This is a genomic window from Candidatus Krumholzibacteriia bacterium (genome assembly GCA_029865265.1).
Classification (GTDB): domain Bacteria; phylum Krumholzibacteriota; class Krumholzibacteriia; order WVZY01; family JAKEHA01; genus JAKEHA01.
Genome location: JAOUHG010000014.1, coordinates 1 through 57671, shown reverse-complemented (window position 1 = coordinate 57671; position 57671 = coordinate 1). Strand labels below are relative to the sequence as shown.

The following is a 57671-nucleotide window of genomic DNA, read 5'->3' as shown; positions in this document are numbered from 1 at the left end:
GTGCGGGTGCCGGACGAGAAGCGCGTGTACGGCTCGCGCGTCAGCGTGGACGTCTCGACCACCTTCAAGGACTGGATCGAGTCCGACCTGATGTTCATCGACAAGGACGAGATCGACCGTCTCGTGCTCAAGGACTACTCCATCGACGAGTCCACCGGCCGCCTGGACATGCGCGACGAGGTTACACTCTCGCGCGAGGAGGACGAGTGGAAGATGGCGAAGGTGCCGGCGGGCAAGGAGGCGGACAGCTACAAGATCAACACGCTCGTGCGCACCATCGACGAACTCGCCATCGAGGATGTTCGCCCCAAGCCGGAGGGACTCACGGCGTCGTTGTCGCGCGCGAGCGGCGGGGTATCGATTACCCAGTCCGACATGATCTCCCTGCAGGAGCACGGGTTCTATTTTGCGCGCGACGGTCGCCTGGTCTCCAACGAGGGCGAGGTGCTGGCGCGCACGGCGGATGGCGTCCTGTACACGCTGCGCTTTGGCGAGGTGGCGGTGGGGACGGCAGTGGCGGCCGCACAGGCGGGGACGCAGCTCGCGGGCGAGAACCGCTATCTCATGATCTCGGCGTCGTTCGACCCGTCGCTGTTCCCGGAGCCGGCAAGGCCGTCCAGCCGCTCCTTCGAGAACAAGGCGGACAGCGTGCTCACGCTCGAGGAGCGCCGCCAGAAGGACATCCAGGCGGAGCACGACCGCTGGCAGGCGCGCATCGACGCGGGGCAGAGTCGCGCCGACGAGCTCAACGATCGCTTCGCGAAGTGGTACTACGTGATCTCGGGCGCGAGCTTCGATGCGCTGCACCTGAAGCGCAGCGACCTCCTGCGCGACAAGCCGAAGCAGAGCTGAACCGGCCGCGGCGCGTGCTATCGCTTCTCCGCTCATGGTCCTCGCGCGAAACATTTGAAACCGCGCTGCGGAAATCGCGTCGAAGCGACAGCGCGCGCCCGAGATCAACAAGGACAAAAAAGAGGCCCCGGTCGTTCGACCGGGGCCCCTCTTCATTCCGGTTGGAACCCTGGGTTCCTAGAACCCGAGTTCCTTCTTGCGTGTTTCGGCGGTGGGCAGCGCGTCCTGCTTGTCGGTGATGATGGGTAGCCCGGCGGCGCGTTCCGCGTTCACCTGGATCCACTGCTTCTGGTCGTCCGGCACATCCTCTTCCGGGTAGATCGCCTCGACGGGGCACTCCGGTGCACACGCGTCGCAGTCGATACACGAATCGGGGTCGATGTAGAGCATTTCATCGTCGCCGTGGAAACAGTCGACCGGGCAGACGACGACGCAATCGGTGAAGCGGCACTTCTGGCAGTTGCCCGTGACGACGTACGTCATTCGTTACTCCTTCTAGAAGATGCGGCCGGGAACTTGAAAACCGGACCTAGCATAGTGGGAACCGGGAAACGGCGTCAAGACGCAAGGCGCCGCGGGCGCACGCTCGCCAACAGGCCGCCGCCGGTGAGCAAGAGGGCCCCCGCGACCACTGCGAGTGGCAGCGCTGTGCTCCGTCGCCGGGCCTGGGCCGCGGCGATTTCACGCCCGGTCTTTTCGATGGAACGCGCCAGCCGGCGCTCCTCGCCCTCGAGTGTGGTGATCGCCTTGCGGTACAGGTTGGTCTGCTGCATGGTCGCGCCGGCCTGGGCCATGCGGATGGAATCGGGAATCGACTCCATGCCGCTCAAAAAGCCCCGGTAGCGCAACCCGGTCTGGCGCAGCTCGCTGCGCGTGGTGTCGAGTTGCGCCTGCAGGGCGTTGCGCTCGCGGTCGAGTGCGCCGATCTGTGCGCTTGCGCTCCGCCAGCGAATCGCACCGGCGATGGCCGCCACGGCGGCGAGGAGCAGCACCAAGGATGCAATCTTTCTGACCATGGGGGTATTGTTGCCTCGAATTCAAGATCCGTCAAGAATCGACGTCGGTCGCGAGCATGTCGAAGAGCTGTCGCGCCGGGCGCATGGACCAGTCCCAGCGCGCGCGTTCATCGATGATACGCAGATTGATACCGCGGGCGCGCCCCCGGAGTTCCGCATCACGCCATGAATCCACCACCGCGACCGCCAGCCGCAGCGCCTCTCCCGGTGGCACCAGGCGCCCGTTTTCGCCGTCGGTGATCCACTCGCGGTTGGCGGGGATGTCGGTGACGACGGGGAAGAGGCCGCACGCCATGGCCTCGAGCAGCGACACCGAGGTGGTGTCCGATCGCGCCGTGGAAACATATATGTGGTGGTCCGCCAGCAGCGCCGGCATTTCGGCGTGCGCCACCGGCCCTGCAAACGAGATCGCCTCCGCGGCGTGCGACGAGGCCGCGCGCCGTTCGAGTGCCCGCCGTTCGCGGCCGTCGCCTGCGATGGTCAGGGTGGCGTCCGGGAGGGCCTCGCGCACCGCGGCCATGGCGTCGACCGCGGTGTCGACCGCGTAGAGGGTCTCGAGTTTGCGGTTGCTGATGATGCGGGGGCCGCGCGCCTGCGGCTGCGGATTCGGTCGAAAAAGGGCCGTGTCGACCCCGTAGGGAAACTCGCGCACTCGTTCCTCGGCCACTCCGAAGGAGAGGATGCGCTCGGTGAGCACGCGCGCGTCCGAGGTCACGAACGCCGCTCGCTTCAGAACGAATTGCGTCCGCCGACGGTGGAAGGGGCTCTTGTCGGGATCGGTCATCACGTCGCTGCCCCATGCACTGAGCACCCACGGGCGCCTGCACACCAGCGCCGCGATCAATCCGTAGTTGGGGGCGAAGTGTGCGCTCACCACGTCGGGGATGAAGTCGCCGATGATTCGGCGCACGCGCAGCGCCGCCAGCGGATAGCGGGCGGCGTCGGGCAGTCCCCCCCACACGCGAATGCGCCGGAAGGGACCCGGAAAACCGTCTCCCGGTTCCAGCGAAAGCGTGAGCACGTCGTAGCCAGCGTCCATGAAGTACATGGCCCAGCGGCGCAGGTGGACCTGGCGGGCGTCGCCCATGAGGAGCATGCGCGGGGACTTGGACCGCGTGGCGGGATTCACCGGGTCAGTGTACGCGCGCGGGCGCCCGGATGTCAAAAGCTGCGTGCTCGGTTGACACCGGTGGAGTCGAACGGCTACGCTCACGTGGTTCTGAGCAACGGCGGTGTTTCCGCTGGTTGGCCGCCCGAGGAGTCGTAATGAAACGCGCAATGATCTGCAGTCTGCTGGCGCTCGCTGCCCTGGTGTCGTGCCGGGGTCAGCAACACCCCATCGAGGTCTACGTCGACCCGCGCTTCACGGACGCGGACAACGCGGAGAACGTGGAGAAGATTGCGGTGCTCAACTGTGCCACGTCGCTGCACAGCACCGAGGATCCGGACAATGTCGCGCCGGCCACGGTTGAGAAGTTCCTGGTGCCGGCGCTGGACCTGCGTACGGACTACAAGTTCATCGCGCCGAACACGGTGGAGTATGCGGTGGGGCAGAACGGGTGGGACGAGCGCTACCAGAAATTTCTGCGCTCCTTTGCGGTGTCCGGAAAGCCGGACCTTGCGTTCATCACCGACCTGGCGCACCAGTTGCAGTGCGACGGGTTCCTGATCCCAGTGGTCGACCTGTGGCAGAAGGACGAGGCCGACATCACCGAGAACACGACGCCGGCGACCTACGTGGGGGCCACCATCACCATCTTGTCCGCGCGGGACGGGGTGGCGTTGTTCCGGGCCATCGACGAGGACTACGAAGAGGGCGCGCGCACGGAAACGGGGGACCGCTCGCTGGTGACGAGCGGCTCGGGCGCGGTGTACGCGGACCTGGGCAGGAAGGTGCATCGCGCGCCACCGTTCGAGGATGTGGCCTCGAAGGTCGCCAGGGCGCTCGCGAACAGCCTGCCCGCGCGCTGACGCCGGTGTCGCGGCGGCCGGATCTTTCTCGATGACACAGGACGTCCGCTGGATGGAGGAGGCGCTCGCGGAAGCGGAGCGCGCGTACGCCGCCGGCGAGGTTCCCGTGGGCGCGGTGGTCGTCCTGGAGCGCCGCGTGGTGGGGCGCGGGCACAACCGGACCGTGCGCACGGGACAGCCCTTTGAGCACGCTGAGGTGGTGGCGCTGTGGGACGCGGTGGGTGCGGTGGGCGCCCGGGAGGTCGAGAACGCGGTTCTGTACAGCACCATCGAGCCGTGCGTGATGTGCATCGGTGCGGCGCTGCTGGCGCGGATCCCGCGGGTGGTCTTCGGAGCGCGCGAACCGCGCACCGGTGCGTGCGAGAGTATCTTTGCCATCCAGAACGAGCCACGGCTGCTCCATCGGCCGGTGGTGATCGGCGGCGTCGAGGAAGGCCGCTGTCGTGAGTTGATGCAACGGTTCTTCGAACAGCGGCGCGACGGATGATGCGCGCCGCCAGGGACTTCGGGCGGAGAGATGCGAGAGTGGCTGAATCGGCACGACTGGAAATCGTGTGAGCGCGAAAGCGTTCCGAGGGTTCGAATCCCTCTCTCTCCGCCATTCGACTTCTGACCCATGAAATTGCAGACCTCCCAGACCGCAGCGAACGACACCGGGGCCTGGTTTCGTGCCGCGTGCGCGGTCACCGGCGTGGGCAGTGTCCCCCACACGGATACCGCGCGGGCCATCGAGTTCGTTGCCCGCGTTGCCCCGGAGGTTCCGTTCTGGCCCCAGCTGCGCCGCCTGTCCGCGCGCGAGGCGATGCTCCCGCAGTCGTTCGGGCCGGCGCTGCGGCACCTCGCGCAGGTACGCGGCGAATACGTGTACACACTGCCGTGCGACCGCGTGGACAGGTTCGTGACCTCCCTGCAGCGCGAGGCGGGGCAGCTGGACCCGGCCAACGCCGCCGGTTTCTACGCCTTTCTCGATGCCTTCCGGGGTGGTGCGTTCCCGCAGGCGCGCGCCGTCAAGGGCCAGACCATGGGTCCGCTGACGCTCGCCTGCGCCGTCACCCTGGACGGGGTGTCGCTCGCGGAGCGGGATGACATGCTGTCCGTGCTTGCGGACCACGTCGTGCGTGTCGCCACCTGGCAGGCCGAGACGTTGCTCGCGCTGGCGCCTTCGGCGATCCTCGTGCTCGACGAGGCCTACCTGGGCATGGCGTTGCGGCGCGCTCCGGAGCGCACCGGCGCCATCGTGGATCTCCTGCGCACCGTGGTTCTTCGCATCCGCAAGCCCGGGGTCCTGGTGGGACTGCACTGCTGCGACGAGATACCGTTCGATGTTCTCGACGCGGTGTCCCCCGACCTCTATTCCTTTGACGCCTTCCACGGCGCCGAGAGCATGGGGGAGGCACCCGGCGCACGCCGCTACCTGGCGGCCGGCGGGCGCGTGGCCTGGGGATGGATACCGACGCGCGACGACCTGGCCGGGGTGGATGCGGGGAAGCTGGTGGCGCGCTGGTGGGGCGTTGCGGAGCGCCTGGCGGCGGGGGAGGACGGCGCCGACGCGGCGCGCATCGCCGGGGCGTCGCTGGTGACGGCGTCGTGCGGCCTCGCTGGTTCCAGCGAAGCGACCTGCGAGCGTTCCTTTGCACTGGCCGCGGAAGTGGCGCGGGGGTTTGCGCAACGCTGCCGAAGTTCCTAATATTGTCCCGTCATGGCCGCCATTCCGCACCCGCCATCCCCGTGCACCAACCTGTGCATGATCGATCCCGAGACCGGTCTGTGTGACGGCTGTGGCCGGACCCTGGACGAAGTATCCGAATGGGGCTGGATGAGCGCCGAGCAGAAGCTCGTCATCCTGAGGCGAATTGGAAAGGAGCCGGCACATGGCGGAGAAGCAAGCGGAGAGTGACGGGCGTTACGCGCGCGTGCAGAAGCGCATCGACGCGTCGCAGACGCGGATCACCAAGGTGGTCGCCCCCGGGATCACGAACCATCACAACACGCTCTTCGGGGGAACGCTGCTCGCGTGGATGGACGAGGTGGCGTTCATCGCGGCGACGCGCTTCGGCCGCGTCCCGTTCGTCACGGTGTCGCTCGACCGCACCGACTTCAAGCGTCCCATTCCGGCCGGCGCCATCGTCGAGCTGGTGGGCACGGTGGAACACCTGGGACGCACCAGCGTGCGCGTGCGGGTGGACGTGTGGATGGAGCAGCGGTATCGCGATGAAAGGGAGAAGGCCGTCACCGGGGAGTTCACCATGGTGGCGGTGGGTGAGGATCACCGGCCGGTGCCGGTGGAGATCTAGGCGTCCCGCCGGGGCGCAGCGCCGCTTGCCTTTTTCCGGGCCGATGGGGTAGTATTCGCCCGGAGAGATGCCAGAGCGGTTGAATGGGGCGGTCTCGAAAACCGTTGAGCGCGCAAGCGTTCCGAGGGTTCGAATCCCTCTCTCTCCGCCATTTTGATGATCACGATATAGTACGCCCGTCCGCGGCGACGGAAACGGGTGGGGATGTAGCTCAGCTGGGAGAGCGCCTCGTTCGCAACGAGGAGGTCGGCGGTTCGAGCCCGCTCATCTCCACCATTTCTCTCTTATCCGTGCCGCGAGGGATCGGCGTGCCGGACACGCAGCCGCCGGTGTTCCCGCGGGCGGGAGCGGCGGCCGGGTCCCACGCAATGGTTCTCCATGAACTCCGTCAGGACCGGAAGGTAGCAGCGGTAAGTGGGCGGGATCATGTGACGTGGTCAAGCCTGGCCGCCACTCCCGCCGCGGTGTTTACCGGGTCCGGTGGAGACAACACGAGCCGGTGACGAACATGAGCTACGAAGTCCTTGCCCGCAAATGGCGCCCGCTCTCCTTCGACGATGTCGTGGGGCAGGAGCACATCACCCGCACCCTCAAGAAGGCGGTGGAGACGGGGCGCATCTCCCACGCCTATCTCTTCTCCGGGCCGCGCGGTTGCGGCAAGACCAGCACCGCGCGCATCCTCGCGCGCGTCATCAACTGCGACAACCTCAAGGACGGAAACCCGTGCAACACGTGTGCGTCGTGCATGGCGGTGGTGGCGGGCAACAACCTGGACGTGATGGAGATCGACGGCGCCTCGCACACCGGCGTGGGTGAGGTGCGCGAACTGCAGGAGAGCATCGGCTACACGCCCAGCCAGAGCCGCAACAAGGTCTACATCATCGACGAAGTGCACATGCTCTCCACGCACGCGTTCAACGCGCTGCTCAAGACGCTGGAAGAGCCGCCGCCGCACGTGTTCTTCATCTTTGCCACCACCGCGCCGCAGAAGATTCCCGACACCATCAAGTCGCGCTGCCAGCGCCACCACTTCAAGCGCCTCGAGAACGCGGAGATCGCCGCCCGCCTGGCGCACATCTGCAAGGCGGAGAAGGTCAAGTACGACGAGGACGGCCTGCGCCTGCTGGCGCGCAAGGCCGACGGCAGCATGCGCGACGGCACCAGCCTGCTCGACCAGTGCGTCACCGCTTCGGGCGGCAATGTCACCGCGGAGGCGGTGCGCGGCATCCTGGGCCTGATCGACCAGGAGAAGGTGCTCGCGTTCGTGGACGGCATGGCCGGCGGGGATCCCGGCGCCGCGCTGCAACTGCTGGACGCGGCGGTCAACGAGGGTGTGGATCTGCAGGATCTGGTGGCCGCGCTGCTGGAGGGCTACCGCGACCTGATGCTGCTCGCGGTTCCCGGCGACCTCTCGCCGCTGCTGTTCCGCTCCCGGAGCGAAATCGATCACCTGCGCAAGAGCCTCGATCGCTATGAGCTGGCGGACCTCGTCACCGTGGTCGAGCGCCTGAGCAACGCCTCGGGCCGGCTGCGCACCATGTCCGACCCGCGCATCTTCCTGGAGAGCGTGCTGGTGGATCTGTCGCTGCTCGAACGGCAGACCGACATCCGCACGCTGATCGCCCGGCTTGACGGCGGGGGTGGTGATGGGGGCGGGGACGGACCGCGGCGTGGCAAGGAATCGCCCGCAGCGCGCCCCGCCGGTGGCTCCGCGAGCGCACTGGCTCCCGGCGCGGCGCCGGCCGCCCTGCAGACGAACCCGCGCCGCGCGCCACGCGCGAGCGCGGAAGACACCACGGAAGACGATGCCCGCCCGGCGGAGACCGGTTCACCGGTTCCCCTCGAGGGCGACCTGGACCTGGCCAAGATCCAGCAGTTGTGGGAAGGGTTTGTCACCTTCGTGCGCCAGAAGCGCGTGTCGCTCGGCGTGTGCCTGATTTCTGGAAGGCCCTATTCGTTCGAGGGCGGCCGCCTGCACATCCGCTTCCTGAAGGGTTTCAGCCTGCAGCGCGAACAGGTCATGCGGCCCGAGGGCATTGAGTTCGTGGGTGGCATGTTCAAGCGCTACTTCGGCGTCGACGCGGAGATCGTGTGCTTCCTCGAAGGAGAAGAGAAGGCCGTCAAGCTCGAGGAGGCGCTGGCCGGCAAGAAGGTTCCCGAGGAACGTATTCGCGACGTCACCGAGGACAAGCGCCCGGTGGTGCAGGGACTCATCAAGGACTTCGACGGCGAGATCGTTCGTTACAACACGTAGCGGACCCGCGAGCCACGTTGGACAGTGTGGAAAGGAACCCATGGCCGACTTCATGAAGATGGTCAAGCAGGCCCAGCAGATGCAGGCCAAAATGGCCAAGCTGGAAGCAGAACTCGAGAACGAAGAGGTGGAGGCGGCCAGCGGCGGCGGTGCCGTGACCGCGCGCGTCAACGGCAAGCAGGTTCTCCTGAAGCTCTCCATCCGCGACGACGTGTTCAAGGACGGCGACCGTGAAATGCTCGAGGACCTCATCCTCGCCGCCGTCAACGAAGCCCACCAGAAGGCCGCCGACCTCGCCAGGGAACGCATGTCCGCGATCACCGGCGGCATGAAGATCCCGGGCTTGATGTAAGCCCGCCCGATGGACCTCGGTTCCGAGACACTCAACGCGCTCGTCAAGTCGCTGGCGCGGCTGCCCGGCATCGGGACCAAGTCCGCGCTGCGCATGGCGCTGTACCTGTTGCGACCGGAGAGCACGGACGCCGAACGCATCTCGGAACTGCTGTCCGAGCTCAAGACCCGGGTGCGGTTCTGCGCCACCTGCGGGGCCATCACCGAGTCCGACCAGTGTGCAATTTGCAAAGACCCGGCCCGGTCCCAGGACCTCATCTGTGTGGTGGAACAGCCCCAGGACATGATCGTCATGGAGCGGACCCGTCACTACCGGGGTCTGTACCATGTCCTGCACGGAGTCTTGTCACCGGTCGACGGGGTGGGCCCGGACGATCTTTCCCTGCGCGCCCTGGAGGCCCGGGTGCGGGACGGCCAGGTGCGGGAACTCATTGTCGCTACTAATCCTACGGTGGAAGGCGATGCCACCGCCCTCTACATCGCCCGGATCGTATCCCCCTTCGGTTGTACTGTCACGAGACTTGCTAGAGGTCTCCCAATGGGCGGGACCCTTGAATTCGTTGACGATACGACGCTTGCCCGCGCCATCGACCGCCGCGAGACCCTCTAGCCCCTGACGACCGGACGGTCCGGACGAACGGGAGCCGGCGGCGCTTATACCACCGGAGCGACCATGGTACGTGCCGACTGGACCATCTACGAAGAGGACTACTGGGCGATAAATTCGGTCATCAAGGAGCTCATCGAGAATTCGAACTCGACGAGTGTTCTGTTGATCGACAAGACCGGCCAGCTCATCGCGAGCGTCGGTATGGAGCCCGAGTTCGACCTTATGAGCTTCGCCTCGCTGTGCGCGGCGGACTTCGAAGCCAACGCGCAGCTGGCCAAGCTGATCGGCGAGAAGGACTTCTCCACGCTCTATCACCAGGGCGTGGACGAGAGCATGTATCTCGCCCGCGTGGCGCAGCACATCATCCTGGTGGTGCTCTTCAACAAGCGCACCACGCTGGGCCTGGTGCGGCTGCGGGTCAAGAAGGCCGTCGACAGCCTCGACACCGTGTTGAGCCGCCTGTTCAACAAACTCGAATACGAGAACGAGGACCTCAAGCAGTTTGATGCCGGCTTCGCCGACGAACTGAATAAAGAGATCGACTCACTGTTCAAGGACTAACGGGAACCAAGGCGAGGAAGAGGCGGCATGTCGCTCATCAACTATTCGTCCCGCGAGATCAACTGCAAGATCGTCTACTACGGTCCGGGTCTCTGCGGGAAGACGACCAACATCCAGTACGTCTATAACAAGGTCGATCCCTCCACCAAGGGCAAGCTCATCACCCTGGCCACGGAGATGGACCGCACGTTGTTCTTCGACTTCCTGCCGCTCGAGCTGGGTACGGTGAAGGGGTTCAAGACCCGTTTCCACCTGTACACGGTTCCGGGCCAGGTGTACTACGACGCGTCGCGCAAGCTCATCCTGCGCGGCGTGGACGGCATCGTGTTCGTGGCCGACTCCCAGCAGGCGCGCTACGACGCCAACATCGAAAGCCTCTACAATCTCCACGAGAATCTCGAGGAGTACAAACTCAACCTCGCCGACGTGCCCTTCGTGCTCCAGTACAACAAGCGCGACATGGACAACGTCATCGAACTCGACGAACTCGAGCAGGAGTTGAACCCCGAAAAGTTCCCCAGCTTTCCCGCCGTGGCCGTCAAGGGCGACGGGGTGTTCGACACGCTGAAGTGCGTGGCCAAGGGCGTCCTGAAGAAACTCTCCAACAACTAGCCGCGCGTCCCGCTACCGGTACATTGCCTTGACGCCGCCCCAGGTGGTCGCTTCGGTGGCGACGGGGCCGTACACGTCCACCACACCGTCCACCCGGAAGGTGAACAACTGCTCGAGCCCCGGGGGCACGCCGTTATCCATCTCGCCCCGGCTCGTTCCCGCGAGCCCGGTTCCGTCGTCGCTGACGCGCGGGAACCACGTACCACCCGCAAAGCTGAAGTACGTAAACACGTCCGGCTCGTTGTCGGACGCGTGCACGGTCGAGGTCTGCGCCTGCGGCAGGGCGCGCCCCAGGATATACTTCTAGCTGGCGGGGAGGAAAAGCGAGAACGTCGTACCCGCGCCCAGCACGCTGCGACAGCACAGGAAGCCGCCATTGGCGACGGCGCTGCGCTGGGCCAGCGCGAGACCGAGGCCCTTGCCCTTGATGCCGCGATCCGGGCAGTTCGTTGCCTGGCGGAACGGTTCGGCCATGAGCGCAATCTCGTCCTGGGGAATGCCGATTCCTTCGTCCCGGACGCGGATCACGACGTAGCGGCGCGACGGGTCATCGCGGCCGGGTGGCGGCACACGCGCCGCGTCCCCGGACGGCTCCACCGCGAGCGCGTCCGAGATGTCTGTAAACCGGGCGATCATTCCCCGCGCGGACTCCGTCCATTCGGGGAGCTGGACGCCATCCGTATTCGGATCAAAGCGGGTATCGGTGACATCCACCTCAACGGTGACAGCCGATCCCTCGGGCGAGTAGGTGATTGCATTGTCGAGCAGCACGTCGAGGATGATCATCAGGGTTTCGCGCGACACCTGCACTCTGCCGGTCCTGGCGCTTTCCGAGGAGGATACGGTCAGGGTGATGTTCTTCCCGGCGGCCGCGGTGCTCATGGTTCCCACCGACTGGTGGACGGCAACCAGCGGATCGGTGTGTACGCCGCCGGTATCGATTTCCTCCCGCTCGCTCAGAGCGAGGAGCGACTCGATGAGCCGCTCGAGACGTTCGACCGACGCAGCCATCCACTGTCGTGGCCCGTTTTCCACGTCGGGGAGCGCATCCAGGCCCGCGCGCAGCACGGTAAGCGGCGTGCGAAACTCGTGCGAGATGCGGCTGATGATGTCGGTACGCACTTCCAGCAGCTTTTTCAGCTCTTCGGCTGAAAGGCGCGCGTTTCGGTAGAGAAGGGCGTTGTTGAATGTGGTTGCGGAGACCGCGGCCAGGCTGTCCAGAAGCTTCAGATCCAGGTGCAGGTAGGGTTGGCGGTTGAGCCGGGGGCCCAGGAAGACGATGCCCACCAGCTTGTTCTCCAACTGGAGTGGCGCCACCACATGGAAAGTACCCGCAAGCGCGAGCACGGGATTTGCCGCGTGCGCCTCCTCGGCGCGCGCGTCCACCAGCCCCGACGTGCGCCGCTCCGCAAAGCCGGCGATGACGGGCTGGTCGAGCGGGAGGCGTGGCAACGCGGATGCGCGGGTTCGCCCGTACGCCGCCGCCGCCTCCAGCGTGCGTCCGTCCGGCGACGGTACGTAGAGTGCGGCATCGCCGACCGCAAAGTGGCCCATCAGCGTGAGCAGAAACGCCCGGTGCAACTCGTCGGTGTCGACCGTGCTCCCGTACTTGGAGAGCAGCGACGTCACCGCGCCGAGAAGCTGTCGTTCGCGCTTGAAGCGGATCTTCCAGAAATCCGCCAGCGCCACCGCGGCGTGGCTGCTATCAAAAGACTCAGCCATAGAGCATCCCTACCCCCGGGGAGCGGGCTCCAGGGCCTCCAGCGACGGCACGATCCTGAAGTAGGCGGAGAGATTGATGATCTCGAACACTTCCAGTATCGCGGGGAGCATCCCGGTGAAGATCAGGTCCCCGCCGGTGGTGCGAAGTTGCGATACCGTGCCGAGGAACAAGCCCACGCCGGCACTGCTGATGAAATCCACCTCGGACATGTCGAGCACGATTTGCGCGCCCGCCTGCGAAGCGAGCGCGTTCAGCCGTGCGTCGAGGACGTGTACGGTGGTGGAGTCGATGCTGCCCACGGGCTTGAGTACCACCGTGTTCGGCAGCTTGCACGGTGTCTGCTTCAGCTCCAGTCCTTCCATACTTGATCTCCTTGCGTTTTGGGTTTCGTTTCCGGTTCTGACGAACAGAACCGTGGTTTCATTCCAGTCACCGTCGCGCCGGTAGCGAACCTGTTGGGCCATCCGATTCAACATGAAGAGCCCGAGCCCCCTTCGCTCCCCGCGCGCGATCTTGACGTCGATGTCGACGAGGGGTGGCGTGGTGGTGGTGAAGGGTCCCGCATTGTCACGATACGAGAGCAGCGTGGTCGATGGGGTTGCCAGGATGGCAAGTTCGATGCGGGGCGCGCTGCCGGAGAAGTCTGCGTGATCGACGGCGTTGGCCACCAGCTCGTGCACGGCGAAGCGCAACTGTCCTCCCAGCATGTCGTTCATGTTCGTCGCCAGACGCACAAGGGCCACGAGCAGCGCGGACCGCACCACGGCGCGGTCCAGGGAGTCGAGGCAGGCCTCGATGGTCCAGCCGGCTCGCGCTTCGTCCGGATCCACCGCGCACTGGAATGCGCGGTTGCCGACCCGGCCGACCGAGCCGGCGTAATCACCCTGGTGGACGAGAACGCCCGCGTCTCCCAACGCAGCCCGCAGCCCATCTGCCTGGCTGGCTTCTGGTCCGGCGTCGACGTGGACATCCACCTGCTGCATGCCGGCAGTCTTCAGGGCGGCGACGATCTCGCGCACGCGTCCGGAATCCAGACCGGCGGACGACGGTTTCACCACCAGGCTTGCGGTGCGTGCGTCAAAGTCGACCCGTGCGATCCGTGTGGCCATCAGCCCGTGCTCCCCACCGCGCTGCGCTCGCGGATCGCTATGCCGAAGGCGAGCAGCGTGATGTCATCGGCCTGCGCTGCCTCGCCGCGTGAGCGCTTCTCCGCGGCCACCAGGCGGCGCACCAGATGCCGTGCCCCCAGGTGACCCTGGTCGGTTGCGATGTCGATTACGCGTTGCAGCGAAAATTGTTTCCTGGCTGTGTCCAGCGACTCTGTGAGCCCGTCGGTGTAGAGGAGGACCACGTCGCCGGGGGCGAGCGAGGTAGAGTAGTCCGCCACCGTTTCGGCAAAGCGATCCGTCGTGAAGATGCCCAGCGGGACGCCATCCAGTCTCTTGTCAGTGGCGACCCGGCGACCCTCGTGGTAGACGACAAGGGGGTTGTGTCCGGCGTTGGAGTACGCAAACTCGCCCCGATCGATGTCGAGCACACCGACGAAAGCGGTAACGAACATGTTGCGACGGATGTTCCCGGCCAGCGCCTGGTTGAGCCGTATGAGGACTTCGCGTGGCGGCGACCCCGATCCAGCGAACTGACGCACCAGCACCCGGGTCATTGCCATGACCACCATGCCCGCAACGCCCTTGCCGGAAACGTCGGCCATGACAAAGAACACCCGCGAACCATCGACCGGGATGATGTCCAGGTAGTCGCCGCCCACTTCGTACGCGGACTCATAGTGAAAACCGATCTCGAAGCGTCCCGCGTCTGCCACCGAGCGTGGCACCAGCGACTCCTGGATCTGGCGCGCCAGCTCCACCTCGTGGGCGAGACGCTCCTTGGCCAGCAACTCGCGCTGGGCCCCCTGGATCTCGCGGGCCATGCGGTTGAACGCGTCGGCGACCACACGGAATTCGTTGCGCGTCGGCATCACGATGCTGAAGGACAGGTCGCGTGCGAGTGCATCGAGGCCCTGCATGAGCGTGCCCATCGGGCGCGAGATGCGCGTGAAGAACAGAACGGCCAGCAGCAGCCCCGCCAGCAGCGCCGCAGCACTCAAGCGAATGGTGAGCAGGAGCGACCTGCGCTGCTGCTCGAGCAGCGCGCGCTTGGAGACCGTGAGGTACACGGTGCCGACCTTGCTGGTGCCGCCGAAAACGGGTGTGGCGAGCAGATAGGCGCTGGTGCTTTCGCGAAGCGTTTCGTCCCCGCGCACGGACGGCGACGCAACGGCGATGGCACCGCCGTCTTCGTAGACAAACGGCTTGCCGACGCGGGACGGGTCCCGGTGACCCTGCACCACGCCGTTCCGGTCCGCCACCACCAGCAACTGTATGTCGGGAACTTCACTCATGACGCGTGTCACCAGCGGGCACAATTCAAACTCGGGATCGGGGCGCAGGAGGGACTTCTCGCCGGACAGCGCAACGTTGCGGCCCTGCAACACCACGGTCTGGATCATCGTCTCGGTGAGGGATCGCCGCTGGTTCAGGGTGAGCGCATAGCCCACCGCACCCACGGTGATCGCCAGCAGCAGAGCGGCGCCCGCGAGTAGTTGCACGCGAAGCGACTGGAACAGCGGAGTCTTCATGGTGCGCCCCTTCACGGCCGGCCCGCGCCCAGGCGGCTCGCCTCCTCCCGTGAACTCTTGAGATACCGCCGCGCCTTGGCGTTGCCGGGGTCGATGGTGAGTACGTGCTCCCAGCTGGCGATCGCCTCGTCGTAGCTCCCCTTCGAGTACGCCTGCATGCCAAGAAAGAGGTATGCACGCGCCAGGGTATCCGCGACGTCGTGGAATCCCGGTGCGGCCGTCCACACCACGAGCAGCTCCCGGGTCGCCGCCTCAAAATTACCCTGTTCGAAGAGCCGGATCCCCTCGCGGTAGCGGGACAGGAGCACGGCCTCGTCGACGGTCGCGTCGTACGCGGGCTCCGGCGGGGTGGCGGTGACCGCGTGTGCGTCCTTCGTCGATTGAGACTGCTGGCGCTTCTGTATCGCCGCCAGTTCCGCTGCCACACGTTCGTCCTGCGGGGCGAGCGCGCGTGCCTGCTCGATGGATTCCATTGCGCCGGGGAAGTCCCCGCGCTCCGCGCGTGTGCGCGCGCGGGTGATATTCTGTTCCACGACCGACTGGATGCTGACCGTTGTCTTGCGCTCGTACTCGCGCGCGAGCGCGTTGCCGGGGTCGGTGCGCAGGACTTCCCGGAATCCTGGCAGGGCCTCGGTGAGCTGCCCCGATGCGTAGAGATCGATTGACCGGCTGAGCAGGGTCTGAACCATGGCGGCGCGGTCATGACCCTCCTGGATGCGTTGTTCGCAGAGAAGGATGCCATCGGTAACGCCCGCGTCGCCGTCGCGGAACTGCTCCGCGCGCCGGAAGTGGTAGAGTGCGGTGGGGTAATCGCCCGCGGCTTCGCCTTGCCGTGCCTGCGCGACCTCCAAATGGAAACGACATTCGCTCTGCAATCCCACCGCGCGCGTGTCAGACGGATCCCAGGCCAGCACCGCGCCGTACTGTTCGTCCGCCGCGGCGTAGTTCCCGGCCGCAAACAGGCTGTCCGCGCGAGCCACCAGGTGTTGCCGTTGCCCGTTCTCGAACTCGCGGATGCGCTCGCGCAGGCGGGCGTGCATTTCCGCGTCCTGGCGCTCCTGGCGGGTCTGCCTGCGTTCGGAGGTGGAGGCACCGAAGGCCACCGCCACTGAGAAGCGGTGGTTGGCGCCGAGTTCCTCGTCGCGGAAGGCATAGTCGAGGCGCACGCTGCGGTAGCCGGCGCCAAGGCCGAAGGTGGGGGTGTCGTCGTCGAGCCCCGCGCGCAGCGCCACCAGCCCGTCGTAGTCCACCTCCAGGCCCGCCCGGAACTGGAAGGGTGAGTAGCGCGGGCTCACCACGTCCACGGCCGCCGTGATTCCGAATCGATCGGCGAGTGCGTCCAGCGACGCACCTGCCGAGATGCGCATGGGGTCGCTCACGTCCTCGGCGTCCAGTTTCACCGAGGGCTCCACCACGTTCTCGAGCATGACGCCCGCGCGCGCGGAGCGCAGCAAACCGTCACCCGCAAAGGTATGGCTGGCAACCGCACCCAGGTCCGCGCCGATGCCCGTCCCGCTGGCGCCTGCGAGTTGCTGGTGGTCGATCTTCAGGTTCACGCCCAGCGCCAGTGCGCGCGTCACGGCGGCCCCGTATCCGAGCAGGATGCGCGTGTCGGTGCTCGTCAGATCGGATGAGAGCAGCGTGTTGAAGTCGTCGCGTTCCTCGATGCCGCCCACGCCCACGCGGAGCAGGCTGAGTCCGAAGGCGCCGAAGTCCAGGCTGGGGTGGGCGTACGCGGCCGCCAGGTACGACGATTTGGAATCGAACAGGGTCGTCCGGTAGAGTTCGAGCTGGCGGTACTCCTGCAAGGCCAGCGTGGCCGGGTTGGCATACTGCGACGCCGGCGTCCCCGTGAGCGACGTGCCCGCGAGACCCATTCCGGACGCGCGCGCGCCCGCCCCCGCAACGAACGGGAGCTCGGTGCCGTAAGAGCCGCCGTGCGCCGCCGCCGGTGCGACGAGCCCGGCCAGACAAATTGCCAGAACGACACGCCTCATCGCAGCACCGCCACCTTGCGCCGCAGCGTCTGTGGCGTGCCCGCGTCCGGCGCGATGTCGAGCAGCAGGTAGTAGACGCCGTTGTTCACCGTGTCGCCGCTGCCGTTACGGCCGTCCCAGGTTACATCCTGGTGCAGGCCGGCGGACATGCGCACGCCACTGGCGAGCGTTGTCACCGGATCGCCCCACAGCGTGAACAGGCGCAGTGTTACCGCGGAGGGTTGATCAAGGAAGAATGTGACGCGCGTCGACTCGCGCCCCGCGGCGAACGGATTGGGGTAGTTGGTAAACGCGCCGTTCGCGTCGGTCGAGAGCACCGCGGCGTACTGCGTGGCCAGCGGGAAACCGCTGTCCGATGTGGCCGTCACCGGCCCGCCGGTTGCGTCGTCGGAGAGCACCACCGAGGTTGCGTCCGCCACGGCAAAGCGGAACTTGCTTTCCTTGATACTCCCGGCCAGGTCCAGCACGAGCGACAGATCGCGCGTCGTCCCCGGCTGCAGCGTGAAGCCGCCGGGCATGGTGAATACGATACCCGTCGCCGTCACGGTGCCGGCGCACACGAGAGAGTCGGCCTCGGTGAGCCTCGCCGCGGCGACGATGGCACCGGGAACTATGGTTCCTCCACTGTGGCCCTGGACTGCCACCGTCAGCGACTCCAGCCGTGCGGCGGTGAAGCCGGGTGTGTTGCGGTTCTGCAGGGCCAGGTCCATCACGCGGAGTGCGCGCTCGTTGCCGGCCACGTTGGGCGGGAGTGATGAGAGCAGGGCGACGGCTATGTCGTCGCCGGGCAGGCGCATGCTGGCCGGGTCCGATTGCAGCGGGAACGCACCGGAAATGTTGATGGATTGTGCGGGGTCGTTGGCATCCACCGCGTGGATGAACTCGCGATCGACGCGCACGACGAACGTTGCCGGGACGAACGATCCTTTTGCATCAACCAGAATGGTGAGCGATTCGGCTGCTGCCGGGGCAAGCACGATGGGACTGGTGAAGCGGCAGGGGACCAGCGAGCTGACGCCGCTCAACGTGGTCACGCTGGCCAGCGTGTCCGCGCTCGCCACCACCACGATGCGATTGAAGTAGTTGCCGGGATAGAAGGCCGCGCCGTCGACGGTGCGGAACGCGAGTGCCAGCGAATCCACGACGATTGCGGAAGAGATGGCGTCGGCGTGGCTCAGACGCAGGCGCGCGATCCCGATTCCCGCGTCGGCGGGCAGGATGGTCTCCGGCGCCAGGCTCACCAGTGCCGCCGCCAGGCCGGTCGCGGCCGGCTGGAACGAAATGGTCCGGGATACCAGCGGGAAGGCCGCCCCGCCATCCGGCACCACCGCGAGCACCGCCCCGCTGTTGTTGTCCCGCGCGGCGATCGCGGCCGGCGTGCGCAGCGTGATGCCAAGATCCGCGCTGGCGGGGAGGTCCTGGATGTCCACCTCCACCACGAACGAGCGCAGCTGCTGCGGCGGCAGCAGCAGCGCCGAGGGCAGGTCGAATTGCGCGGTGGCCGCTGCCGGCAACACCACGGTCTCGAAGAGGCGGGTGCCGCCGCCAAAGATCGCAAGTCTCGACACAGTTCCGGCCGGCGCAATCGGGGTGCCGGTGCCATCGTGGAAGTCGATCAGCAGCGCGGTTACAGCGGCGGTGGCGGCTGCGGCCGGTGACGCGTTTTGCATGGTACCGTCCCAGATGACCACGCGCTGCTGTCCGACGTTGGCGGTGGTGGCGGTTGCAGCATCCCCGGAAACGCGCACCAGGGTGGCAGGTTCGTCCACGTCGATCGCGCTGGTCAGCCAGGGGAAGGGCGTCGAAGACGACACCGCGACCGGTGCGCCGTCGTTGGCGTCGGTGATGCCCAGGTCTTCCGGTGCCGCGACCGACAGCCGGAACGGGGCGAGTACTGCGGACGCGGCGACGTCGATGGTTGCGTCGATGGTCACGTCCTCACCGCGTGCAATCCGGATGGGCTGCGGCAGGGTGAGGCGCACCGGGCTCAGTGTCGAGTCCACCAGCGAGAAGAACGCGCTGGTCCCGCTGGAACTCACCAGCGTGACCCCCGAAAGAACGCTGTTGGGCGCGATGCCGCTGCCACCGTTGTCCGCCACGGCCAGCACGATGGTTTTCACCCGCACCTCCGCCGCGAGCGAATCGGTATCCGCGTGGTTGATCTGGAATGTCATGGCCGGCACGGTGCGCTGGCCCCGGTTGACTCCCGGGGGTGCGTGGTCCTCGAAGGCGGCCGTGACCGCCGTGACCCGGCTGTCGATGCGCACCGGGTCCGCGCACACGGAGATCGAGGCAACCGAGCCGTCCGACGCGGATCCGCAGAAGGAGAGCGCACCGGGTGCGGCGGCGGTGAGTGTCCACGCGAACGCCGCTTCCTCGCCCGGTGCCAAATCAGCCGTGGCGGGAACCGGCCCGCCCACGGGGATGGCACCGCCACTACCGCTCATGGCCAGCGAATCCGGGAACACCGCGGTCAGCGTGGTGCCGCCGACGTTGCGCACGTTCATGGTGACGCCGATCAACTGTCCCACGCTATAGGAGCTCCGGTCGGTCGAGATGCTGGCGATCAACGGATCGGTGGATATCACCTGCGTTCCCGAGTTGACCACGGTGGCGTCGATGGGTCCGTCGTTGCCGGAGGCAACCCTCAGTGCGCCCACGGGCAGGAATGCGCGCAGCGTACGGCCGTCCACCGCGCTGCCGGAGATGAACGCACTCGCGTAGCAACGCAATCCGCCTACGGGGATGGACTCCGCGATGGGCGTCGGGTTGCGCCACACGCTTCCGTTCCACGCCAGGGTCGTCAGCAGGCGGTCGCCGCTCCGGTCGAACTTGGTGTTGCCGTTGCCCTCCGCCCACAGGTTCAGGAACACGATGTCCTGCCCGGCTGCGGCCGTGCCGGCGTTACCCACGCTGACGCGCTGCAGAACATCGGTCAACAGACCGTTCCTCGGCACGGTGAATCCAAGCACGAACACATCCGATTCTCCGGGCGGCACCGTCTGGCTGGGCGCGTTCAGCGCCGCGATCTGCGCGGCGACCATTCCGTCGCTCAGGTCCTGGCCCGGGGAGTCGATGGGAAACTCGCCGTGCAGCACCGAGGGGTTGGGAAGCGACAGGTCGGTCTCCGAGTTGATCTGCAGGTTGACGCCGACCGAGTCGCGCACCGCGAGCGACAGGTCGTAGCTGACGAAGAGATACGAAATCCTCTTCGGCGGCAGCGGAAGGTTGAAACCGGACAGCGGGTAGAACACGCTGGTGGACGTCCTGGTGGCCACCAGCGTGTCGAAGTTGGGATCGAACAGGCCGTTGGTGTCGGCGTCCGCCCAGGCCTGCACGCGCACGATTTCGGCCGCGGTCGCGGATCCCTTCTGGAAGAGCTGCATCCCGTTGAGCACCAGGGGCGAGTCGAAGCCGTTGTACAGGCCCGCGCCGAAGTTGAGTACGCGGGTCGCGCCGGGGCGCACGCGCTTGTCGCCCACCGAGTACGGGAATACCGTGAGCTCGTCCGGCCTCGGAATGAGTTGCACGCCCGGGCTGGTGACCGGCGTGTCGATGGGTCCGTCGTTGCCGGACGCCACTGCGATGCCGAGGGTGGGGATCGAGAGTTGCAGCGACGCGCCGCTGGGTGGCGACGGTACCACGTCCGCGGAGACGTAGAAGCGCGCGTCCTGGCCGCAGGTGCCCGGGAGCGGGAAGGACAGCGGGCCGCTCTGCAAGCGCCCGCCGCCGATATCGGTCAAGTCGCCAAGCGCGATGTCGTCGCCGGCGCCGGCGTCGAAGACGCCGTCGCCGCCGTCCGCGAAGAGCGCGAAACGGGAGACGTGCGCGTCGGTCGCGGTGCCGAGGTTCTGCACGGTCAGGGTCTGCAGCATGTCGGCGGCGTAGCCGTTGCCATGGATGCGCACGTCCAGCACGGCGTTGTGGGTCGAGCCCGCCACCAGCACCGTGTCCGGGGTTGCGATCGCGCGAATCTGGTGGGCGACCATACCGTTGACTGGCCGCGCCGGGTTGGTCGTGATGGGAAAGGCGCCGGCCACCGGCGCGGGCGCCGTGGTTACCACGTGTGCCGCCGTGCTCACCGAAACGGCGAGCAGGTCGCCATCCGCGGCGCAGGAGGAATCCACGTCGCACACAACCAGCAGTGTCCGGGTCGCGCCGGAGCTCAGCGCCGGGCCGAGCGGTGAGATTGCCAGTGTCCCCGCGGTGAATCGCAATCCTGCCGCGAGCAGCGTATCACCCGGCCCCGGCGCGCCGTCGCCGTTGTCAGTGTACACGCTGACCCCGCGGAAATTGCCGTCCAGTTCCGTCACGCCGCCGCTTCCCGTGCTCGCGTTGATCAGAAACAGCGTGTCGATGGTGGCGTCGGCGGCCGTGTTGTTGCGCACGTCGAGCCAGAGCATCGGGGCGCCGGCGGATCCCGGTGCTACCGTGAGCGATCCGAGGGTCCGTGCGCTCACGGTGATCTCCTCGACGCGCGAAAGGACCAGTGTCCGCGGCGAAACGACGGGCAGGTCGATGGGACCGTCGTTGCCCGACGCCATCTCCACGCCGTCGGTGGGAATCCCGGGCTGGAAGGTATCCCCGTCGGTCGGCGTGGTTGCGGCGGCCGCCACCAGGAAGAATCGGTTTCCGGCTGCGATGGGCTCCGAGAGTCCGGACAACTGGTAACGATCGCCCGAGAAGGCAAATCGGCCCAGCGGCAGATCCACGCCGGGGGTATACACGCCGTCGCCGTCGTCTCGAACCAGTTCGAGCGCGGCCAGGTCCGCCGGGGCGAAGCCGCCCGAGAAGTCGGCAATCTCGATCCGTTTGAGGACGTCGTCGGCGTAGCCGTTGGTGGGCAGGACGAGGGTGGCGATCCACACGTCCGTGTTGCCGGATGCGAGTGTGTCCACCCCGGCGTCGGCGAAGGCAACCTGCATGGCCACCATGCCGTCGATGGTGGCGGTGCCATAGGAGTCCAGGCGATCCAGCGGCGAGATGGTTCCGGCAATCGACGTGGGTTCCACGAACACGATGTCGCTCTCGAACGTGATGGCCGCGTTCATGTGATCGCCGTCGCGGGCGCGGGTCGAGTCGACGTCGGTGCTGAGAATCAGGCGCGACACCGAAGCGGCGGGGACTGTCCATGCGCCCGCCACGTCGAACACGGCGCGGCCGTTCAGGAAGAGGGACGAGCCGAGCAGAGAGTCGGGTGCGCTGAGTACCCCGTTCCCGTCCGCGTCTCCATACAAGTGGAGGGCGCGCGCCAGCCCGTCCAGTTCGCCGGCTGTGCCCGGCCCCGTCGACGTGTTGGTGACCACCAGGGAGTCCAGCGTGCGCGGCGCCGTGTAGGCGCTCTGGAATTCCAGCCGCAGCAGTTCGACGTCCGCCGCCCCGGGGTTGGCGATGGCATCGCCCACGATGCCGGCGGTCACCACCATCTCCGGGCCGGTGATGAAGATGGCGTTGCGCCCGGTGGTCAGGAACGTGTCGGCGTAGGCCCACGCCTCCGCCGTCGTTCCCGCGAGCGCGAGGCGGAGGTCGTACGACGCGCCGGGCGTCATCCCCGCCGGCACCGCAGCGGCGGTGAACGAAAGCGTGAAGTCCGACGCATTCGCGGGGACGAATGTCGGGTTCCGGAGCGCGGCGCTGTAGGTGGAAACGCCGTCGCTGAAGGAGATCGTCGACGTCGTCGCCAGCGTGACGCCCACGGCGGCGGCGTTGCCCACGTCGATGCGCAGGGCGAGCGCCGGTTGCCCGGCCGACGCCGCGGCCGGGTAGAGTGATGCCGCCACATCGCCCAGCGTAACCGGCGTGATCACCTGCACGGCGACGGAAGCGGCGTTGTTGGCCGCCTGCGGATCTTCCTGGTCGGCCGCGGTCAGGCTGGCGCTGGTCACGAGTTGCTGACCCTCGGCACCTGGCAGTACAACAGCAACGACGGTGAGTTCCGCGGCACCCAGGGCGGGGATTGGTCCCGACGTCCACGCGCCCGTGCCGGACACAAAGGAGCCGTCGCCGGTATGCGACACGTAGGCCGCAAACGCGGGCAGCCACACCGTCGCCGCCACCCCGCTGGCCGCGTTGGGACCGTTGTTCGCGATTCCAACGTGGACGCGCAGGGTATCGCCGACCGACGCGAAGGCGCTGTCGGCAGACACCGCGATTCCCAGTTCGGCCGCCTGCACCGCGATGACGGCCGTCGCGGTGTTGTTACCGGTGTTGGGGTCCAGTTCGTCGAGTGCGCTGACGGAGGCCCCGTGCACGAGCGTTGATCCTCCGGTCCCCGGTAAAACCCGGGCGCGCACGCTCAGGGTTGCCCCGCTGCCGTTGGCCAGGGTGCCGAGGGTCCATGTACCCGTACTCGCCACGAACGATCCCACGCCGGCGGTGGCGGAAATGAACCCCATGCCCGCCGGAACGGGCGCGGAAACTTTCACGCCGTTGGCATCGGCCGTTCCCAGGTTGTCCACGCGCACGTCGAGCGTCAGCGTGTCACCGACATTGGGAATGGGGTTGCTCTGCGTGACAGTGAGCGCCAGGTCCGCCTCGCGGCTGTCGCGAAACGCGGACCAGAAGTACAGTGCACCCATCTCGTTGACGCTCGGGTCCGCCCCGAGATCGAACCCGTCCGCGGTGAGTGCGGTGATTGCGCCGGTGAGGGGCGGGGCCTGTGTGAAAGGGAGGGTGGTGTTGCCCGTGACCGACGCCGAACGCTGGACCGTGGGCTCCCCGTTGCTCTGGCGGCGGATGATGGCGTGCAGCGGGCGGAAGCCGATGTCGTTGCGGGGATGGCTTGCGCTTCCGTTGCCCACGTACAAGCCGGTCTTTGCCTGCGCCGCGCCGTCCCTCCAGGCCAGGTAGTGGAACTGGACACCGCTACCGTTGACGGTGTTGTGTTTGCCGACCTGGAACCCGGTGGGCTCGAACGCCTGGATGCGGTCGGGCTTGAGGTCGCCGGCTTTGAACTCCGCCGAGGCGTCGCCGCCCATGCCGGCAAAGCGCTGCATGGATTCTTCGTTGTTCGAGCTCATGACGATCAGGTACCCGGGTTGGAACCCCACCGTCGCGATGCTGCGGTCGTCGGCGCCGTTGCCGGTGTAGCTGCCGATGACCATCGAACCCGGTTCGGACTGGAATGCCGTCCAGTGGTACACGACACCACCGGCGTTGGTGGTGGCGTGGTTGGCGACGGTGAAACCATCCGCGTCGAGCGAGTTGATGGCACCCGCGAGCAGCACCTGGTTGGTGCCGAGTTGCTTCACGGTTCCCGCGGGCATGGTGCCGGTGCGCACCACGGTCCCGGCGCCGTTCTGGCCGGTGATGAGGACGGCGTCGGGCGCAAAGCCGAGGCCGTTGATGGCCCGTGACGCGGCCGCGTTGCCGGTGTAGCTGCCCGTCGTCACCCGGTATTCCCTCTGGATGATGTCGATCGATACGCTGTCGGCGTCGTTGGCGGGGTTGCTGTCCGCCTGGTCGAGGGCGGTGATGGCGGCGACGGCGCGCAAGGTGGCCGGGCCGCCGGTCGTCACACTTGCATCGATGTTCAGATTCACGCTCTCGCCGCCCGCCAGCGGTCCCACCGTCCACAGACCGGAACCGGGCACATAGGTCCCGCGCGTGGCCGTGTGACCCGCGTAGGTGAGACCAGCCGGGAGTGGCGCTGTTACCGCCAGGCCGCTCAAGGAATCGACGGATTCGTTGGTGATGACCACAGTCAGCGCCAGCGGATCCCCGAACGCGGCGCTGGTGCGGCTGGAACCGAGTGCGATCGACGCGTCCGTTTCCGCGCCCGTACCTGGAAACGCCAGCCAGTAGTAGTCTCTGCCGGACTTGTTGGCGCTCTGGTCGGCTCCCACTTCGAAGCCATCGGGCAGGAATCGAACGATCGCGTTGGAGACGTTCAGTTCCGGCACGAACTTCATCGCCGTGTTGTCGCCGTTGGCAGATACGCGGTGCAGCGTAAGATCCTGTACCTTTGCGCCGCGAACCACCACGCAGGCCGGCGCGGACACCAAGCCGCCGATGACCCGGCTCGCCGCGCCGTCGCCCGCGTAGGTCCCGGTGGCAACCGCCGCGCTTCCAAATGCGATGTAGTGGTAGGTGACGCCGGCCGCGTTCACCTCGGCGTCTCCGCTCACGTCGAAACCGTCGGATCCGATGCCGGTGATGCCCGGGCTGTTGCTGTAGAAATATCCAACGGACAGACTCGTTTCGGTGCCGGGCTGAATGGCGAAGCGTTGCGTCCCGTTCGTGCTCGCCTCCGACATCACCATCACGTACGCGGGCGGGAATCCCAGCCCGGAGATCGTCCGCGCCGGGTTGCCGTCGCCCAGGTAGGAACCCACCGCGATTTCGCCGGGCGAGGCCTCGATTGCGAGATAGGTGTAGGCCGTGAAGATTCCATTCACGGATAGCGAGTAGCCGACGGTGAATCCGTCGCCCTGCAACGACTGGATGCCGTCGTTGTAGCCAAGAATGCCGTTGCTGTAGAAGTACTTGGAGTACGTTCCGGCCATCGTCGCCGTCTTGATGACCGCCGGCCGGTACGCGTTGCCCTTGACAATGACCACGGCGGGCTGGAAGCCGGGGGTGGTGATCGCCTGCTGGAACCCGTTTCCGGTGTAAACGCCCGTTGCCACGCGCAGCGCCGAAGCCGGGCCGGCGAGCGCCAGCGCCATGCCGGCGGCCAGGGCGCCGGTCAGAAGTCGGGCGGTTCGGAGCCGGGAGGGCTGCAAATGGGCGAACAGGAGTTTCAAGAGGCCGCCAGGAATCTATTTAAATACAATATACACAAGTAGTTACATATATGTCTATCGCCGCCGCCGCGGCTTGCCGGCGGACTCTGCAACTCGGGTGCCAGCGGGGCACGGGACGGGATCGAACGCGGAGCAATGGGAAGGGGGGAGGCTGACCAGGGCATGGGAGTGGGGTGGAGCGCGTGCGTGCTATGATCCGCACGGCGGATATACGCATGCAGATCGACTCACGCGAAACACGTCTTCTCGAGGACGCCATCAACGCCCTCGCGGCCGGGTTCGAGAACCTGCCGCCCGCCGGGGAGCGGCCCGATACGGCGCGCATCCATGCCGCCCTGCTGGAGGCGGCCGGGCGCCTGCATGATAACTTCCCCTACCACCACCCTCTATACATCGGACAGATGCTCAAACCGCCGCACCCGGTGGCGCGGTTGGCGTATGTGCTGGCGATGTGTATCAATCCCAACAACCACGCGCTGGATGGCGGCCGCGCCAGTTCGCGCATGGAAAAAGAAGCAGTCGCGGAACTCGCGCGCATGCTGGGGTGGCGCGAACACCTCGGCCACCTGAGCGCGGGCGGCACCATGGCCAACTTCGAGGCGCTGTGGATCGCGCGCGAGCTCGCGCCCGGGAAGACGGTGCTGGCGTCGTCGCAGGCTCACTACACGCATCCGCGCCTGTCGGCGGTGCTGGGAGTGCCGTTCGCCGCGGTGCAAGCGGACGCGCGCGGGCGCATGAAGCTGGATGTGCTGCGCGGCATGCTGGCGGAGGGTGGGGTGGGCACGGTGGTGGCCACGGTGGGGACTACCGCAACCGGTTCGGTGGACCCGCTGCGCGAGATCATCGATCTCGCTCGTAACCATGGCGTGCGCGTGCACGTCGACGCCGCCTACGCCGGTTACTTTACGCTGGCGGACAACCTGGGCGAACCGGCGCGGCGTGCCTTTGATGCCATGGGCGACGCCGACTCCGTGGTCATCGACCCGCACAAGCACGGGCTGCAGCCCTACGGCTGCGGGTGCGTGCTGTTCCGCGATCCGTCGGTGGGCCGCTTCTACAAACACGACTCGCCCTACACCTACTTCTCCTCGGGCGATCTGCACCTGGGGGAGATATCGCTGGAGTGTTCGCGTCCGGGTGCGGCGGCGGTGGCATTGTGGACCACCATGCGCATGTTGCCGCTGGAGCGCGGCGGTGAGTTCGCGCGCGGGCTGGAGGCGGGACGCGAGGCGGCGCTCGTCATGTACCGTGCGCTGTGCGGAGACGCGCGCTTTGCGCCGCTGTTCGAACCGGAACTCGACATCGTGGTGTGGGCGGTGCGCGCCGAGACGTCGCGCGAGGCCTCCGCGGCGGCGAGCGCGCTGTTCAAGGCCGCGGCCGGCCGCGATCTTCACCTGGCGCTGGCGACCATGCCGAGAAACATGGTGGAACCAGCCGGAGCGGTGAAGGTGTGGGACACGGAGGAGATCGTGTGCCTGCGCGCCTGCGCCATGAAACCCGAGCACCGCGAATGGATGCCCGAGATACTCAAACGACTCGGGGAAGCCGCCTTAGCGTAGCACGCGGGCGCGCTCGGCGAGCGCGATGCCCACGCCGCCCAGGATGAGAACTGCCGACACGGCGAGCCGCGGCGACACCGTTTCCGACAGGAACAGAACCCCGCCCAGCGCCGCGATGACCGGCACCGAGAGTTGCACCGTGGCCGCGCGCGTGGCACTCAGACCGCGCAGCGCGGCATACCACACCGCGTAACCGATTCCGGATGCGATCGCGCCCGACGCCACTGCCAGTGTCGCACCGTGCGCCGAGACGTCGCGGCGTGAGATCGTGGCCAGGCTCACCGCGATGGCAAAGGGAAGCGCGCGCAGGAAGTTGCGGCCCGTGGCGACCAGCGGGTCACCGCTGCCGCGCCCGCGCAGCGTGTACACGCCCCACGCGATGCCGGCCAGTGCCATCAGCACCGAGCCCGCGGGCGAGGGCGCGGCGAGACCGGGGGCGGTGAGATACACCAGCCCGCCCAGCGCGATCGCGAGACCGGTCCACTGCAGCGGTCCGGGCCGCTCGCCGGCGCGCAGCGCGGCCACGATCATCGTCGCCTGCACGCACCCGAACAGGATGAGGGCGCCGGTTCCCGCGGGCAGGGTGATGTACGCAAACGAGAAGGCAACCGCGTACAGCGCGAGGAAGAACGCCGACCCCCAGCCGCCGCCGCTGCGGGCGCCGCGGCGCGAGAGCATCACGATGACGGCCAGGGTGATGGCGCCGGAGAGGATGCGGATGCTGGTGAAGCTGGCCGGGTCGATGCTGTAGCCGGCGAGCGCAAGACGGCACAGGATCGAGTTGGACGCAAACGCGATCAGGGTGAAGACGGTGAGCGCCAGCGTGCGCAGTGCCGAAGGCGGGCGGCCGGGCACCGTCACACTTCCCGGAAGCGCGCGGTGAAGTGCCGCAGCGACGGCGGTTCCTCCACGATCTCCATGCCGCGAAGCCGGTCGCGCCGGGCAAACACCATTTCCAGCGCCTCGATGACGTAGTCGATATGGCTCTGCGTGTACACCCGGCGCGGGATGGCCAGGCGCACCAGTTCCATGGGCGGCTTTCCGCCCTTGCCGAACATCACGCTGCCGATCTCGCACGCGCGGATGCCCGCTTCGCGGTACATGGCCACCGCCAGCGCCTGGCCGGGGAACTGCGCGGGCGCAATGTGGGGCGCGAAGGCGGCGGCGTCGATGTAGACGGCGTGCCCGCCCGGCGGTTCCACAATCTGAATGCCCGCGCGCAGCAGCCGCTCACCGAGGTACTCGGTGCTGCGGATGCGGTAGTGGAGATAATCCTCGTCCACCACCTCGCGGAAGCCCTGCGCCATCGCCTCCAGGTCGCGGCCCGCGAGGCCGCCATACGTCAGATAGCCCTCGGTGAGGATGAGCAGCTCGTCCGCGCGCCGCATCAGCTCGGGATTGCGCACCAGCAGGAGCCCGCCGATGTTCACCAGCCCGTCCTTCTTGGCACTGATGGTGGCGCCGTCGCACAGGCCGAACATCTCGCGCACGATCTCCGCCACCGGGCGCTCGCCGTAGCCCGGCTCGCGCTTCTTGATGAACCACGCGTTCTCGGCGAAACGGCATGCGTCGAGGAACAGCGGCAGATCGTGGCGGTCGCACACCGCGCGCACCGCCCGGATGTTCTCCATGCTCACCGGCTGGCCGCCGCCGGAGTTGTTGGTGACCGTGAGCATCACCAGCGGGATGCTCCCGGCGCCGACCTCCGCGATGAGACCCTCCAGCGCAGCCACGTCCATGTTGCCCTTGAAGGGCGCGCGCGAACGCGGGTCGCGCCCCTCCGCCACCAGCAGGTCCACCGCGCGCGCCCCCGAGTGCTCGATGTTGGCGCGCGTGGTGTCGAAGTGGCTGTTGTTGGGCACCACCTTGCCGGGCCCGCCCACCAGTTCGAACAGGATGCGCTCGCTGGCGCGCCCCTGGTGGGTGGGGAGGATGTGCTCGAAGCCGGTGAGCGCGCGCACCGATTCCTCCAGCACGAACCAGCTCCTGGCCCCCGCGTACGACTCGTCGCCACGCATGACCCCGGCCCACTGCAGGCTGCTCATCGCACCCGTGCCGCTGTCGGTCAAAAGGTCGATGAGCACGTCGTCGGCGTGGAGGCGGAACAGGTTGAAGTCCGCCGATCGCAACACCACCTCGCGCTCCTCGCGCGAGGTCATGCGGATGGGTTCGACGACCTTGATTCGAAACGGCTCGATGATGGTCTTCATGGCTTCCTTTCGTTCAACCGGTGAAGACTTGTTTGCCCCGCACCGGTTCGAAGCGTGCCTGGAAGAAGCGCAGGTGCTTCGGTTCGTAAGTGAAGCGCAGCCCCACCACCTTTTCGCGGTTTTCGTACAGCGCGATCACCGACTCCGCGGTGACGTCCATGTGCGCCTGCGTGTACACGCGGCGCGGAATGGTGAGCCGCACCAGTTCCAGCGAGGGGTAGAGGTTCTCGCCCGTGTCGTGGTCGCGCCCGGCGGACACCGCGCCGCGCTCCATGGCGCGCACGCCCGAGTCCACGTACAGTGCCGCGGCCAGCGCCTGCGAGGGGAACTCCTCGCGCGGAATATGGGAGAGCATGCGCGCGGCGTTGAGAAAGATGCCGTGCCCCCCGATGGGGCGCATGATGGGAATGCCGGCGTTGATGAGCTTCTCGCCCAGGTATTCCACCTGGCCGACGCGCGAGTGCATGTGGTCGAGCTGCACGGACTCCTCGATGCCGATGGCCATGGCCTCCATGTCGCGTCCGGCCAGGCCGCCGTAGGTGTGCAGGCCCTCGTAGATGACCACCATGTTGCGCGCCTGCTCGGCGAGTTCGTCGTCGTTCACCGCCAGGAAGCCGCCGATGTTCACCAGCGCGTCCTTCTTGGCGGACATGGTGCAGCCATCGGTCTGGTCGCAGATCTCGCGCAGGATCTCGGCCAGCGAACGGTCGGCGCAGCCCGCCTCGCGCATCTTGATGAAGTACGCGTTCTCCACCGCGCGGGTGGCGTCGAGGAACACGCGGATGCCGTGCCGGTGGCACAGCGCGCAGGTCTCCTTGATGTTGGCCATGCTGCATGGTTGCCCGCCGGCCATGTTGACGTTGGTCTCGAGCGACAGATAGGCGATGTTCTTCTCACCCACGCGCGCGATGAGCGCCTTGAGCTTGTCGATGTCCACGTTGCCCTTGAATGGATGCATCACGTCGGGATCGTGGGCTTCGTCGACGATGACGTCGGCAAACGTGCCGCCCGCCAGCTCCTGGTGCGCCTTGGTGGTGGTGAAGTACATGTTGCCCGGCACCACCTGACCCGGCTTGATGCACAGGTGCGAGAGGATGTGCTCGGCGCCGCGGCCCTGGTGGGTGGGAATGAGATGCTTGTAGCCGTAGAACTTTCGCACGGCCGCTTCGAGGTGATAGAAATTCATGGAACCCGCGTAGGCTTCGTCGCCCTTGAGCAGGCCGGCCCACTGGGTGTCGCTCATGGCGGAGGTGCCCGAGTCCGTCAGCAGGTCGATGTAGACGTACTGGCTGGGGAGCAGGAAGGTGTTGAAACCGGCTTCGGCAATTGCGCGCTCGCGCTCTTCGCGCGTGGTCATGCGCAGGTGCTCGACCATCTTGACCTTCCAGGGCTCGGCCCAGGAACGCTTCTGTAACATGGATGGACCTTTCTAGTGGAATAGATGGTGCGGCCGCGTGGCCCGGCGGCGGGCCACCCGCACAGTGTGCCACGGAAGGCGCTGTACACGCAACAACACGGGGCGCTATGGTGGTGCGCATGCGGCACCTCAACATGCTCTTCGCCAGTTTTCTGTACACGGGTTTCTTTCCCTTCGCGCCGGCCACCTTTGCAACCGCGGTATTCCTGGCCCTGTACTGGCTCGTCCCCGGCGGGCACTGGATGGCCCACTGGGCGGTGCTGATCGTCACCGCGGTGCTCTCCGTGCCGGCGTCGACCGCCATGGAGGCCCGTTACGGCAAGGACCCGCACTGCGTGGTCATCGACGAGGTGGTGGGGATCCAGCTGGCACTGGTGGGCAGCGCCCCCAGCCTGTACGGGGTGGTGGCGGCCTTCGTGCTCTTCCGCATCTTCGACGTGTGGAAGCCGTTTCCCATCTACCGCCTGCAGTCCCTCCCGGGAGGGTGGGGCATCGTGGTGGACGACGCGCTCGCCGGCGTCTATACGCGCGTTGTGCTGATGGTGGCCGCCGGCTTCACGCCGGCGCTCGGGACCTTCCTCTAGCGGCCGTCAAAAGCGGAGATCGACATGCGCAACGACGTTGAAGTGATCCTGGTGGGCGACGAACTGCTGCGCGGCGAGCGCAGCGACGCGCACCTGGTCTTTCTGTCCCGCGCCACGCGGCGCATCGGCGCGCGGGTGAGGCGTGCCCACGTGGTCGGCGACGACGTGGCGTCGATCGCGGCGCTGGTGGCCGAACGCCTGCCGCTCACGCGCGCGCTGGTGCTCACCGGCGGGCTCGGTCCCACCGACGACGACGTGACGCGCGAGGGTGTGGCGGAGGCCATCGGACTCCCGCTCGAGTTCTCCGAGGACGCGTGGCAGTCGATCGTACACTTCATGGAATCGCGGGGCCGCGAGGCAAGCGACACCAACCGCCGCCAGGCGTACTTCCCCCGCGGGGCGGCGGTGCTGCCCAACAGCGTGGGGACGGCGGCCGGATTCCGGGTGGATGTGTCCGACTGCGCGGTCTTCGTGCTGCCCGGCCCGCCCATGGAGCTGCGGCCCATGGTGGACGCGCACGTGCTGCCGGCCATGGACAGCATTTTCGGGCGGCCGCCGGTGCGCGTGGAGATGTTCCGCACCAACGGCATCACCGAGTCGCAGTTGTTCGAGTTGCTCGCGCCCGACACCACGCGCCTCGAACACCACACCGTGTCGTGGCTGCCCACGCTGGGTGGCGTGGACGTGGTGCTCACCCAGCGCACCGGTGCCGAGCCCGCGCGCCTCGATGCCGAGTGCGAGCACATCCACGGGCGACTGTCGGAGCTCATCGGCAACCGCTACTACGAACGCGGCGACCGTCCCATCTCCAGGGTGACCGGCGAACTGCTCGCCGCGCGCGGCGAAACAGTGGCGGTGGCGGAGTCGCTCACCGGCGGGAGCATCGCGCGCTATTTCACCGATCACGCCGGGTCCAGCGCGCATTTTCTGGCCGGCGCGGTGACGTATTCCAACCAGAGCAAGACGGACCTGCTGGGGGTGCGCGCCGAAACCATCGACGCGTTCGGCGCGGTGAGCGAGGAGACCTGCACCGAGATGGCGCACGGCATCCGCCGCCGCGCGAAGGCCACCTGGGGGATCGCCACCACCGGCATCGCCGGGCCCGCGGGCGGAACCCCGCACAAGCCGGTGGGACTCACCTTCATCGGCGTGGCCTGGGAAGGCGGGGTGCAGGTGAAACGCATGATCCTCCCCGGCGACCGCGCCACGGTACGTACCCGCGCGTCACACACTGCCATCTGGCTCCTCTACGATCAACTGCGGCGGCGCGGGTGAGACCGTGCGCCTCTTCGTTGCCATTCATCTGAGCGACGCGGTGCTGCGCGTCATCCGCGACGCCATCACCGGCTTCCCGGTGACGGCCCCGCCCTGGCGCTGGACCGGCCCCGCCACCTGGCACATCACGCTGAAGTTCCTGGGCGAGACCGCGCGCGACGATGTCGATGCGGTGCTGGGCGCGCTTGGCGACGTGGCGCCGCGCCACGTCCCCTTCGACCTGGCGCTCGGCGACTTCGGCGGATTCCCCAACCTGCGCGCGCCGCGCGTGCTCTTCTTCGCTGCGGCGGCCGGCGTGGCGCCGTGCACCGCGCTGGCAGACGACGTGGATGTGGCACTGTTCGAGGCGCTGGGTGTGGCGCGGGAGACACGCCGCTTCCACGCGCACACCACCGTGGCGCGCGTCAAGGACCGGCTTCCGGGCGGGGTCGCGGCAAAACTGGCGCTGGTTCCGGCGTTGACGGATGCCGTCACCCGCGTGGACGGTTTCGCGCTGGTCGAGAGCCGTTTGTCGCGTACCGGCGCGGAATACTCGACGGTCAAAGAGTTTGCCTTCTCCGGGGGCGGGTGATAGTATTTCGCCCGCACGTAATTTCAGGCGATAAGACGCCCCGTGAGCGGCCGGACGCGGGGGCGGTGGTGCAGATGGGAAAGGGCCGGCCACTCGTTTCAGTTCTGGAGGGGACTTATGCCAATGAAGCCCATGACCGCGGGTAAGACGGACGAAAAGAACAAGGCCATCGACCTGGCCGTCCAGCAGATCGAAAAGCAGTTCGGACAGGGTTCCATCATGCGCCTGGGCGAGGGCGCTGCCATCGTGCCGGTCGAGATCATTCCCACCGGCAGCCTCGCGCTGGACATCGCGCTCGGCGTGGGCGGCGTGCCGCGCGGGCGCGTTATCGAGGTCTTCGGCCCCGAGGGATCCGGCAAGACCACGCTCACCAGCTCCATCATCGCCAACGCGCAGAAGCGCGGCGGTCTGGCCGCGTTCATCGACGCCGAGCACGCGTTCGACGTCGGCTACGCCAAGAAGATCGGCGTCGACGTGGACAACCTGCTCATCTCGCAGCCCGACACCGGCGAGCAGGCGCTCGAGATCACCGAGGTGCTCATTCGCAGCGGCGCGCTGGACATCATCGTCGTCGATTCGGTGGCGGCGCTGGTGCCGCAGGCGGAGATCAACGGCGAGATGGGCGACCAGCACGTGGGGCTGCAGGCGCGCCTCATGTCGCAGGCGTTGCGCAAGCTCACCGGCACGGTGAGCAAGACCAAGACCAGCCTCATCTTCACCAACCAGATCCGGATGAAGATCGGCGTCATGTTCGGCAGCCCCGAGACCACGTCGGGCGGCAACGCGCTGAAGTTCTACTCCAGCGTGCGCATGGACATCCGCCGCATCGCCGCCATCAAGGAAGGCGATCTCGTCACCGGCAGCCGCACCAAGGTCAAGGTGGTGAAGAACAAGGTTGCAGCACCGTTCAAGACCTGCGAGTTCGACATCATCTACGGAGAGGGCATCAGCTTCGAGGGTGACGTGATCGATATCGGTTCCGCGGTTGACATCGTCAAGAAGAGCGGGACGTGGTTCTCGTACGGCGAGGAGCGCCTCGGCCAGGGCAAGGAGCAGGCGCGGCGCTTCCTGAGAGAGCACCCGGAGATCGCGATCGACGCGGCGCAGAAGATCCGCGTGCACTTCGGTGTGGACGCCACGCCGGCCGCGGCGGGTGCCGCGAGCACGGCTGAAGAGGCAGCACCCGCGGGCGCCGCGGAGGTGCCGGAGGCGGCGGAGGGTGACGCGCTGGCGACGAATCCGCGCGGCAGGAAGCCGGGGTCCCCGCGCGCGCGTCAGTAGATGTCCGAGCACATCGTTGAGCGAAAACCGCGCCCCCGGGACCGGGTGATGATCCGGCTTTCCGGGGGGCGGTTTTTTGCGCTTCCCGAAGAAGCCGCCGCGGCGCTGGCCGTGGGTGCGGAGTTGTCCGACGAGGAGATCGAACGCCTCGCCGGTCTCGACGCGTACCTGCGCGGGCGCGACAAGGCGCTGCGCATGCTGGCCATCCGCGGGCGTTCGCGACGCGAGATCGACGATGCGCTGCGCGCGCTGGGCGTGGGCGACGCGGTGCGGCGCGGTATCGTGTCGGAACTCGAGGAGAAGGGGCTCATCGACGACGCCCGTTTCGCCCGCGAGTTCGTCTCGGTAAAGAAGGACGTGCGACGCATGGGGCCGCACCGGCTGCGCGCCGACCTGAAGAAGCTGGGCGTGGGCCGCACGGATCTGGAAGATGCGCTGGCGTCGTTCGGCGCGGACGAGCAGGAACGGCTGGCGCGGGCGCTGGCCGAGCGCGCCACGCGCAGCGGCACCATCGATGAGAAGATGGTGCGCCGCGTCGCGTCGATGCTCACCCGCAAGGGATTCGACTACGGCGTGGTCAATCGCATCGCCGCAGATCTGGCGAGGCGCATGGAGCGCGGCCCCGATGACACGGAGTGGGCCGCGCCCGACGACATGTGACGAGGCGTATGAGCAAGGATTCGCAGAATCGCTACGCGGTCAACCGCCTGGTGCAGGACTTCCTGGAGTACTTCGGTGCGCGCGGGCACACCGTGGTGCCCAGCGCGCCGCTCTTGCCCGAAGACCCCACGCTCCTGTTCACCGCGGCGGGGATGGTTCCGTTCAAGGCGTACTACAGCCAGCCGGAGAACGCGCCCTACGCGCGCGCGGCCAGCGTGCAGAAGTGTCTGCGCGCCGGCGGCAAGCAGAGCGACCTGGAGAACGTGGGCCGCACGCTGCGCCATCACACCTTCTTCGAGATGCTGGGCAACTTCTCCTTCGGCGACTACTTCAAGAAGGAGGCCATCGAGTGGGCCTGGGAGCTGTCCATCGACGTGTGGAAGCTCGACCGGGCCCGCATCTGGGTGACCATCTACGAGGACGACGACGAGGCCCACGACCTGTGGGCCAATCACATCGGTTTCCCCAGGGAACGCATCAAGCGCCTGGGCAGGAAGGACAACTTCTGGGGCCCGGTGGGCGACACGGGCGTGTGCGGGCCATCGTCTGAGTTGCACATCGACACCGGGCGCGAGGGTCCCGACGGCGGGCCGGGCCAGGACGACAGCGACCGTTACATCGAGTACTGGAACCTCGTCTTCCCGCAGTTCTTCTACACGGACAAGGGCGTGTACGACCCGCTGCCGCGCCCGGGCATCGACACCGGCCTGGGGCTCGAGCGCCTCGCCTTCATCCTGCAGGGCGCCGACGACAACTTTCACACCGACGAGTTCCTGCCCATCCGCCGCGCCATCGCCGCGGCGCTGCCGAAGTCGGCGGACGCGGGCAAGGCGGCGCTGGCCATCAACGCCGCCGCGGACCACGTGCGCGCACTCACCTTCGCGCTGGCGGAGGGCATCATGCCCTCCAACGACGGTCGCGGTTACGTGCTGCGCCGGCTGCTGCGCCGCGCGCTCACCAAGATGCAGCCGTTCGGTGTGCACGAGCCGTTCCTGGCCCGCGGGGTCGACGCGGTGGTCAACGCCATGTCTGCGCGCTATCCCGACCTGCAGCCGCGCGCAGCGCTGGTCAGGGACGTCGTTACGGCGGAGGAAACGCGCTTCCTCGACACGCTCGAGCAGGGCATGAGTCGCCTGGAGACGCTGTTCGACGACGCGCGCAAGAAGAAGCGCAAGACGATCGCCGGCGCCGATGTGTTCCAGTTGTACGACACCTTCGGCTTCCCGCCGGAGCTCACGCGCGAGATGGCGCAGGACCGCGGCCTCGACGCCGACATGGCGGGCTTCGAGACGGCGATGGGGCAGCAGAAGGAACGCGCGCGCAAGAGTGCCAAATTTGTGCAGGGCGTGGAGAGGGTGTCCGTCGTCGATTCAGGCAGTTTGCAGGTTGGAATTGACCTTCGTCCGGATGTGAAGAAGACCGAGTTTCTTGGCTATGATGAACTCGATTGCGACGCGGTGGCCGTCAGCGTTGGCGACGCGCGTGCGGAGCGTATCGCGCGGCAGGACGAAGGCGAGTTCGTTGAACTGACAACCGACCGCACGGTCTTCTATCCCGAAGGTGGTGGGCAGATTGGAGACGCGGGTTCGATTGCTTTCGGTGAGAATCCGCTGTTGGTGGTAGACGCGTATCGCGCCGGAGAGCGCATCGCGCACCTGGTGCGCGTGACCGGCGGGCGTGCGCAGGTGATCGAGCAGATCAAGTCCAACCGCGCGGGGCGCCTGCACGTCGACCGGGAGCGTCGCTTCGCCACCATGCGCAACCACACCGCCACCCACCTGCTGCACGCCGCGCTGCGCCAGGTGCTGGGCACCCACGTGACCCAGGCGGGATCGCTGGTCGCGCCCGACCGGCTGCGCTTCGACTTCCACCACTACCAGGCCGTCAAGCCGGAGGAAGTGGCCGAGATCGAACGCATTGTGAACGAGGCGGTCATGAACGACCTGGCCGTGACCGCGGAGTACCGCTCCTACGACGATGCCATCGCGGATGGCGCCATGGCGCTCTTCGGTGAGAAGTACGGCGACGTGGTGCGCATGGTCTCCATCGATGCATTTTCGCGCGAGTTGTGCGGCGGCACGCATCTGCGTCGCACCGGCGAGGTGGGCGCCTTCTTCGTGCGCCAGGAGGGCGCGGTGGCATCGGGCGTGCGCCGCGTGGAGGCGGTTACCGGCACCGGCGCGCTGGAAATGGCGCGCGGGGCTCTGCGTGACTGGGAACAGGTGGCGGCGCTGTTGCGCGTGTCACCCGCCGATGTGGAGCGCCGGGTGCGTGCCTTGCTGGAGGAGAACGAGGCCTTCGCGCAGCGGCAGAAGCGGGACGAGGAGCGCCGCGCCCAGAGCGAGGCGGCCGACGCCCTCGCCGGCGCGGAGGACATCGGCGGCCTGCGCTTCGTGGCCCTGACCGTCGACGTCCCCGACGTGAATGCGCTGCGCAGCTACGGCGACGCACTGCGCGGGCGGATCGGGATCGGGGTGGGGCTGGTGTGCCAGTCCGGGGCGGAGAAGCCGGTGTGTTTGGTGGTTGCGAGCGACTCTGCTATAAAGGAGCGGGGAATCCGGGCCGACGACCTCACGCGGAAGGTCGGCGCCGAGCTGGGGTACCGCGGCGGGGGCAAACCCCACATGGCCCAGTTCGGTATCCCGGGTGTGCAGGAATTCGACCGCGTGCGGGACTTTCTCCGCGGCGCCCTGTCGCCGGCATGAGGTGACCTTCTTGAGGATGCCACTGTTCATTCGTGTGACGGCTTCGGCCATGATCATGGTCATGGGGATCACCACCCTGGCCCCGGCGCAGATCATCCGCAACCAGCGCCCGCGCGCGTACGGCGCCACCACCGCGACCCCGCCGCCGGCGCCCGAGGCCCGGGCCGATTCGGTGCTGGCCGGTCCCACGCAGTTGACGCCACGTGGTTTCGATTCCCCGGTGGATCCGGCCACGTACATCATCGGTCCCGGCGACCAGTTCGTCGTGTTTCTGCGCCCGCAGGGAATCGATTTCCGGCTCACCGTGCTCCCCGAGGGGAAGGTGCTCGTTCCCGACGCGGGGCTTGTGCAGGCGGCGGGGCTCTCCATCAACCAGTTCCGCGACGAACTGAAGAAGGGGCTGGCGTCGTTCCACCACGGGTCGGAGATTCAGTGCCAGCTGATGCTGCCGCGCACCTTCGTGGTGTACGTGCTGGGCGATGTGACCACGCCGGGTCCGGTGCAGGTTTCCGCACCGTTCCGCGTGGACGCAGCCATCGCCGCCGCCGGCGGCGTGGCGTCGCCGGGTTCGAAGCGCGAGATCGAGATCCGCGAGAACGGCGAGGTGACGGCAACGGTCGATCTCGTGCGCCTGCAGCGCCTGGGAGACACGGCCGTCAACCCCATGCTGCACGAGGGCCAATCCATCTTCGTGCCCTCGCGCGGCCCGGCGTGCAATGTAACCGGCGAGGTGTGGCAGCGCGGCGGTTACGAGATCGTGGAGGGCGAGACCGCGGCCGATCTGATTGAACTCGCCGGCGGTTTCACCACCAATGCGGACCCCGGGGACATGGTACTCGAGCGGATCGCGGAGTCCGGCGAGATCACCGTGCTCAAGCTGCCGGAGTCGGAACTCGCGACCACGCGCCTGCAGGACGGGGACGTCGTGGTGGTGCCGGACAAGCGCAGCTTTCCGGGCATCGACTTCGTGCGCGTGCAGGGGGGCGGTGGACGCGACGGGCGCATCTACCTGGCGGAGGGAGAGACGCTGGATTCCTTTCGGCCGCGGTTCATCCGCTTGCGCAACGACTTCGACCTGTCCAACTCCAAGATCGAGCGCAGGCAGCCGGACGGATCGATGGAGTTCATCCCGGTGGATCTCTCGCGGCTGGTGCGTGGCGACACCACCCTCTCCGTGGTCCTGCAATCCGGGGACGTGATCAATGTTCCGCGGCTGGAGGACATCGTGTACGTGACGGGCGAGGTGATGCGCCCGGGCGAGGTGGACTTCCAGCGGGGCCTGCCGGCGGGGCGCTACATCGCCATGGCGGGCGGTCCCAGCGACACCGGCAGCATCGACAAGCTTGAGATCTTCGACGACCGGGGCAACCGGCGCGACGGCGATCGCGATAGTGTCGTGTACCGGGGTGAGACAATCCTGGTCAAACGCCGCACGGCGGTCGTGTGGGGTAACGTGTTCATCGGGTTCGTCAGTCTTACGAGCCTGTTCCTCTCGGCGTACGCAGTCATCACCGCCAACAGCAACTGACGGCCGGTGGCAGAAAGGTCGGGGATCGGTCATCAAAGCTCTCATCCTGGCGGGCGGCAAGGGAACGCGATTGCGCCCCATCACGCACACCAGTGCCAAGCAACTGGTGCCAGTGGCCAACAAGCCCATCCTCTTCTATGCCATCGAGGCCATCCGCGAGGCGGGCATCCAGGACATTGCCATCATCGTGGGTGACACCGCGGACGAAGTCATGCAGGCGGTCGGCGACGGCGGCCGCTTCGACGCGCGGGTCCATTACATCCGCCAGGAGGCGCCGCTGGGGCTCGCGCACGCGGTGAAGATTTCGCGCGACTACATGCAGGACGACCCCTTTGTCATGTACCTCGGCGACAACCTCCTCTCCGGCGGCATCCGTGGTTTCGTGGACGAGTTCACGCGCGGCAAGTACGACGCGCAGATCCTGCTCACGCGGGTCAAGAATCCCAGCGACTTCGGCGTGGCCGAACTCAAGGGCGACCGCGTGGTGGGTCTGGAGGAGAAGCCGAAGAAGCCCAAGAGCGACTACGCGCTGGTGGGTGTGTACATGTTTACGCCCACCATCTTCGAGGCGACCGAGAAGATCAAGCCAAGCGGGCGGGGCGAACTCGAGATCACCGACGCCATCCAGTACCTGATCGAGAACGGTTACCACGTGCAGTCCCACGTGGTGGAGGGGTGGTGGAAGGACACCGGCAAGCTCGAGGACATGCTCGACGCCAATCGCATGGTGCTGACCGGCATGGCCACGCGCGTGGAGACACGGCAGCTGGAGGATTCCGAGTTTCACGGCCACGTGCACCTGGACGACGACGTGGAGGTCAAGGGGAGCATCCTGCGCGGGCCGTGCATCGTCGGCCGCGGATCGCGCATCGTGAACGCCTACATCGGGCCCTTCACCAGCGTTGGTCCCGGATCGCACATCGAGAACAGCGAAGTCGAGAACAGCATCATCCTGGAGAACTGTTCGATCCTCGACATCGGCAGCCGCCTCAGCGACAGCCTGATCGGCCGCAACGTGGTGGTGCGGCGGGGCAGCAAGCCGCCCCGCGCCTACCGGCTCATGGTGGGCGACAACAGCGAGATCACGGTGCTGTGATGATGCTTCCCGGAGCGGACGACATTCGCGCGCGTTTCCGCCAGCGGGCCGAGCTCGCGGCGCGCGCGGAGGTGCTGGCCCCGGCGGTGGCGGCGGCCGCAGCGGAACTGGTTGGCTGCATCGAAAAGGGCGGCACCGTGTTCGCGTGCGGCAACGGCGGCAGCGCCACCCAGTCGACGCACCTGGTGGGCGAGCTGGTGGGTCGCTTCCGGCGCGAGCGCAACCCCTACCGCGCCTACTCGCTCAACGAAAACACCGCGACCCTCACCGCGGTCCCCAACGACTACGAGTTCGCCGAGGTGTTCGCGCGCCAGGTGCGCGGGCTGGGGCGCGCGGGGGACTGCCTGGTGGCCATTTCCACCAGCGGCAACTCCCAGAATGTGGTGCGGGCCTGCCGCGCCGCGCGCGAAGCCGGCGTGCGCGTGATATCGCTCACCGGCGATGGTGGCGGCCAGGTGGGCGCTCACAGCGACGTGCTCATCGCCGTGCCCGACGCCGAGACGCCGTGCGTGCAGGAAGTCCACCTCATCGTGATCCATCTCCTGTGCGGCATGGTGGAAGACGCGCTCGCCGGCCGTCCTCGCGACTGATCCCACGGAGGCGCGGTGCGCGTCCTTGCTCCTACCCGTCATGCAGAAACCGATTCCGGCCGGTGCGCGGACGATGTCTGAACGCCTGCAGGTGGACCGTCGCCCCGCGCGGGTGATCATCGTGGTCAACGAGGACTGGATGTTCTGGTCGCACCGCCTGGCGCTGGCGCGCGCGGCGACCGCCGCGGGGGCGCGGGTCACGGTGGCAACGCGCGTGGATCGCCACGGCGAGCGCATCGAACGCGAGGGATTCCGCCTGGCGCCGCTGGCGTGGCGCCGGGGTTCGCGGGACGTGATCGCGGAAGCCGCGGCGGTGGCGGATCTCGCGGCACTCTACCGGCGTGAACGACCCGATCTGGTGCACCACGTGGGCGTGAAGGCGGCGTTGTACGGTGGAATGGCGGCGCTGGCTGCGGGCGGGCCGGCGCAGATCCATACCATCGCCGGGTTCGGCTTTGTTTCCGTTTCGCAACGGCGCCGTGCGCGCGCGTTGCGTGCCACCATGGGGGCGGCGTTCCGGCGCGTGCTCGCCCGGCCCCGTTCGCATCTGGTGGTGCAGAACGCGGACGATCTCGCCGACGTGCGCAACGGAGCGCTCTTCCCGATGGCGCGCGTGCACCTGGTGGCCGGCTCGGGCGTGGATACGGAGGCCTTCGCCCCGTCGCCGGAACCGGACGGACCGGTGACGGCGGTGCTCGCGAGCCGGCTGATCCGCCCCAAGGGGATCGTGCAGCTGGTGGACGCGGCCCGCATCCTGCGCCACGAGCAATGCGCGCTGCGGGTGGTCCTGGTGGGCGATCCCGACCCGGAGAATCCCGACACGGTGACGGAAGCGGAGCTGCGCGCCTGGCATGGCGAGGGCTTGATCGAGTGGCGGCGGCGTTGTGACGACATGCCGGCGGTGTGGGCCGCGTGCCACGTGGCCGTGCTGCCCAGCTACCGGGAGGGCATGCCGCGCACCCTGCTCGAGGCGGCGTCGTGCGCGCGCCCGCTGGTTGCCAGCGATGTTCCCGGGTGCCGCGACCTGGTGCGCGACGGTGACAACGGATTCCTGGTTCCGCTGCACGACGCGCCGGCGCTGGCCGCTGCACTCGCACGCCTGGCCGGGGATGCGGCGCTGCGCGTGCGCATGGGTGCGCGCGCCCGCGCGCTGGTGGAGCAGCACTACTCCGACCGGCATATCGTGGCGCAGATGCTCGCGCTCTACCGGGGTGCGATCGGGATTGGTGAGGCTCGATGAAGTGCGTTCTGGTTACCGGTGCCACCGGCTTCATCGGCCGCGCCGTGTGTACGGCGCTCGACGGGAACGCGCACGTGCGCGCGACGTCGCGCACCGTGTCCGCGGACGGGCCCTGGGACGAGGCGGTCCGCGCCGACCTCGCGCGGCCGCTGGACGGAGCGCTGGTCGACGGCGTCGACGCGATCCTGCACTGCGCCGGTGTTGCGCACGCGCACGGCGTGGCGCTGGACGACGACGCATACTTCCTGGCCGGTAACGTTGCCGGCGCGCGGCGGGTGTGCGAAGCCGCCGCGGCAGCCGGAGTGGCGCGCGTGGTGCTCGCGAGCAGCGTGTCGGTGCTGGGCGATGGGGGACCCCATGCCGTCGAGGAGGACGCCGTGCCGGCGCCGTCGACTGCCTACGCGCGCAGCAAGCTCGCGTCCGAACAGTTCCTCCTGAGTGTGGTGGCCGAGCCTGTCGTCCTGCGCTTCCCGCTCGTGTACGGACCGGGGCTTCCTGGAAATCTGGCGCGCATGATCGATGCGGTGGCGCGACGCCGGTTTCCGCCCGTGCCCGAGGTGCACAACCGGCGTTCGATGATCCATGTGCAGGACGCGGCCCGCGCGATGGTGCTCGCGGCCAGCGAGAGCCGGGCCGCGGGCGGCACATTCACCGTGACCGACGGCCGTACCTACTCGACGCACGAGATCTACCGCTGGATCCTGCGTGCGATGGGACGGGAGGCGCCACGGGTGACACCGCCGTTGTTCCTGTTTGGCGCGCTGGCCGGGGTGGGTGACGTCGCCGGGCGCCTGCTGCACCGGCGCGCACCCTTCGATGGCGACGCCTACCGAAAACTGTTCGGTTCCGCTGAGTTCCGCTCCGCCCGCTTTCCCACGCTGGGCTTTGCACCGGAATGGGACCTGGAGCGGGCCATGCCGGCGGTGGTTGCCGCCCGGGAAAGTGGCGCCGGATAGCACTTGAGCCTCCGCGCATCCGGGGCCTATTCTGTAGGCCGCATCAAACGCCGATCCCATGGTCACATTACTGGCATTCCTTTCCGCGCTGGCGCTTTCCTACGCCGGCACCCGGCTCCTGCTCCGGCGGCCGCCGGCGCGCGCGTTCGTCGACGTCCCGTCCGAGCGCAGTTCGCACGATCACCCCAAGCCGCGCTTTGGCGGTATCGCCATCGTGACCGCGTTCTTCCTGACCTACGCGTGGCTGTGCGTGGCGCGCCCGGAGCTGCGCGCCTTCCTTCCCATGGCGGGTGGCTGCGCGATCCTGTTTGGGGTGGGTCTGTGGGACGACTGGCGTGGCGTGGGGGTCGGGTTGCGTTTCGTGGCCCAGGGGCTGGCGGCGGCCATCGCGATCTGGGCAGGCGTGGTCATCGATACGGTCACCCTGCCGGTGGTGGGAACGCTGGAACTCGGCTGGCTCTCCATCCCCCTCACCGCGCTGGTGTTCCTCACCAGTGTCAATTTCTACAACTTCATCGACGGCATCGACGGACTCGCCGCCGGCAGCGCCCTCATTTCGTCCGCGTTCCTTGCCATCGTGGCCAGCATGGTGGGACAGCCGATGTTCGCGGTGCTGCTGTTCGCGGTCGCGGGTGCAGCGCTCGGTTTTCTTCAGTACAACTTTCCCCCGTCACGGCTCTTCATGGGCGACGGAGGAAGCACGTTCTTTGGATACGTCTTTGCCTACCTGGCAGTGGCGGGAAACCGCGCCGTGCCGGAGATTCCCATTTTTGTTCCTCTGCTGCTGCTCTCCTCGCTCTACCTGGACGCGGGGTTGACGGTGGTGAACCGGCTCCTGCGGCGCGAGAAGCTGTTCCAGCCCCACCGTACGCACTACTACCAGCGCTTGCTGCAGATCGGTCTCAACCACAAACAGGTGACGCTGCTGGAGTACCTGGTGACCATCCTGCTGGGCGCCAGTGCGCTCCTGTACGTGCGTGCCGGCGAGTGGTTTGCGCCCTTCCTGGGTGTGGCGTGGATGGCGGCCTTCACCCTGGCCATCCTGAAGATCCGCGGGATGGAACGCGGCGATCGGCTGGTCTGGGAACGCCGCACGTTGTTGGTGGTGACCACGGACCTGGCGGCCATCGCGGTGGCCTACCTGGGGGCGTACTTCCTGCGCATGGGGTTCCAGTTCACCGAGGCGGAGGGAAGGGCGGTGCTGCGCGCGTTGCCCATCGTGATCATCGTGCGCAGCGCGTGCTTCTTCAAGTTCGGCCTGTACCGCAGCATGTGGCGCTACACCACCACCGGCGACGTGGTCCGCGTGATCAAGGCGGTCAGCGTCGGGTCGGCCATCATCCTCGCCGCCGTGGTGCTGCTCTACCGTTTCGTTGCCTTCCCGCGAGCGCTGTTTCTGATCGAGTACTTCCTTTTGATCTCGCTCATCCTCGGGGTTCGTTTTTCGACGCGGTTGTTCCACGAAATCGGGCGCGAGAACCAGGGCGGAGACGCGCGGCGCTTTGCGGTGATCGGATCCGGTGACGCCGCCGAGCGGGCGGCGCGGGAGTTGAACGCGCGTGGACCGCAGCATTCCGTTGTCTGTTTCGTGGACGACGATCCCGCCACCATCGGCCTCTTGATCCACGGCGTGCCCGTGCAGGGTCCCGGCGACGAACTCGCGAGCGTGTGCCGGCGCTTCCGGGTGGACGCGCTGGTGTACGCGCACGCGGACAGCGCTGAGGCCGCCGCCTCGCAGTGGGTGGCGCGCGCGCGCAGCGCCGGGGTTTCCATCGAACCCGCGCCCGGCGCGGTGGGGGATGCGGTTCCTGCAGCGATCGCGCTCGATCGCGTTGCGACCGTGCTGGGCAGGCGCGGAGCGATGAGCCCGCGGGCGGTGGCGGGGCTGAAGGGAAGAACCGTCCTGGTGACCCACGCCGGCGCCGGCATGGGCGGCGCGCTGGTGAGCGCGCTGCGGGAGGCGGGCGCCGAGGTCGTCGTACACGTGGACGATCCCACCATGACCGGCGGTGCCGTACCGGATGGCGTGGCGGTGTGTGCGGGACCCCTGGTGGATGACGCCTGCGGGATCGTCGCGTCGGTCAGGCCGGATCTGGTGCTGCACGCGGTGAACGTGGTGTCCGCGCCGGTCATCAACGACGACGATTTTGCGTGGCACCATCTGGTGCGCGAGACGGATGCGCTGTCGCAGGCGGTGTGGGATGCGCGGCCCGGCAGCCGCCTGGTGGTCGTGAGCCGCTGGGAAGGAGCGCGCCCCGGTGACCGGGAGACCGCCATTGCGGCGGTAATGGAGGCAACCCTCCTGAGCCGCACCGGCACCAACTCCGCCGCCGTACTGCGCCTCCCGCGCGTACTCACCGCCGGCGTTCTGTCCCGCTCGTCCGCGGAGGTGACGTTCGACCTGGCCGAGCCGGAAGCCGCGCGCTGCGTGGTGGAGATTGCGTCAGGAGCGTTTCGCGGCATCTATGTGACGACGCCGGGGCGCGAGTACGTTCTCGCGGGTGCGCACGGCGCCGTTGCGGCCGGTTCACCCGGCCCCGTCGCCGGTCCTCCCGGGCGTGTCCCCGTGTTCCCGGGTGAACACATCGATGAGTGCGGCGTCGACGGCGTGCGGCGGGTGTTGAGCCCGCTGTTTCCCGCGGCGGAACCGTTCCGCCGGCTGGCGGCTGCGGGCCCGACCCGGACCAGCCACGCGGAGCGGGATGAGTGGCTGCATGCGATTGCCGCGCAGCTCTACCATGTCACGCCGCGCCGCGAAGCCGTCCTGGAGCGGCCGGAGGTGTGATGGCGAAACAGCTCCTGCATATCATCGGCTCGATGCGCCCGCGGCAGTGGACCAAGAACCTGGTCGTGTTCGCGGCGTTGATCTTCTCGCGCAATTTCGACAACCCCGCGATGGTGCTGAGGAGCGTGGAGGCCTTCTTCATCCTGTGCCTGCTCTCCGGCGTGATCTACATCGTCAACGACCTCGCGGACCTGCCCAGGGACCGGCAGCACCCCATGAAACGAAACCGCCCGCTCGCGTCGGGCGCGCTGCGGCCGCAGGCGGCGGTGGCGGCCGCGGTGATCGGCATGCTGGCGGGCATCTATCTGTCGTGGCGGATCGGCACCAACTTCCTGGTGGTCGCCTGTGCCTTCTTCGTTCTGAATTTTCTCTACTCGTTCTTCCTCAAGCGGATCGTTCTGCTGGACGCGATGAGCATATCGCTCTCGTTCGTGCTGCGCGCCATCGCCGGCGTGGAGGCGCTGCACGGCTTCGGCGAAAACATCGAGATCTCGCCGTGGCTGCTCATCTGTACGCTCTTCCTCTCGTTGTTCCTCGCCTTCTGCAAGCGGCGCCACGAGTTGCTCTTCGTCGAGAACCCCGGCAACCACCGCGAGACGCTGCAGGAGTACTCGCCGGCCCTGCTCGACCAGCTGGTGGGCATCTCCGCGGGCGGGTCGGTGCTGTCGTACGCGCTGTACACCATCTGGCCGGAGACGGTGGAGAAGTTCGGGACCAGCAATCTCGTGTACACGGTTCCGCTGGTCCTGATCGGCGTCATGCGCTACCTGTACCTGGTCTACACCAAGGAAAAGGGCGGCAGCCCCTCCGACCTCCTGCTGCACGAACGCTTCATCCTGATCGACGTGGTCCTGTGGATTCTCCTCGTCGTGCTCATTCTGGGCGGCGCGTGAGGAGATGGGTTCCCGGTGACGCCGCGTACCTTCCGTTCCCATGACCGCGCCGCCGAACGCGCGGGCAGCGCGCCCGCGCAGGAGGTCACCGCGCGCGCCAAGGTGAACCTCGGCCTGGAGATCATCCGCCGGCGCGAAGACGGTTACCACGAGATCGAGACCGTGCTGCAGAGCGTCGACCTGGCCGATCACCTGCGGGTGGAGCTCACCGCCGATGCCCGCGTGGACATCGCGTGCGACGAGCCCGGCATCCCCACCGACGCCGCCAACCTGTGCCACCGGGCCATCGTGGCCATGCGCCCGCTGGCGGGGCCGTCGCTGGGCGCGCGTATCCGCATCGACAAGCACATACCGCCGGGGGCGGGCCTGGGGGGTGGCAGCGCGGACGCCGCCGGCGTCCTGCTGGCGGTGGTGCGGGGCCTGGGGCTCACCGTGACCCCGGAAGAGATGCAGACGGTGGCCGCTTCCATCGGCAGCGATGTGCCGTTCATGCTGCGGGGCGGGACCATGCTGGGGCGCGGAAGGGGGGAGATTTTGACCCCGCTGGAGCCTCTCAAACGGGGGATTTTTGTGATCGTTAAGCCAAAGGTAAGCATATCCACGGCTTGGGTTTACTCCCAATTCAATTTTCGATTGACAACCCACAGGCACCGTCTTAACCTGAGGTCGGCCAATTCCGCGCTGGCGAGATTTCCGAGGAGCCGGCTGCCGTTCAGGAATGCGTTGGAGGACGTGGTGCTTCCCAGCCATCCCGAAGTCGCGGGGCTCCTCGAGCAGTTGCAGTCGGAACGGCCTTTCTTTGCGTCAATGACTGGAAGCGGGTCAGCCGTGTATGCGATCTTCGATCGCGAAACGCGCGCCGCAGAAGTCGCTGAGCGATTTTCGGTGAGGGGTTTGTTCACCTCGGTCGCGAAACCGGCGAAGCAGGCGGTGGACATTCGGTGAGACCGCACCTGCGGCAGTGAGTGTCGGCTTGCAGAGGAAGGGGACCCGATGAAGATCACCGAAGTGCGTGTTTCCCTGCGCGACGACGCAAAGCTGAAGGCGTTTGCCAGTATTACGCTCGACGACGCCTTCGTCATCCGCGGTCTCAAAATCATCGAGGGGAAGACCGGGACATTCGTAGCGATGCCGAGCCGCCGCCGCAAGGACGGTGAGTATCAGGATATCGCGCACCCGATCAACAACGATGCTCGCGAGGAGATGGAGCGAATCATTCTCGACGAGTACCAGCGGGAAAAGGAACGGGCGAACGTAGAGACCCCGCACGTGCCGGAACGCTAGGGCACGCGCAACTCCCTCGAGCGAATCCTTCTCCACTTTTTTCTGGGGCGTCGACAAGCGGCAAGTCACTGGGTTTTGGTCCCAGCATTCGGAGGTTCGAATCCTCCCGCCCCAACCACGGGCAGGCGCCGGACTTCGAACTGATGGCCTGCATATCTCTGGAGCTCGCACATGGACGGTCTGAAGCTCATATCCGGCAACGCCAACCGGCCGCTGGCGGAAAAAGTCGCTGAGCAGATGGGCGTGCCGCTTTCGGACGTCACCGTCGACCGTTTTGCGGATGGCGAGATCCAGGTCAAGATCAACGAAAACGTCCGCGGTGTGGATGTCTTCATCATACAGTCCACACAACCGCCGGCGGAGAACCTCATGGAGCTGCTCATCCTGCTCAATGCGTGTTTTCTGGCCTCGGCGGAGCGGATCACGGTGGTTACGCCGTACTACGGTTACGCGCGCCAGGACCGCAAGGACCAGCCGCGCGTCCCCATTACCGCCAAGCTGTGTGCGCAGCTGATCGAAGTGGCGGGGGCGAACCGGGTCCTGACCCTGGACCTGCACAGTACGCAGATCCAGGGGTTCTTCGACATCCAGGCCGACAACCTGTTTGCGGCGCCGGTCATCCTCGATCACATTCGCGAGGGTGACACCAGCAACCTGATGATCGTGTCCCCGGACGTGGGCAGCACCAAGATCGGACGGGCGTTCGCCAAGCGTCTCAATGTGGACCTGGCCATCGTCGACAAGCGGCGCTCGGAGAAGGATAACGTCGAGGTGATGAACATCATCGGCGACGTGCGTGGCCGCGACGTGGTGATCCTGGACGACATGATCACTACCGGCGGCACGCTGGTGAAGGCGGCCCGCGCAGTGTCGGACAAGGGCGCCAGGTCGGTTGTGGCTTGTGCCACACACGCGGTATTCGCCGGCGATGCATGCCGGCTCATACAGGATTCGCCGATTCGCGAAGTCGTGGTGACGAACTCACTGCCCTTCACGCGGTTCGACGAATGTCCCAAGGTCGAGGTTCTGGATATTTCCCGGCTCATTGCCGAGGCAATCAAGCGAATTCATTACAACGAGTCGGTCAGCACGCTCTTCGTGTAGCGGAAGGTGATAGGTCATGGAACGGTATGCTCTTCAATCGGAAGTTCGTGATGGTGCCGGAAAGGGTGTCGCGCGCAAGCTGCGCATGACGGGCCGCCTGCCGGCGGTGCTCTACGGCCGCAAGGAGACCCCGGTGGGCCTTTCCCTCGCCGAGGTGGACGTGCGCAACATCCTGCGCAAACACCAGGACAGCGCCATCGTGGATCTGTCCATCGGCGACGGTTCCGCGCTCAACGCGATCATCCGCGACGTCCAGCGCCATCCGGCCACCGGACGCCTCCTGCACGTCGACCTGCAGCGCATCAGTCTCACCGAGAAGATCCGCGTCGAGGTGCAGGTACACCTCGTCGGCACCGCGGCGGGCGTGAAGGATCAGGGCGGCATTCTGGAGCACGGGACGCGCAGCGTGAACATTCTCTGCCTGCCCGCCGAGATCCCGCACGAGATCCCGGTGGACGTTTCGGCACTGCGCATCCACGACGCCATCCACATCCGCGACATCGCGGAGGCATACCCCAACGTCGAGTTCATGGACGACCCCGACGCCACCCTGGCCAACGTGCTCCCGCCGATCGTCGAGGCGGTGGCGACCCCGGCCGAAGAGGCAGCGGTGGCCGAGCCGGAGCTGATCCGCAAGCCCGGTGCGGAGGGCGAGGCCGGCGAGGAGAAGGCCAAGGAGAAGGCCAAGGAGAAGGACAAGAAGGACTAGCGCGGGCGCGCAACGTCCGTCCGGGCCCCGCGGCGTTCGATCCGGGATCGATTCGCCCCGGGGCCCTTTTCTTGACCGGCAGCCCCGCGAGAGGGGGAAGGAGCCTGTTCGTCCATGGCGGTGGAATACCTCGTCGCCGGTCTCGGCAACCCCGGCGACCGCTACCGGAACACCCGGCACAACCTTGGCTTCCACGTGGTGGAGGCGCTGGGCCGCGCGCGCGGCGCGCGCTGGCGCGAGCAGGGCGGGAATCGCCGCGTGGCGCGCATGGCGCTCGCGGGCCGCGACCTGCTGCTGGTGGAGCCGCTCACCTTCATGAACCTGTCCGGGAATGCACTGCGGCCCATCGTGGACGCGGAGTCGCTGCCGCCGGCGCGGGTGCTGGTGGTGTGCGACGACATCGCACTGCCGCTGGGGCAACTGCGACTGCGGCCGGGGGGGAGCGACGGCGGCCACAACGGGCTGGTATCGGTAATCGAGCGCCTGGAGACCACGGGGTTTCCCCGCCTGCGCATGGGTGTGGGACCGGTTCCGCCCCGGGTGGACGCCGCCGAGTTCGTCCTGGCCGAGTTTCTGCCCGAGGAGCAGGAGGCCGTGGCGGAGATGATCGGGACGGCCGCGGAGTGCGTGGCCGCGTGGGTCACCACCGGCATCGACCGGGCCATGGGGCGCTACAACGCCCGCAAGGAGCCCCCTCCCGAGGAATGACCCGGAGAGGCCGTGCGCCGGGCAAGCGGACTGTCGCGGAAGCCGAGCGGCCACGGTGCCGAGCCCATTTCAATAGATGGGGCTCGGCGAGCGAGGCTGAGCGCAAGGGCGAGGCGCCCGGTGGGGCGCCGAGACCCGTGTCCGCGGGCCGGCGCACGGCCTCTCCGAACTCAGATCCTTGACGGGCCCGCGGCGGTCCGGTATAGTAACCCCTCTTAATTCAGTCAGTTTCACGCCGACGAGAACTTCTCTACCCTCCGGCCGGTTTCACCGCTGCGGGAGGGTCGTTGTCCACAGGGAGGTATTCGATGAGAAGTTATGAGTGTGCCGTGATCTTTGAACCATCCGTTTCCGAGGATGGGTTGAAGACCAGTACGGCGAAGTACGTCGAGGTCATCGCCAGCGGTGGCGGTGAAATCACCCAGGTGGAGACCTGGGGCAAGCGAAGGCTCGCGTACGAAATCATGAAACAGCCCGAGGGTCACTACTTCTTCTACCGGTTCCGCGGGGCCAGCACGCTCCTCGACGAACTGGGCCGTCAGCTGCGCATCGACGAGCACGTGCTCCGTCACATGATCGTGGTCGACGAGCTCGCCGCCGGTGATGAGCCCGGACTCGACCCCGCAACCGTGGAACCCGTATTTGGACAACCGCAGGAGGACCACCGTGGCGAGAGACAGGGTTGACAAGAAGAAGAAGGGCGAGAAGCGCGAGAAACGGCCGATCCGCAAGAAGAAGTGCAAGTTCTGCCTCGACCGGGTCACGTATCTCGACTACAAGGACGAGCGCCGGCTGCGGCGTTTCATGACCGATCGCGGCAAGATCACGCCGCGCCGGATCACCGGGACCTGCGCGAAGCACCAGCGCATGCTCGCAATGGCGGTTAAGCGCGCGCGGCTCATCGCGCTCGTTCCGTACGTTCGCGAGTACTACCGTTAGCGGAAAAGGGAGTCAGACATGGAAGTCATTCTTCTCGACGCCATCCACAAGCTGGGAAACCGGGGCGAGATGGTGAAGGTGAAGCCGGGCTACGCCCGCAACTACCTCTTCCCGCGCAAACTGGCGCTTCCCGCGAGCGAGGCCAACCGTCGCGTGTTCCAGGAGAACGAGCGCAAGCTCATCAAGCGCGACATGCAGGAGATGGCGTCGGCGCGTGCCCAGGCGGCAAAGCTGGCCGGGGCGGCGTGCACCATCACCGTGCAGGTGGGTGAGGAGGACAAGCTGTACGGTTCCGTCACCGTTCTGGACATCTTCCGCCACCTCGAGGAAAAGGGATACCAGCTCGAAAAGCGCCAGATCGTACTCGACGAGCCCATCAAGCAGCTCGGCGAGTACACGGTCGACGTGCGCCTGCACCGCGAGGTCAGCGTGCCGGTCAAAGTATCGGTGGTGAAGGAGTAATCATCTCGCAAGGGGGACCGCCGTGTTAGCCGTTGTCATGGCGGGTGGCGTGGGCGAGCGTTTCTGGCCCGCCAGCCGCCGCCAGCGGCCCAAGCAACTCCTCGACCTCACCGGGCAGGGGAGCATGATCCGGCTGACGCTCGCGCGGCTCGAAGGCCTCGCGACTCCGGGCGAGACGTTCGTTTTCACCAACCGCGAGCAGCGCGATGCCATCATGGACGAAGTGGCGGGACTGGTCCCGCCGGAGAACGTGGTGGGCGAACCGGACGTGCGCAACACAGCCCCCTGCATCGGGCTGGCGGCGGTGGTGGCGCGGGCGCGCGGCGGCGAGCGGACGATGCTGGTGCTGCCGGCCGACCACCTGGTGGCGCCGGTGGGACGGTTCCAGGAACTGGTTCGCGCGGGCGCGCGACACGTCGAGGCCCACGCGGATCTGCTGACCTTTGGCGTGACGCCCACGCGTCCGGAAACCGGTTATGGCTACATCCGGCTGGCGGAGCCGGCGGGTGACGGCGGCGCGCCCCTGTTTCGCGTGGCGGCCTTCCTGGAGAAGCCGGACGCGGCGCGGGCCCGGCGCCTGGTGGCGGAGGGCTGCCTGTGGAACAGCGGGATGTTCATGTGGCGGACCGACACCGTGCTGGAAGGTCTCGCACGGCACCTGCCGGAGCTGGGGGCGGTACTGGGGCGTATCGCGTCGGGCATGGGAACACGCCCGCTGGCGGAGGTGTTGAACGAGGAGTATGTGCGCGCCCCCGCGATTTCGATCGATTACGGCCTGATGGAGAAGGCGGAGAACGTCGTCGCCCTCAGGGCGGATTTCGACTGGAACGACGTGGGGAGCTGGGAGTTCATCCGCGACGCGTACCCCGCCGATGATCAAGGCAACGTCGCCGTCGGCGACCACGTTCTCATCGACGGAAGCAACAATACCATCGTGTCCCGCGAACAACTGGTTGCGATCGTCGGTGTGGACGACGTGGTGGTGGTGGAGGACGGCGGTGCCATCCTGGTGTGCCGGCGGGATCGCGTGCAGGAAGTCAAACGGGTCGTCGCGGAGTTGAAGAAGCGCGGCCGCAGCGATCTGACCTAAGTCCACGGAGGAATCGAGAACATGAGGGCAATCCGAATTCTGCTGCCACTGTCACTGCTCGCCGCCGGCCTCGTTGCCGGTGGCTGCTCCCGCTCCGATGAGAAGACCAGCCTCGACGTACCCGAGGATCAGCTCGCCGCCACCGTGGAAGACTGGCAGCTGTCCCGTGCGCAACTCGAGGAGTTCCTGCGCCGGCTGCCGGAGCCGCAACGTCGCCGCTTCGACACGCCGCAGGGCCGCGCCGAACTGGCGTTGCGCCTCATGCAGGAGGAGATGTCATACCTGGAGGCACAGCGGCTCAAGCTCGATGACGACGAGGCCGTTCGCAAGCAGATCGAGGACGCCACGCGCACCATCCTGGTCTCCGAGTACCTGCGCGAGTACGTGGATTCCAAGGCCCGCCCCACGGACGAGGAGATGCACGCGTACTACGAAACCCATTCCGACCAGTTCACGGTGCTGGCCACGATTCGTGCGCAGCACGTCTTCTCCAAGAACAAGGAGAAGCTGGAAGAGATCAAGGTGCGCGTGGAAGAAGGTGGCGAGAAGTTTACCACCATGGCCCACCTGTACTCCGAAGACACCATCACCAAGGCGGACGGTGGCGACCTGGGGTACTTCAACCCCGGCGGCTACATTCGCGGGGTTGGTTACTCGCAGACCTTCACCGATGCCCTGGAGCAGATGGAGCCCGGCAAGATCTACGGCCCCATCAAGTGGGAGCAGGGATACTCGCTGGTGCGGGTAAACGACCGTGAGGATGCCCGCCTGCGGCCCTACGACGAGGTCAAGGAGGAGATCGCAAGCCAGCTCTCGCGCGACAAGCTGGAGCAAACCCGCCAGACGCATTTTGCGGAGGTGCAGACGAGGTACCAGGCCCACAACTACATGCAGGAGTCCTACGACAGCACGCAGCGCGGCCCCGAGGAGCTTTTTCAGTTTGCACAAAACAGCGAAGACCCGCAGAATCGGATCAATGCGTTCCAGGAGATCGTGGACAAGTTTCCCGACGACCCGCATGCGCCGCACGCCATGTTCATGATCGGCTTCGTCTATGCGGAGGAAATGAAGGATTTCGTCATGGCCGACCGGACGTTCAACCGGCTGATCCAGGACTATCCCGACAGCGAAATGGCGGAGACGGCCCGCTGGATGCTGCAGAACCTGGACAAGCCGTTGCCCAAGTTCGAGGATCTCGACGATCTCAACCGGCAGATCGAGGACCAGAGCCACTGAACACGGAGGCGCCTTGGCACCGGGTGACAAACACTTCGTGCAGGTGACGGTGAACGGGATGGCCCGCGACCCGCGGGACAACCCCGTCGTGTTGCTCAAGAGCAGCGAGGGCGAGGAGGTGCTCCCCATCTGGATTGGTCACGCCGAGGGCATCGCCATCCAGTTGTCGATGAGCGGGGAGAAGTTCGAACGGCCGCTCACCCACGATCTGCTGAAGGTCGCCATCGAGAGCCTGGGGGCGCAGCTGTCCAAGGTGGCCATCACCGACCTGTCCAACAACACATTCTTTGCCAAGCTCTACCTCAACCGCGACGGCGAGTTGATTGTCATCGACGCGCGCCCGAGTGACTCGGTGGCGCTGGCGCTGCGCTTCAACGCACCCATCTTCGTGGCGCGCGAGGTGTTCTCGGCCCACAAGCGTGCCCTGGAGTCCGGCACCGGGGAGGTGGGCCAGGGCCCGGAACCGGCCACGGATCCGGACGACGAAATCCGGCGCTATCTCAAGGATCTCGACCCGGGCGAATTCTAATGCGCGCAACCGTTGTTATTCTTGCCGTCGCGCTGGTGGCGTTCATGGGTTGCACCCAGGCCGGCCGCAAGGGCGCCGCGTACGGACCCGACGAACAGGCCCGCGCCGGGGATCTTTTCCAGACCGTCACCGAACAGCAGCGCGCCGGCAACGTGGATGCCGCGGCGGCGGCCGCCGCCGAACTCATCAACGGCTACCCGCGTTTCGAGAAGCGCGACGAGGCGCTCTACCGCGCGGGGCAGATTGCCGACGCGCGCGGGCGTCATGCCGACGCGGTCACCTTCTACACGGCGCTCTCCACCGATTTCCCCCTCAGTTCGTTCCGCCCGCCGGCGTTGCGCGCCGCCGCCGCCGACTACGCCGTGTTGCGCGACGCGTTTCACGAGGCGGAGGCGCTGTTGGAGTTTCTGCGCACGCCCGCCGAGCCGGCCGAGCGGGAGGACGCCTCGCGCCGCCTGATGGAACTCGCGGACGGCCAGCTGGGGCAGTCCGACCTGGACGCGCTCGCGCGGCGCTACCCGGACTCCGCCCTCGCGCGGCAGGCGGCGTTCAAGCGTGCCCGCCTTGCTTACGCGGCGGGCGATTACGACCGCTGCTACCAACTGGTGGGCGATTATCTCGACTCGCTGCCCAGCGGAGAGGCGCACGCCGACGCGCGGCGCCTGATGGAAATGGCGGTGGAGCGCCGCCAGGCGCCGCCACCGGGACCGCTGTCGCGCGTGAACCCCGATCGTGTCGGACTGCTGCTCCCGCAGACCGGTTCGCTCGCGCTGTACGGCCGGCTCTTCGAGCAGGGCGCGAAGCTCGCCGTCGAGGACCACAACCAGGAGCACGCCCGGCACGTGTCGCTCGTGGCGGGCGACTCGCGCGGCGGTGCGGCGGGCGCTGTCAAGGCGGTGCGGCGACTGGTCGCGGAGGACGGCGTGATCGCGATCGTCGGTGACGTCTTCACCCTGGCCGCCATCTCCGGCGCCATCGAGGCCAACGCGTGGCGCGCGCCCGTCGTCTCCCCGGTGATCCCCTCCGACGAGATCGTCGAAATCGGTCCGTGGATATTTCAGACCCGCGTGCCCGCAACGGTGGAGGCCACCGCGGTGGCCGAGGCGGCGACCGGCGCGCTGGCGCTGGAGCGCTTCGCCATTCTCTCCCCGGCGCGCGGCGAACGGCGCGAGGTGGGCGACTTCTTCGCGCAGGAAGTGCAGCGCATGGGCAGGCAGGTGGTTGCCGCGGAGTATTTCGAAGACGGTTCCACCGATTTCCGCGCGCAACTGGAACGTATCCGCGAGGCCGTGCCCGACGCGCTGTTTGCGGTGGGGAGCGTGGAGGAGCTGCTGCAGATCCTGCCGCAGTCGCGCTTTTTCGATCTGCACGTGCAGATGCTCGGGATCAGCCAGTGGAACTCCGACAAGCTGCTGCGCCTGGGGCGCGACGAAATGGAGGGCGCTCTGTTCGCGGCGGATTCACACTACGGCTCGACGCCGGAGATCGAAGCCATGCTGAAGGCGAAGCTGGCCACCGCGGGCGCGGCGGAGGCGAGCCCGGTGTCGGTGGCCGGTTATTACGGCATGCGGGCGGTGCTCGCCGCGGTCGCCGACGGCGCGACCTCGCGCGAGGACGTGCGCGCCATGCTGGACGGGGCGCTGCGCGGCGATGCCGCCACCCGGATGGAACGCGCGCGCATCGTCCCCCTGGTGCGCGTGCGCAACGGCCGCGTCGAACCCTTCGCGCGCTGAGCGCTCACCCGTACACGCGAAACTTGATCTGGAACTTCACCCGCATGGCGGTGGGCTGTCCCTTCGCATCCGTGAGCGGCTGAAACTCGAACTGCCGCACCGCCTCCAGCGCCGATTCCTGAAACGAAGCCGGGCCCAACGCGGACAGCACGTACGCATCGCTCACCCGTCCGCCCTCGTCCACCACCAGTTCCACCGTGACCGTACCCTCGATGCCCTCGGCCAGTTCGCGCGGCGGATAGCGCGGGTCCACCTGGTGCAGGATGACGAACTGATCGGAGTACGGCGCCGCCTCGCGTTCCGGCTCCTTGATTGCCGGCACCCTGGAGAGGTCGTCGAACACCGGGGCGAGTTTCTTCACGTTCTCGCTCTGGATGCGCGGCGGGTTGGCTTCGAAGTCTCCGGGTACTTCGGCCAGGTCGAGCTTGATGGCGCCCTCCGTGGTCTGGCCGCTCTCGGTCGGGGTGGTGTTGGGTGAGGGCGTGTCGGGGATGATGGTGATCTTCGGCACCAGTTCCAGCTCGCCGCGCCAGCCGACGAACTTGAATATCTCTACCGGGGCCATACGGCGCGTGAAATACACCAGCGAGGCCAGCAGCAGGATGACCAGGGGAAGCACGGCCAGCAGCCGCCGCCGATAGGATGAGTCGTTGTCCCAGGAGCGCCCGGGCATGCTGTCTCCTCGCCTGGTGGGGTCAACTAAAGATAGGTGTCGCGAGGGGTTGCGGTCAATGTGGCTGCCCGGTTGCCTCCCGCCTCAGGGACCCGTCTCGACGGTGATACGGGCGGCGCCGGCGCCGGTTGCAACGGTCTGCTGGTGAAGCACCGGTCCGCGCCGGACCGCGATGTGATGTTCGCCGTCGGTTACGCCGCCGAACGCCGCCATGCCATCGCCGCCGGTGAC

General features: G+C 67.2%; 50 protein-coding genes, 4 tRNA genes and 1 other RNA gene (1 of these 55 running past the window's edge). 42 read left to right on the top strand and 13 right to left on the bottom strand.

From position 1 onward, the window contains the following. On the top strand, positions 1-852 hold the 3' portion of the coding sequence (locus tag OEX18_08595; protein ID MDH4337318.1) for a DUF4340 domain-containing protein. Its footprint begins 510 nt before the window's first position; 852 of the gene's 1362 nt are visible here — the last part of the coding sequence; its start codon lies off the left edge, out of view; its stop codon occupies positions 850-852. Positions 853-1029: 177 nt separating this feature from the next. On the opposite strand, the gene OEX18_08590 is transcribed toward OEX18_08595, so the two are convergent. The 3 genes from OEX18_08590 to OEX18_08580 all read right to left on the bottom strand — a co-directional run bounded on the left by OEX18_08590 (position 1030) and on the right by OEX18_08580 (position 2955). Beyond that, entirely contained in the window at positions 1030-1335 is a 306-nt protein-coding gene (locus OEX18_08590) for a ferredoxin family protein (protein ID MDH4337317.1), read from the bottom strand. Positions 1336-1409: 74 nt separating this feature from the next. Further along, complete coding sequence (locus OEX18_08585) at positions 1410-1868, bottom strand: hypothetical protein (GenBank protein ID MDH4337316.1); 459 nt, start codon at positions 1866-1868, stop codon at positions 1410-1412. Between the two features lie 31 nt (positions 1869-1899). Continuing rightward, positions 1900-2955, bottom strand: coding sequence for a glycosyltransferase (locus tag OEX18_08580; GenBank protein MDH4337315.1), 1056 nt, complete (start codon positions 2953-2955; stop codon positions 1900-1902). A gap of 179 nt (positions 2956-3134) precedes the next feature. Here OEX18_08580 and OEX18_08575 point away from each other — a divergent pair, with 179 nt between their 5' ends. The 14 genes from OEX18_08575 (at position 3135) to OEX18_08510 (ending at position 10521) form a co-directional block, all read left to right on the top strand. Next, positions 3135-3839, top strand: a complete 705-nt coding sequence (locus OEX18_08575) for a hypothetical protein (GenBank protein MDH4337314.1) — start codon at positions 3135-3137, stop codon at positions 3837-3839. A gap of 31 nt (positions 3840-3870) precedes the next feature. Next, a complete protein-coding gene (locus OEX18_08570; GenBank protein MDH4337313.1) occupies positions 3871-4326 on the top strand; it encodes a nucleoside deaminase in 456 nt (151 codons plus the stop codon). A 24-nt stretch (positions 4327-4350) separates the two neighbouring features. Then, positions 4351-4440: transfer RNA gene (locus OEX18_08565), tRNA-Ser, on the top strand. A gap of 15 nt (positions 4441-4455) precedes the next feature. Further along, positions 4456-5526, top strand: a complete 1071-nt coding sequence (locus OEX18_08560; protein ID MDH4337312.1) for a hypothetical protein — start codon at positions 4456-4458, stop codon at positions 5524-5526. Between the two features lie 12 nt (positions 5527-5538). After that, complete coding sequence (locus OEX18_08555; protein ID MDH4337311.1) at positions 5539-5736, top strand: DUF1289 domain-containing protein; 198 nt, start codon at positions 5539-5541, stop codon at positions 5734-5736. Next, positions 5711-6133 (top strand): acyl-CoA thioesterase, encoded by a 423-nt coding sequence (locus tag OEX18_08550; GenBank protein ID MDH4337310.1) that lies wholly within the window; start codon positions 5711-5713, stop codon positions 6131-6133. Before OEX18_08555 ends, OEX18_08550 begins: the two co-directional genes overlap by 26 nt. Positions 6134-6194: 61 nt before the next feature. Then, positions 6195-6284: transfer RNA gene (locus OEX18_08545), tRNA-Ser, on the top strand. Between the two features lie 49 nt (positions 6285-6333). Then, positions 6334-6409, top strand: a tRNA-Ala gene (locus tag OEX18_08540). 76 nt (positions 6410-6485) lie between these two features. Further along, positions 6486-6585: signal recognition particle sRNA small type (gene ffs / locus OEX18_08535), an RNA gene on the top strand. Between the two features lie 56 nt (positions 6586-6641). Continuing rightward, positions 6642-8387, top strand: a complete 1746-nt coding sequence (gene dnaX / locus OEX18_08530) for a DNA polymerase III subunit gamma/tau (protein ID MDH4337309.1) — start codon at positions 6642-6644, stop codon at positions 8385-8387. Between the two features lie 40 nt (positions 8388-8427). Further along, positions 8428-8739: a YbaB/EbfC family nucleoid-associated protein gene (locus tag OEX18_08525; GenBank protein ID MDH4337308.1), complete on the top strand. Its 312-nt coding sequence runs from the start codon at positions 8428-8430 to the stop codon at positions 8737-8739. Between the two features lie 9 nt (positions 8740-8748). Next, the gene (gene recR, locus OEX18_08520; protein MDH4337307.1) at positions 8749-9348 is read left to right on the top strand and encodes a recombination mediator RecR; all 600 of its coding nucleotides are present in this window, start codon (positions 8749-8751) and stop codon (positions 9346-9348) included. A gap of 63 nt (positions 9349-9411) precedes the next feature. After that, a complete protein-coding gene (locus OEX18_08515; GenBank protein MDH4337306.1) occupies positions 9412-9909 on the top strand; it encodes a roadblock/LC7 domain-containing protein in 498 nt (165 codons plus the stop codon). A gap of 27 nt (positions 9910-9936) precedes the next feature. Continuing rightward, the gene (locus OEX18_08510) at positions 9937-10521 is read left to right on the top strand and encodes a GTPase domain-containing protein (GenBank protein ID MDH4337305.1); all 585 of its coding nucleotides are present in this window, start codon (positions 9937-9939) and stop codon (positions 10519-10521) included. Between the two features lie 12 nt (positions 10522-10533). Here OEX18_08510 and OEX18_08505 read toward each other — a convergent pair whose 3' ends face one another. Genes OEX18_08505 through OEX18_08480 form a run of 6 tightly spaced genes read right to left on the bottom strand, consistent with a single transcriptional unit; the run spans position 10534 to position 25623 of the window. Further along, positions 10534-10779, bottom strand: a complete 246-nt coding sequence (locus tag OEX18_08505; GenBank protein ID MDH4337304.1) for a hypothetical protein — start codon at positions 10777-10779, stop codon at positions 10534-10536. Between the two features lie 45 nt (positions 10780-10824). Continuing rightward, entirely contained in the window at positions 10825-12243 is a 1419-nt protein-coding gene (locus tag OEX18_08500; GenBank protein ID MDH4337303.1) for a HAMP domain-containing histidine kinase, read from the bottom strand. A 9-nt stretch (positions 12244-12252) separates the two neighbouring features. Further along, on the bottom strand, positions 12253-13353 hold the full coding sequence (locus OEX18_08495) for an anti-sigma factor antagonist (GenBank protein MDH4337302.1): 1101 nt from the start codon (positions 13351-13353) through the stop codon (positions 12253-12255). Continuing rightward, positions 13353-14882, bottom strand: a complete 1530-nt coding sequence (locus tag OEX18_08490) for a SpoIIE family protein phosphatase (GenBank protein MDH4337301.1) — start codon at positions 14880-14882, stop codon at positions 13353-13355. The genes OEX18_08495 and OEX18_08490 overlap by 1 nt, the downstream gene beginning before the upstream one ends. Positions 14883-14893: 11 nt before the next feature. Next, positions 14894-16879: a PorV/PorQ family protein gene (locus OEX18_08485; GenBank protein MDH4337300.1), complete on the bottom strand. Its 1986-nt coding sequence runs from the start codon at positions 16877-16879 to the stop codon at positions 14894-14896. Further along, a complete protein-coding gene (locus OEX18_08480; GenBank protein ID MDH4337299.1) occupies positions 16876-25623 on the bottom strand; it encodes a hypothetical protein in 8748 nt (2915 codons plus the stop codon). The genes OEX18_08485 and OEX18_08480 overlap by 4 nt, the downstream gene beginning before the upstream one ends. Positions 25624-25838: 215 nt before the next feature. Here OEX18_08480 and OEX18_08475 point away from each other — a divergent pair, with 215 nt between their 5' ends. Then, positions 25839-27182, top strand: a complete 1344-nt coding sequence (locus OEX18_08475; protein ID MDH4337298.1) for an aminotransferase class V-fold PLP-dependent enzyme — start codon at positions 25839-25841, stop codon at positions 27180-27182. Here the strand turns inward: OEX18_08475 and OEX18_08470 are convergent. The 3 genes from OEX18_08470 to OEX18_08460 are packed head-to-tail and all read right to left on the bottom strand — an operon-like array spanning position 27174 to position 30809. Continuing rightward, positions 27174-28043 carry a DMT family transporter gene (locus OEX18_08470; GenBank protein ID MDH4337297.1) on the bottom strand — a complete coding sequence of 290 codons (870 nt, stop codon included), beginning with the start codon at positions 28041-28043 and terminating at the stop codon, positions 27174-27176. The two genes, OEX18_08475 and OEX18_08470, sit on opposite strands and share 9 nt — an antisense overlap. After that, positions 28040-29392: a tryptophanase gene (locus OEX18_08465; protein MDH4337296.1), complete on the bottom strand. Its 1353-nt coding sequence runs from the start codon at positions 29390-29392 to the stop codon at positions 28040-28042. The genes OEX18_08470 and OEX18_08465 overlap by 4 nt, the downstream gene beginning before the upstream one ends. Positions 29393-29405: 13 nt before the next feature. Further along, complete coding sequence (locus tag OEX18_08460; protein MDH4337295.1) at positions 29406-30809, bottom strand: tyrosine phenol-lyase; 1404 nt, start codon at positions 30807-30809, stop codon at positions 29406-29408. 119 nt (positions 30810-30928) lie between these two features. Here OEX18_08460 and OEX18_08455 point away from each other — a divergent pair, with 119 nt between their 5' ends. The 26 genes from OEX18_08455 to OEX18_08330 all read left to right on the top strand — a co-directional run bounded on the left by OEX18_08455 (position 30929) and on the right by OEX18_08330 (position 56767). After that, a complete protein-coding gene (locus tag OEX18_08455; GenBank protein MDH4337294.1) occupies positions 30929-31393 on the top strand; it encodes a phosphatidylglycerophosphatase A in 465 nt (154 codons plus the stop codon). A gap of 24 nt (positions 31394-31417) precedes the next feature. Continuing rightward, entirely contained in the window at positions 31418-32668 is a 1251-nt protein-coding gene (locus OEX18_08450) for a CinA family nicotinamide mononucleotide deamidase-related protein (protein MDH4337293.1), read from the top strand. Between the two features lie 4 nt (positions 32669-32672). Then, positions 32673-33239, top strand: coding sequence for an RNA 2',3'-cyclic phosphodiesterase (gene thpR / locus OEX18_08445; GenBank protein ID MDH4337292.1), 567 nt, complete (start codon positions 32673-32675; stop codon positions 33237-33239). Between the two features lie 132 nt (positions 33240-33371). Beyond that, entirely contained in the window at positions 33372-34520 is a 1149-nt protein-coding gene (gene recA, locus OEX18_08440; protein ID MDH4337291.1) for a recombinase RecA, read from the top strand. A gap of 48 nt (positions 34521-34568) precedes the next feature. Further along, complete coding sequence (locus tag OEX18_08435; protein MDH4337290.1) at positions 34569-35180, top strand: RecX family transcriptional regulator; 612 nt, start codon at positions 34569-34571, stop codon at positions 35178-35180. 8 nt (positions 35181-35188) lie between these two features. Beyond that, a complete protein-coding gene (gene alaS / locus OEX18_08430; GenBank protein MDH4337289.1) occupies positions 35189-37885 on the top strand; it encodes an alanine--tRNA ligase in 2697 nt (898 codons plus the stop codon). A gap of 16 nt (positions 37886-37901) precedes the next feature. After that, positions 37902-39413 carry an SLBB domain-containing protein gene (locus OEX18_08425; protein ID MDH4337288.1) on the top strand — a complete coding sequence of 504 codons (1512 nt, stop codon included), beginning with the start codon at positions 37902-37904 and terminating at the stop codon, positions 39411-39413. 31 nt (positions 39414-39444) lie between these two features. Next, positions 39445-40509 (top strand): glucose-1-phosphate thymidylyltransferase, encoded by a 1065-nt coding sequence (locus OEX18_08420; protein ID MDH4337287.1) that lies wholly within the window; start codon positions 39445-39447, stop codon positions 40507-40509. Next, positions 40509-41099, top strand: a complete 591-nt coding sequence (locus OEX18_08415) for an SIS domain-containing protein (GenBank protein MDH4337286.1) — start codon at positions 40509-40511, stop codon at positions 41097-41099. The genes OEX18_08420 and OEX18_08415 overlap by 1 nt, the downstream gene beginning before the upstream one ends. 73 nt (positions 41100-41172) lie before the next feature. Beyond that, positions 41173-42339, top strand: coding sequence for a glycosyltransferase family 4 protein (locus OEX18_08410; protein ID MDH4337285.1), 1167 nt, complete (start codon positions 41173-41175; stop codon positions 42337-42339). After that, a complete protein-coding gene (locus OEX18_08405) occupies positions 42336-43295 on the top strand; it encodes an NAD-dependent epimerase/dehydratase family protein (GenBank protein ID MDH4337284.1) in 960 nt (319 codons plus the stop codon). Before OEX18_08410 ends, OEX18_08405 begins: the two co-directional genes overlap by 4 nt. Before the next feature lie 58 nt (positions 43296-43353). After that, positions 43354-46080, top strand: a complete 2727-nt coding sequence (locus tag OEX18_08400) for a hypothetical protein (protein ID MDH4337283.1) — start codon at positions 43354-43356, stop codon at positions 46078-46080. After that, a complete protein-coding gene (locus OEX18_08395) occupies positions 46080-46973 on the top strand; it encodes a decaprenyl-phosphate phosphoribosyltransferase (protein MDH4337282.1) in 894 nt (297 codons plus the stop codon). The genes OEX18_08400 and OEX18_08395 overlap by 1 nt, the downstream gene beginning before the upstream one ends. Positions 46974-46988: 15 nt before the next feature. Next, positions 46989-47918, top strand: coding sequence for a 4-(cytidine 5'-diphospho)-2-C-methyl-D-erythritol kinase (ispE, locus tag OEX18_08390; protein ID MDH4337281.1), 930 nt, complete (start codon positions 46989-46991; stop codon positions 47916-47918). Between the two features lie 48 nt (positions 47919-47966). After that, positions 47967-48257, top strand: a complete 291-nt coding sequence (spoVG, locus tag OEX18_08385) for a septation regulator SpoVG (protein MDH4337280.1) — start codon at positions 47967-47969, stop codon at positions 48255-48257. 43 nt (positions 48258-48300) lie between these two features. Then, a tRNA-Gln gene (locus OEX18_08380) sits at positions 48301-48375 on the top strand. 53 nt (positions 48376-48428) lie between these two features. Beyond that, complete coding sequence (locus tag OEX18_08375) at positions 48429-49361, top strand: ribose-phosphate pyrophosphokinase (protein MDH4337279.1); 933 nt, start codon at positions 48429-48431, stop codon at positions 49359-49361. Positions 49362-49377: 16 nt separating this feature from the next. Further along, entirely contained in the window at positions 49378-50070 is a 693-nt protein-coding gene (locus tag OEX18_08370; GenBank protein MDH4337278.1) for a 50S ribosomal protein L25, read from the top strand. A 114-nt stretch (positions 50071-50184) separates the two neighbouring features. After that, on the top strand, positions 50185-50778 hold the full coding sequence (pth, locus tag OEX18_08365; protein ID MDH4337277.1) for an aminoacyl-tRNA hydrolase: 594 nt from the start codon (positions 50185-50187) through the stop codon (positions 50776-50778). 308 nt (positions 50779-51086) lie between these two features. Further along, a complete protein-coding gene (gene rpsF, locus OEX18_08360; protein MDH4337276.1) occupies positions 51087-51464 on the top strand; it encodes a 30S ribosomal protein S6 in 378 nt (125 codons plus the stop codon). Beyond that, positions 51445-51717, top strand: a complete 273-nt coding sequence (gene rpsR / locus OEX18_08355) for a 30S ribosomal protein S18 (GenBank protein ID MDH4337275.1) — start codon at positions 51445-51447, stop codon at positions 51715-51717. Before rpsF ends, rpsR begins: the two co-directional genes overlap by 20 nt. An 18-nt stretch (positions 51718-51735) precedes the next feature. Next, on the top strand, positions 51736-52179 hold the full coding sequence (rplI, locus tag OEX18_08350; GenBank protein MDH4337274.1) for a 50S ribosomal protein L9: 444 nt from the start codon (positions 51736-51738) through the stop codon (positions 52177-52179). A 22-nt stretch (positions 52180-52201) separates the two neighbouring features. Continuing rightward, a complete protein-coding gene (locus tag OEX18_08345) occupies positions 52202-53269 on the top strand; it encodes a sugar phosphate nucleotidyltransferase (protein MDH4337273.1) in 1068 nt (355 codons plus the stop codon). A 21-nt stretch (positions 53270-53290) separates the two neighbouring features. Beyond that, positions 53291-54505, top strand: a complete 1215-nt coding sequence (locus tag OEX18_08340; protein ID MDH4337272.1) for a peptidylprolyl isomerase — start codon at positions 53291-53293, stop codon at positions 54503-54505. Positions 54506-54518: 13 nt separating this feature from the next. Then, on the top strand, positions 54519-55034 hold the full coding sequence (locus OEX18_08335) for a bifunctional nuclease family protein (protein MDH4337271.1): 516 nt from the start codon (positions 54519-54521) through the stop codon (positions 55032-55034). Beyond that, positions 55034-56767, top strand: coding sequence for an ABC transporter substrate-binding protein (locus OEX18_08330; protein ID MDH4337270.1), 1734 nt, complete (start codon positions 55034-55036; stop codon positions 56765-56767). Before OEX18_08335 ends, OEX18_08330 begins: the two co-directional genes overlap by 1 nt. Before the next feature lie 4 nt (positions 56768-56771). Here the strand turns inward: OEX18_08330 and OEX18_08325 are convergent, their stop codons facing one another. Further along, the gene (locus tag OEX18_08325) at positions 56772-57440 is read right to left on the bottom strand and encodes a TonB family protein (GenBank protein MDH4337269.1); all 669 of its coding nucleotides are present in this window, start codon (positions 57438-57440) and stop codon (positions 56772-56774) included. Positions 57441-57671 lie beyond the last annotated feature (231 nt).

What these genes read in the sequence shown, in the direction of transcription:
- OEX18_08590 (MDH4337317.1), bottom strand. Translation starts at nt 1,335, where the DNA reads ATGACGTACGTCGTCACGGGCAACTGCCAGAAGTGCCGCTTCACCGAT.
- OEX18_08585 (MDH4337316.1), bottom strand. Translation starts at nt 1,868, where the DNA reads ATGGTCAGAAAGATTGCATCCTTGGTGCTGCTCCTCGCCGCCGTGGCG.
- OEX18_08580 (MDH4337315.1), bottom strand. Translation starts at nt 2,955, where the DNA reads ATGGGCGACGCCCGCCAGGTCCACCTGCGCCGCTGGGCCATGTACTTC.
- OEX18_08575 (MDH4337314.1), top strand. Translation starts at nt 3,135, where the DNA reads ATGAAACGCGCAATGATCTGCAGTCTGCTGGCGCTCGCTGCCCTGGTG.
- OEX18_08570 (MDH4337313.1), top strand. Translation starts at nt 3,871, where the DNA reads ATGACACAGGACGTCCGCTGGATGGAGGAGGCGCTCGCGGAAGCGGAG.
- OEX18_08560 (MDH4337312.1), top strand. Translation starts at nt 4,456, where the DNA reads ATGAAATTGCAGACCTCCCAGACCGCAGCGAACGACACCGGGGCCTGG.
- OEX18_08555 (MDH4337311.1), top strand. Translation starts at nt 5,539, where the DNA reads ATGGCCGCCATTCCGCACCCGCCATCCCCGTGCACCAACCTGTGCATG.
- OEX18_08550 (MDH4337310.1), top strand. Translation starts at nt 5,711, where the DNA reads ATGGCGGAGAAGCAAGCGGAGAGTGACGGGCGTTACGCGCGCGTGCAG.
- dnaX (MDH4337309.1), top strand. Translation starts at nt 6,642, where the DNA reads ATGAGCTACGAAGTCCTTGCCCGCAAATGGCGCCCGCTCTCCTTCGAC.
- OEX18_08525 (MDH4337308.1), top strand. Translation starts at nt 8,428, where the DNA reads ATGGCCGACTTCATGAAGATGGTCAAGCAGGCCCAGCAGATGCAGGCC.
- recR (MDH4337307.1), top strand. Translation starts at nt 8,749, where the DNA reads ATGGACCTCGGTTCCGAGACACTCAACGCGCTCGTCAAGTCGCTGGCG.
- OEX18_08515 (MDH4337306.1), top strand. Translation starts at nt 9,412, where the DNA reads ATGGTACGTGCCGACTGGACCATCTACGAAGAGGACTACTGGGCGATA.
- OEX18_08510 (MDH4337305.1), top strand. Translation starts at nt 9,937, where the DNA reads ATGTCGCTCATCAACTATTCGTCCCGCGAGATCAACTGCAAGATCGTC.
- OEX18_08500 (MDH4337303.1), bottom strand. Translation starts at nt 12,243, where the DNA reads ATGGCTGAGTCTTTTGATAGCAGCCACGCCGCGGTGGCGCTGGCGGAT.
- OEX18_08495 (MDH4337302.1), bottom strand. Translation starts at nt 13,353, where the DNA reads ATGGCCACACGGATCGCACGGGTCGACTTTGACGCACGCACCGCAAGC.
- OEX18_08490 (MDH4337301.1), bottom strand. Translation starts at nt 14,882, where the DNA reads ATGAAGACTCCGCTGTTCCAGTCGCTTCGCGTGCAACTACTCGCGGGC.
- OEX18_08485 (MDH4337300.1), bottom strand. Translation starts at nt 16,879, where the DNA reads ATGAGGCGTGTCGTTCTGGCAATTTGTCTGGCCGGGCTCGTCGCACCG.
- OEX18_08475 (MDH4337298.1), top strand. Translation starts at nt 25,839, where the DNA reads ATGCAGATCGACTCACGCGAAACACGTCTTCTCGAGGACGCCATCAAC.
- OEX18_08465 (MDH4337296.1), bottom strand. Translation starts at nt 29,392, where the DNA reads ATGAAGACCATCATCGAGCCGTTTCGAATCAAGGTCGTCGAACCCATC.
- OEX18_08460 (MDH4337295.1), bottom strand. Translation starts at nt 30,809, where the DNA reads ATGTTACAGAAGCGTTCCTGGGCCGAGCCCTGGAAGGTCAAGATGGTC.
- OEX18_08455 (MDH4337294.1), top strand. Translation starts at nt 30,929, where the DNA reads ATGCGGCACCTCAACATGCTCTTCGCCAGTTTTCTGTACACGGGTTTC.
- OEX18_08450 (MDH4337293.1), top strand. Translation starts at nt 31,418, where the DNA reads ATGCGCAACGACGTTGAAGTGATCCTGGTGGGCGACGAACTGCTGCGC.
- recA (MDH4337291.1), top strand. Translation starts at nt 33,372, where the DNA reads ATGACCGCGGGTAAGACGGACGAAAAGAACAAGGCCATCGACCTGGCC.
- OEX18_08435 (MDH4337290.1), top strand. Translation starts at nt 34,569, where the DNA reads ATGATCCGGCTTTCCGGGGGGCGGTTTTTTGCGCTTCCCGAAGAAGCC.
- alaS (MDH4337289.1), top strand. Translation starts at nt 35,189, where the DNA reads ATGAGCAAGGATTCGCAGAATCGCTACGCGGTCAACCGCCTGGTGCAG.
- OEX18_08425 (MDH4337288.1), top strand. Translation starts at nt 37,902, where the DNA reads ATGCCACTGTTCATTCGTGTGACGGCTTCGGCCATGATCATGGTCATG.
- OEX18_08415 (MDH4337286.1), top strand. Translation starts at nt 40,509, where the DNA reads ATGATGCTTCCCGGAGCGGACGACATTCGCGCGCGTTTCCGCCAGCGG.
- OEX18_08410 (MDH4337285.1), top strand. Translation starts at nt 41,173, where the DNA reads ATGTCTGAACGCCTGCAGGTGGACCGTCGCCCCGCGCGGGTGATCATC.
- OEX18_08405 (MDH4337284.1), top strand. Translation starts at nt 42,336, where the DNA reads ATGAAGTGCGTTCTGGTTACCGGTGCCACCGGCTTCATCGGCCGCGCC.
- OEX18_08400 (MDH4337283.1), top strand. Translation starts at nt 43,354, where the DNA reads ATGGTCACATTACTGGCATTCCTTTCCGCGCTGGCGCTTTCCTACGCC.
- OEX18_08395 (MDH4337282.1), top strand. Translation starts at nt 46,080, where the DNA reads ATGGCGAAACAGCTCCTGCATATCATCGGCTCGATGCGCCCGCGGCAG.
- spoVG (MDH4337280.1), top strand. Translation starts at nt 47,967, where the DNA reads ATGAAGATCACCGAAGTGCGTGTTTCCCTGCGCGACGACGCAAAGCTG.
- OEX18_08375 (MDH4337279.1), top strand. Translation starts at nt 48,429, where the DNA reads ATGGACGGTCTGAAGCTCATATCCGGCAACGCCAACCGGCCGCTGGCG.
- OEX18_08370 (MDH4337278.1), top strand. Translation starts at nt 49,378, where the DNA reads ATGGAACGGTATGCTCTTCAATCGGAAGTTCGTGATGGTGCCGGAAAG.
- pth (MDH4337277.1), top strand. Translation starts at nt 50,185, where the DNA reads ATGGCGGTGGAATACCTCGTCGCCGGTCTCGGCAACCCCGGCGACCGC.
- rpsF (MDH4337276.1), top strand. Translation starts at nt 51,087, where the DNA reads ATGAGAAGTTATGAGTGTGCCGTGATCTTTGAACCATCCGTTTCCGAG.
- rplI (MDH4337274.1), top strand. Translation starts at nt 51,736, where the DNA reads ATGGAAGTCATTCTTCTCGACGCCATCCACAAGCTGGGAAACCGGGGC.
- OEX18_08340 (MDH4337272.1), top strand. Translation starts at nt 53,291, where the DNA reads ATGAGGGCAATCCGAATTCTGCTGCCACTGTCACTGCTCGCCGCCGGC.
- OEX18_08330 (MDH4337270.1), top strand. Translation starts at nt 55,034, where the DNA reads ATGCGCGCAACCGTTGTTATTCTTGCCGTCGCGCTGGTGGCGTTCATG.
- OEX18_08325 (MDH4337269.1), bottom strand. Translation starts at nt 57,440, where the DNA reads ATGCCCGGGCGCTCCTGGGACAACGACTCATCCTATCGGCGGCGGCTG.